Annotated in this window: 53 protein-coding genes and 1 pseudogene (2 of these 54 cut by a window edge); 30 read left to right on the forward strand and 24 right to left on the reverse strand. The window is 73.4% G+C overall.

All coding sequences use genetic code 11. From position 1 onward, the window contains the following. The 3 genes from LCN96_RS51380 to LCN96_RS51390 form a co-directional block, all read left to right on the forward strand. Nucleotides 1-206, forward strand: partial view of an IclR family transcriptional regulator gene (locus LCN96_RS51380; protein WP_225269668.1) — the end only. 550 nt of this gene lie to the left of the window's left edge; the window shows 206 of its 756 coding nt (coding positions 551-756); its start codon lies beyond the left edge, outside the window; it ends in the stop codon at nt 204-206. A 163-nt stretch (nt 207-369) separates the two neighbouring features. Further along, complete coding sequence (locus LCN96_RS51385; RefSeq protein WP_225269669.1) at nt 370-1,347, forward strand: hypothetical protein; 978 nt, start codon at nt 370-372, stop codon at nt 1,345-1,347. 41 nt (nt 1,348-1,388) lie between these two features. Further along, nucleotides 1,389-2,627: a serine hydrolase domain-containing protein gene (locus tag LCN96_RS51390; protein WP_225269670.1), complete on the forward strand. Its 1,239-nt coding sequence runs from the start codon at nt 1,389-1,391 to the stop codon at nt 2,625-2,627. A gap of 120 nt (nt 2,628-2,747) precedes the next feature. Here the strand turns inward: LCN96_RS51390 and LCN96_RS57590 are convergent. Continuing rightward, nucleotides 2,748-2,942, reverse strand: a pseudogene (locus tag LCN96_RS57590) (ALF repeat-containing protein); the annotation flags it as partial. Nucleotides 2,943-3,107: 165 nt separating this feature from the next. Here LCN96_RS57590 and LCN96_RS51400 point away from each other — a divergent pair. Then, nucleotides 3,108-3,482, forward strand: coding sequence for a hypothetical protein (locus tag LCN96_RS51400; protein WP_225269671.1), 375 nt, complete (start codon nt 3,108-3,110; stop codon nt 3,480-3,482). Further along, the gene (locus LCN96_RS57015) at nt 3,463-5,637 is read left to right on the forward strand and encodes an FG-GAP-like repeat-containing protein (RefSeq protein ID WP_263657410.1); all 2,175 of its coding nucleotides are present in this window, start codon (nt 3,463-3,465) and stop codon (nt 5,635-5,637) included. Before LCN96_RS51400 ends, LCN96_RS57015 begins: the two co-directional genes overlap by 20 nt. A gap of 73 nt (nt 5,638-5,710) precedes the next feature. Here the strand turns inward: LCN96_RS57015 and LCN96_RS51420 are convergent, their stop codons facing one another. Continuing rightward, nucleotides 5,711-6,844: an alkene reductase gene (locus LCN96_RS51420; protein ID WP_225269672.1), complete on the reverse strand. Its 1,134-nt coding sequence runs from the start codon at nt 6,842-6,844 to the stop codon at nt 5,711-5,713. A gap of 79 nt (nt 6,845-6,923) precedes the next feature. On the opposite strand from LCN96_RS51420, the gene LCN96_RS51430 reads away from it, so the two are divergent. After that, a complete protein-coding gene (locus LCN96_RS51430) occupies nt 6,924-10,097 on the forward strand; it encodes a BTAD domain-containing putative transcriptional regulator (RefSeq protein WP_263657411.1) in 3,174 nt (1,057 codons plus the stop codon). A 26-nt stretch (nt 10,098-10,123) separates the two neighbouring features. On the opposite strand, the gene LCN96_RS51435 is transcribed toward LCN96_RS51430, so the two are convergent. After that, nucleotides 10,124-10,696, reverse strand: a complete 573-nt coding sequence (locus LCN96_RS51435) for a TetR/AcrR family transcriptional regulator (protein WP_225269673.1) — start codon at nt 10,694-10,696, stop codon at nt 10,124-10,126. Between the two features lie 125 nt (nt 10,697-10,821). Between LCN96_RS51435 and LCN96_RS51440 the strand changes: the two genes are divergently transcribed. Beyond that, the gene (locus tag LCN96_RS51440; RefSeq protein WP_225269674.1) at nt 10,822-11,379 is read left to right on the forward strand and encodes a hypothetical protein; all 558 of its coding nucleotides are present in this window, start codon (nt 10,822-10,824) and stop codon (nt 11,377-11,379) included. Between the two features lie 124 nt (nt 11,380-11,503). On the opposite strand, the gene LCN96_RS51445 is transcribed toward LCN96_RS51440, so the two are convergent. Next, nucleotides 11,504-12,490, reverse strand: a complete 987-nt coding sequence (locus LCN96_RS51445) for a GlxA family transcriptional regulator (protein ID WP_225269675.1) — start codon at nt 12,488-12,490, stop codon at nt 11,504-11,506. Between the two features lie 120 nt (nt 12,491-12,610). On the opposite strand from LCN96_RS51445, the gene LCN96_RS51450 reads away from it, so the two are divergent. Then, the gene (locus tag LCN96_RS51450) at nt 12,611-13,477 is read left to right on the forward strand and encodes an NAD(P)-dependent oxidoreductase (RefSeq protein WP_225269676.1); all 867 of its coding nucleotides are present in this window, start codon (nt 12,611-12,613) and stop codon (nt 13,475-13,477) included. Then, nucleotides 13,474-14,058, forward strand: coding sequence for a maleylpyruvate isomerase N-terminal domain-containing protein (locus tag LCN96_RS51455; protein ID WP_225269677.1), 585 nt, complete (start codon nt 13,474-13,476; stop codon nt 14,056-14,058). The genes LCN96_RS51450 and LCN96_RS51455 overlap by 4 nt, the downstream gene beginning before the upstream one ends. Before the next feature lie 14 nt (nt 14,059-14,072). On the opposite strand, the gene LCN96_RS51460 is transcribed toward LCN96_RS51455, so the two are convergent. Next, nucleotides 14,073-14,504, reverse strand: a complete 432-nt coding sequence (locus tag LCN96_RS51460) for a DUF6086 family protein (protein WP_225269678.1) — start codon at nt 14,502-14,504, stop codon at nt 14,073-14,075. Nucleotides 14,505-14,622: 118 nt separating this feature from the next. Between LCN96_RS51460 and LCN96_RS51465 the strand changes: the two genes are divergently transcribed. Next, complete coding sequence (locus LCN96_RS51465; RefSeq protein WP_225269679.1) at nt 14,623-15,921, forward strand: acyltransferase family protein; 1,299 nt, start codon at nt 14,623-14,625, stop codon at nt 15,919-15,921. Nucleotides 15,922-15,946: 25 nt separating this feature from the next. Here the strand turns inward: LCN96_RS51465 and LCN96_RS51470 are convergent, their stop codons facing one another. Further along, the gene (locus LCN96_RS51470; protein ID WP_225269680.1) at nt 15,947-16,942 is read right to left on the reverse strand and encodes an aldo/keto reductase; all 996 of its coding nucleotides are present in this window, start codon (nt 16,940-16,942) and stop codon (nt 15,947-15,949) included. Nucleotides 16,943-17,064: 122 nt separating this feature from the next. Here LCN96_RS51470 and LCN96_RS51475 point away from each other — a divergent pair, with 122 nt between their 5' ends. The 11 genes from LCN96_RS51475 (at nt 17,065) to prfH (ending at nt 29,845) form a co-directional block, all read left to right on the forward strand. Then, the gene (locus LCN96_RS51475; RefSeq protein WP_225269681.1) at nt 17,065-17,928 is read left to right on the forward strand and encodes a helix-turn-helix transcriptional regulator; all 864 of its coding nucleotides are present in this window, start codon (nt 17,065-17,067) and stop codon (nt 17,926-17,928) included. A 64-nt stretch (nt 17,929-17,992) separates the two neighbouring features. Continuing rightward, entirely contained in the window at nt 17,993-18,733 is a 741-nt protein-coding gene (locus LCN96_RS51480; RefSeq protein WP_225269682.1) for a VOC family protein, read from the forward strand. Between the two features lie 139 nt (nt 18,734-18,872). Then, on the forward strand, nt 18,873-19,430 hold the full coding sequence (locus LCN96_RS51485; protein WP_225269683.1) for a dihydrofolate reductase family protein: 558 nt from the start codon (nt 18,873-18,875) through the stop codon (nt 19,428-19,430). A gap of 63 nt (nt 19,431-19,493) precedes the next feature. Then, a complete protein-coding gene (locus LCN96_RS51490; protein ID WP_225269684.1) occupies nt 19,494-20,021 on the forward strand; it encodes a nuclear transport factor 2 family protein in 528 nt (175 codons plus the stop codon). Nucleotides 20,022-20,131: 110 nt separating this feature from the next. After that, nucleotides 20,132-21,952, forward strand: coding sequence for a glycoside hydrolase family 15 protein (locus LCN96_RS51495; RefSeq protein WP_225269685.1), 1,821 nt, complete (start codon nt 20,132-20,134; stop codon nt 21,950-21,952). A gap of 29 nt (nt 21,953-21,981) precedes the next feature. Next, complete coding sequence (locus LCN96_RS51500) at nt 21,982-23,352, forward strand: glucose-6-phosphate dehydrogenase (protein ID WP_263657412.1); 1,371 nt, start codon at nt 21,982-21,984, stop codon at nt 23,350-23,352. Further along, the gene (locus LCN96_RS51505; protein WP_225269687.1) at nt 23,352-25,121 is read left to right on the forward strand and encodes an IlvD/Edd family dehydratase; all 1,770 of its coding nucleotides are present in this window, start codon (nt 23,352-23,354) and stop codon (nt 25,119-25,121) included. Before LCN96_RS51500 ends, LCN96_RS51505 begins: the two co-directional genes overlap by 1 nt. Continuing rightward, entirely contained in the window at nt 25,108-26,124 is a 1,017-nt protein-coding gene (locus LCN96_RS51510; RefSeq protein WP_225269688.1) for a C-terminal binding protein, read from the forward strand. Before LCN96_RS51505 ends, LCN96_RS51510 begins: the two co-directional genes overlap by 14 nt. A 151-nt stretch (nt 26,125-26,275) precedes the next feature. After that, nucleotides 26,276-27,760, forward strand: coding sequence for a serine hydrolase domain-containing protein (locus LCN96_RS51515; RefSeq protein WP_225269689.1), 1,485 nt, complete (start codon nt 26,276-26,278; stop codon nt 27,758-27,760). Nucleotides 27,761-28,001: 241 nt separating this feature from the next. Further along, a complete protein-coding gene (locus tag LCN96_RS51520) occupies nt 28,002-29,168 on the forward strand; it encodes an RNA ligase RtcB family protein (protein WP_225269690.1) in 1,167 nt (388 codons plus the stop codon). A gap of 44 nt (nt 29,169-29,212) precedes the next feature. Next, entirely contained in the window at nt 29,213-29,845 is a 633-nt protein-coding gene (gene prfH, locus LCN96_RS51525) for a peptide chain release factor H (protein ID WP_225269691.1), read from the forward strand. A gap of 19 nt (nt 29,846-29,864) precedes the next feature. On the opposite strand, the gene LCN96_RS51530 is transcribed toward prfH, so the two are convergent. Then, on the reverse strand, nt 29,865-30,230 hold the full coding sequence (locus LCN96_RS51530) for a cupin domain-containing protein (RefSeq protein WP_225269692.1): 366 nt from the start codon (nt 30,228-30,230) through the stop codon (nt 29,865-29,867). Next, complete coding sequence (locus tag LCN96_RS51535; RefSeq protein ID WP_225269693.1) at nt 30,224-31,168, reverse strand: aminotransferase class IV; 945 nt, start codon at nt 31,166-31,168, stop codon at nt 30,224-30,226. Before LCN96_RS51535 ends, LCN96_RS51530 begins: the two co-directional genes overlap by 7 nt. A gap of 72 nt (nt 31,169-31,240) precedes the next feature. Between LCN96_RS51535 and LCN96_RS51540 the strand changes: the two genes are divergently transcribed. Beyond that, nucleotides 31,241-32,158 (forward strand): LysR family transcriptional regulator, encoded by a 918-nt coding sequence (locus tag LCN96_RS51540; RefSeq protein WP_225269694.1) that lies wholly within the window; start codon nt 31,241-31,243, stop codon nt 32,156-32,158. Between the two features lie 40 nt (nt 32,159-32,198). Here LCN96_RS51540 and LCN96_RS51545 read toward each other — a convergent pair whose 3' ends face one another. Beyond that, a complete protein-coding gene (locus tag LCN96_RS51545; protein WP_225269695.1) occupies nt 32,199-32,900 on the reverse strand; it encodes a hemerythrin domain-containing protein in 702 nt (233 codons plus the stop codon). A gap of 274 nt (nt 32,901-33,174) precedes the next feature. Between LCN96_RS51545 and LCN96_RS51550 the strand changes: the two genes are divergently transcribed. Next, nucleotides 33,175-34,077 carry a diacylglycerol/lipid kinase family protein gene (locus LCN96_RS51550; RefSeq protein WP_225269696.1) on the forward strand — a complete coding sequence of 301 codons (903 nt, stop codon included), beginning with the start codon at nt 33,175-33,177 and terminating at the stop codon, nt 34,075-34,077. Here the strand turns inward: LCN96_RS51550 and LCN96_RS51555 are convergent. Further along, entirely contained in the window at nt 34,053-34,259 is a 207-nt protein-coding gene (locus LCN96_RS51555; RefSeq protein WP_225269697.1) for a hypothetical protein, read from the reverse strand. The two genes, LCN96_RS51550 and LCN96_RS51555, sit on opposite strands and share 25 nt — an antisense overlap. Before the next feature lie 99 nt (nt 34,260-34,358). On the opposite strand from LCN96_RS51555, the gene LCN96_RS51560 reads away from it, so the two are divergent. Next, on the forward strand, nt 34,359-34,934 hold the full coding sequence (locus tag LCN96_RS51560) for a DinB family protein (RefSeq protein ID WP_225269698.1): 576 nt from the start codon (nt 34,359-34,361) through the stop codon (nt 34,932-34,934). 94 nt (nt 34,935-35,028) lie between these two features. Here LCN96_RS51560 and LCN96_RS51565 read toward each other — a convergent pair whose 3' ends face one another. Next, on the reverse strand, nt 35,029-37,806 hold the full coding sequence (locus tag LCN96_RS51565) for an AfsR/SARP family transcriptional regulator (RefSeq protein ID WP_225269699.1): 2,778 nt from the start codon (nt 37,804-37,806) through the stop codon (nt 35,029-35,031). Nucleotides 37,807-37,960: 154 nt separating this feature from the next. Here LCN96_RS51565 and LCN96_RS51570 point away from each other — a divergent pair, with 154 nt between their 5' ends. After that, nucleotides 37,961-39,886, forward strand: coding sequence for an FG-GAP-like repeat-containing protein (locus LCN96_RS51570; protein ID WP_225269700.1), 1,926 nt, complete (start codon nt 37,961-37,963; stop codon nt 39,884-39,886). 43 nt (nt 39,887-39,929) lie between these two features. Here LCN96_RS51570 and LCN96_RS57595 read toward each other — a convergent pair whose 3' ends face one another. Next, on the reverse strand, nt 39,930-40,226 hold the full coding sequence (locus LCN96_RS57595; RefSeq protein WP_225276250.1) for an FG-GAP repeat domain-containing protein: 297 nt from the start codon (nt 40,224-40,226) through the stop codon (nt 39,930-39,932). Then, nucleotides 40,157-41,080 carry a LamG domain-containing protein gene (locus LCN96_RS51580; protein ID WP_225269701.1) on the reverse strand — a complete coding sequence of 308 codons (924 nt, stop codon included), beginning with the start codon at nt 41,078-41,080 and terminating at the stop codon, nt 40,157-40,159. Before LCN96_RS51580 ends, LCN96_RS57595 begins: the two co-directional genes overlap by 70 nt. An 86-nt stretch (nt 41,081-41,166) precedes the next feature. Here LCN96_RS51580 and LCN96_RS51585 point away from each other — a divergent pair, with 86 nt between their 5' ends. The 4 genes from LCN96_RS51585 to LCN96_RS51600 all read left to right on the forward strand — a co-directional run bounded on the left by LCN96_RS51585 (nt 41,167) and on the right by LCN96_RS51600 (nt 44,713). Further along, on the forward strand, nt 41,167-41,565 hold the full coding sequence (locus LCN96_RS51585) for an RNA-binding S4 domain-containing protein (RefSeq protein ID WP_225269702.1): 399 nt from the start codon (nt 41,167-41,169) through the stop codon (nt 41,563-41,565). 67 nt (nt 41,566-41,632) lie between these two features. Beyond that, nucleotides 41,633-42,142: an RNA polymerase sigma factor gene (locus tag LCN96_RS51590; protein WP_225269703.1), complete on the forward strand. Its 510-nt coding sequence runs from the start codon at nt 41,633-41,635 to the stop codon at nt 42,140-42,142. Continuing rightward, on the forward strand, nt 42,142-43,215 hold the full coding sequence (locus LCN96_RS51595) for a CU044_5270 family protein (RefSeq protein ID WP_225269704.1): 1,074 nt from the start codon (nt 42,142-42,144) through the stop codon (nt 43,213-43,215). The genes LCN96_RS51590 and LCN96_RS51595 overlap by 1 nt, the downstream gene beginning before the upstream one ends. A gap of 91 nt (nt 43,216-43,306) precedes the next feature. Then, nucleotides 43,307-44,713: a cytochrome b gene (locus LCN96_RS51600; RefSeq protein WP_225269705.1), complete on the forward strand. Its 1,407-nt coding sequence runs from the start codon at nt 43,307-43,309 to the stop codon at nt 44,711-44,713. Here LCN96_RS51600 and LCN96_RS51605 read toward each other — a convergent pair. From LCN96_RS51605 to LCN96_RS51645, 9 genes are all read right to left on the reverse strand, one after another. Next, entirely contained in the window at nt 44,673-45,728 is a 1,056-nt protein-coding gene (locus LCN96_RS51605) for a VWA domain-containing protein (RefSeq protein WP_225269706.1), read from the reverse strand. The genes LCN96_RS51600 and LCN96_RS51605 overlap by 41 nt on opposite strands. Continuing rightward, nucleotides 45,729-45,884, reverse strand: a complete 156-nt coding sequence (locus LCN96_RS51610; RefSeq protein ID WP_225269707.1) for a hypothetical protein — start codon at nt 45,882-45,884, stop codon at nt 45,729-45,731. Then, nucleotides 45,885-46,841: a VWA domain-containing protein gene (locus LCN96_RS51615; RefSeq protein ID WP_225269708.1), complete on the reverse strand. Its 957-nt coding sequence runs from the start codon at nt 46,839-46,841 to the stop codon at nt 45,885-45,887. Next, nucleotides 46,838-47,722: a DUF58 domain-containing protein gene (locus tag LCN96_RS51620; RefSeq protein WP_225269709.1), complete on the reverse strand. Its 885-nt coding sequence runs from the start codon at nt 47,720-47,722 to the stop codon at nt 46,838-46,840. The genes LCN96_RS51615 and LCN96_RS51620 overlap by 4 nt, the downstream gene beginning before the upstream one ends. A 6-nt stretch (nt 47,723-47,728) precedes the next feature. Next, complete coding sequence (locus LCN96_RS51625; protein WP_225269710.1) at nt 47,729-48,718, reverse strand: AAA family ATPase; 990 nt, start codon at nt 48,716-48,718, stop codon at nt 47,729-47,731. 31 nt (nt 48,719-48,749) lie between these two features. After that, on the reverse strand, nt 48,750-49,535 hold the full coding sequence (locus LCN96_RS51630) for a S1C family serine protease (protein WP_225269711.1): 786 nt from the start codon (nt 49,533-49,535) through the stop codon (nt 48,750-48,752). A 74-nt stretch (nt 49,536-49,609) separates the two neighbouring features. Next, nucleotides 49,610-50,395: an SDR family NAD(P)-dependent oxidoreductase gene (locus LCN96_RS51635; protein ID WP_225269712.1), complete on the reverse strand. Its 786-nt coding sequence runs from the start codon at nt 50,393-50,395 to the stop codon at nt 49,610-49,612. 159 nt (nt 50,396-50,554) lie between these two features. After that, nucleotides 50,555-51,661, reverse strand: a complete 1,107-nt coding sequence (locus LCN96_RS51640; RefSeq protein WP_225269713.1) for a HesA/MoeB/ThiF family protein — start codon at nt 51,659-51,661, stop codon at nt 50,555-50,557. Nucleotides 51,662-51,907: 246 nt separating this feature from the next. Continuing rightward, nucleotides 51,908-52,672: a protein kinase family protein gene (locus LCN96_RS51645; RefSeq protein WP_225269714.1), complete on the reverse strand. Its 765-nt coding sequence runs from the start codon at nt 52,670-52,672 to the stop codon at nt 51,908-51,910. Nucleotides 52,673-52,742: 70 nt separating this feature from the next. On the opposite strand from LCN96_RS51645, the gene LCN96_RS51650 reads away from it, so the two are divergent. Next, nucleotides 52,743-54,224 (forward strand): beta-N-acetylhexosaminidase, encoded by a 1,482-nt coding sequence (locus LCN96_RS51650; RefSeq protein WP_225269715.1) that lies wholly within the window; start codon nt 52,743-52,745, stop codon nt 54,222-54,224. Here the strand turns inward: LCN96_RS51650 and LCN96_RS51655 are convergent. Together LCN96_RS51655 and LCN96_RS51660 are read right to left on the reverse strand one after the other, a co-directional pair. After that, nucleotides 54,188-55,027 (reverse strand): ABC transporter ATP-binding protein, encoded by an 840-nt coding sequence (locus tag LCN96_RS51655; protein ID WP_225269716.1) that lies wholly within the window; start codon nt 55,025-55,027, stop codon nt 54,188-54,190. The genes LCN96_RS51650 and LCN96_RS51655 overlap by 37 nt on opposite strands. Further along, nucleotides 55,024-55,577, reverse strand: the final stretch of a protein-coding gene (locus tag LCN96_RS51660) for a dipeptide/oligopeptide/nickel ABC transporter permease/ATP-binding protein (RefSeq protein ID WP_225269717.1). 1,183 nt of this gene lie beyond the right edge of the window; only the last 554 of its 1,737 coding nucleotides appear in the window; the start codon falls outside the window, past its right edge — the gene reads right to left on this strand; its stop codon occupies nt 55,024-55,026. The genes LCN96_RS51655 and LCN96_RS51660 overlap by 4 nt, the downstream gene beginning before the upstream one ends.

Consider the following 55,577-nt stretch of genomic DNA (forward strand, 5'->3'; position numbering starts at 1 on the left):
CCGGGGTCGCGTTCGAGGCGGAGGAGTCGGCGGTCGGGCTGGTGTGCGTCGCCGCGCCGGTGCTGGGGCGCGGTGACGAGCCGGTCGCCGCCATCAGTGTGGCGGGGCCTGTCGGGAGGTTCCGGCCTGAGGGGCAGGCGGTCGCGGTACGGGCGGCGGCGGCCGCGCTCGGCAGCACACTCAGCCGGCGGGATCTGCTCCGGTGAACTGGAGCACTTCATGGCGCGTTCGGTGACGTCTCGGCGGTGAGCCGGCGACGGTCCCTTATGTCCGGCTTGTGATGAGGTCATGTCGAACCGATGATCACATCCATGGGCGCCAGGCCCGATGACCAGCAGAGTTGCACTCAGGCGATGCGAAGGAGTCACCATGAGTACGCAACTACTGCGCCAGGAACATCAGCACACCACCACCACGACCTGGCACGGCCCGCTCGGCTACTGCGCGGCCGCGATGGCGCTGCTGGCCACCGTCAGCGCGCTGGGCCTGGTGATCGACGAGCGGACACTGCTGGGCCAGAGTGTATGGCTCAAGCCGTTCAAGTTCGCGATCTCCTTCGGCCTGTACGCCGGGACCCTGGCCTGGATGATCAGCCAGGCCGGGCGGTGGCGGCGGACGTTGTGGTGGCTGGGCACGGTGACCGTGGTGGGGTTCGTCGTGCCGGAGATCTCGGCCATCACCTTCCAGGCGGCCCGCGGGGTGCCCAGTCACTTCAACTTCGCCACCGGTCTGGACGAGACCGTGTTCATGGTCATGGGTGGCGCCGCCTACCTGGGCTGGCTGATGACCTTCGCGCTGGGGGTCTTCCTGGTGGCGCAGCGGCGGGTGGACCGGGCGATGGCGTGGGCGATCCCGCTGGGGCTGGTCATCTCGCTGGCCGGCATGTCGGTCGGTTATCTCATGACCGCACCCACCCCCGAGCAGACGCAGGGCCTGGCGAGCGGGCTGCGGCCGGCCACGATCGGCGCGCACAGCGTGGGCGGGCCCGACGGTGGCGCCGTCATGCCGGTGACCGGCTGGGAGACCGGTGCCGGGGACCTGCGGGTGGCGCACTTCGTCGGGCTGCACGCCATGCAGGTGATTCCGCTGATCGCGATCGCGCTGAAGGTGCTCGGCCGCCGGTTTCCCGTGCTGGCGGGCGCTCGTACGGCGCTGGTGGTCATCGCCGCGTTCGGCTACGCGGGGATCACCGCGCTGGTGTTGTGGCAGGCGCAGCGCGGTCAGGCCCTCGTTCAGCCCGACGCGCTGACGCTCGGGGGTGTGGCGGCTCTGGTCACGCTGGTGTCGGCCTGCGCGGCGGGGGCGATCGGGTTCGCCTCGACGCGGCAGCAACGGCGATATCCGTAAGATGTGGGGCTCACGTATCGGACGTTACTTAAGGGGCATAAGTGACCGGCCTTTCACGCAGAGCTCTCCTGGCGGCGGCACCGGCGGCGGCGCTGATCGCCGCACGACCGGCGCAGGCGGCGCCACCCGCCCCCGTGGTCCGCACGTCGGGCACCGCCCCGGCGCAACTGGCGGGCTACGACAACCTGCTCAAGAAGTTCGTGCTGGACCGGCAGATCAGGGCCGCGCAGCTGGCCATCATGAAGAACGGCAAGATCCTGCTCGCGCGCGGCTACACCTTCGACGACTACTCCAGGGCACCGGTCGTCCCGGGGCCGACGTCGTTGTTCCGGATCGCCAGCCTGAGCAAGAACATCACCTCGGCCGCCGTCATGCGCCTGGTGCAGGACGGCAGGCTGAGCCTGTCGGCCAAGGTCACCCAGCTGCTCGGCCTCACCCCGGCCGACGCCCGGATGGAGCAGGTCACCGTACTGCGCCTCATGCAGCACCTCGGCGGCTGGGACCGCGACGTCTCCAAGGACCAGCTCTGGCTGGACCACACCATCTCGGCCGCGCTCGACGTGCCGCTGCCGATCGGGCATGACGACATCATCCGGTACGCCACCGCCCGCCCGCTCGACCACGCCCCTGGCACCAAGATGGCCTACAGCAACTACGGCTACCTGCTGCTCGGCCGGATCATCGAGAAGGTCTCCGGGCAGCCCTACGAGACGTACATCCAGACCAAGCTGCTCCAGCCGCTCGGCATCACCCGCATGCGGCTCGGCAAGAGCCTCAGCAGCGAGGCCGCGGCCGGCGAGGTGCGCTACGAGTCGCAGTACACGAACAAGACCGTGCTGGACACCTCCGGCACCACCGTCCCCTACCCCTACGGCGGCTTCAACATGCCCAACCAGGACGCCAACGGCGGCTGGCTGGCCTCCGCCGTGGACCTGGTCCGCTGGACCCTCGCCTTCGACCGGCCGGGCACCGTGCTGAGCACGTCCTCGATCGCCAAGCTGGTGGCCAAGCCGGAGATCGGCGTGAACGAGTACGGCTCCTGGTACGGCGGCGGCTGGTGGTGCCGCCAGGTCACCGGCCACCTGAACACCTGGCACAACGGCTCGATGCCCGGCACGTTCGCCTACCTCGCCCGGCTGCAGAACGGGTTCAGCTACGCCCTGCTGTTCAACCGGCGCGAGGAGAGCGGCTCGCTGGACTACGACGGGATCGACGACGACATGAACAAGGTGACCGTGTCGTCCTGGCCCACCACCGACCTGACCTCGAAGTACTTCTGACGCGCGCGCCGCGTCGGCGTCCAGGGCCGCCTGGGCCTCGGCTCGCAGGGCGGGGCCACCGTTGCCGATGACGCTCGCGAGGTCGTCCCGCTCGTCCTGACGCTGGGGCTCGTGCCGTCCTTCCGCCAGGAACGCGCTGACCTGCTCGTCCGAGCCCAGCGGCGCCGCCTCAGCGGCTGACCGGACCTGCGGGCCGCCCTCCTGCCAGGCCGACACCACGTGGGAGCGGTCGGCCGCGACCGGTTGCCCGGCATGTGCCGGCGTGCCCCGTGACAGGCCTGCCACCAGGTCATGGGTCACCGATGCCGCGATCATCGCCTGCCGGCGCACCGCGCCGGGGCGCGGTGGAGTGTCACACGAGGCCCGAAGGCCGGGCAATGGCGCGGATACGCGGATATACCCCCCGCATACCGGGTGATCCTAGCCTCGTCCCGTAGCGCGGATCGAACGCGTCGGGGGAGACACCGGAGGTTTGCGATCATGACTCCTGCACCGCGCTGGGCGACGCTGGGCGCCGTCGCGGCGATGGCAGCGTCCTTGTCCATCGCAGTCGGGCCCGCCCCCGCCGGCGCGTCCGCGATCTCGCCTCCGTCACTGGTGGACGACGGCGTCCACCCCTATCCCGGCGCGGCGGAGATCCTGGCGGCGCAGAACGTCCGGCTGATCTCGGGCGACGGCCACATCCTGCTGGCCGACTGCGCCACGCCGCCGCAGGGTGACCTCGGCCTGCTGAAGATCTGGACGACGGACGAGGCCATCGGCGCCGACGGGATCGGCCGGGTCTGCTTCCGGGTGACCGCGTCCGCCGGCGTGCTGAAACCTCGAGGTCCCGGGCGTGTTCGAGATCCGCGGTGACGGCCAGCGCGAGGGCACGGGTCACCAGGTGACCGCCAAGCTGCGCGCCGACGACGGCGAGCAGCTCACCGTCGACGTGGATCCCGACGGCAGCACCCCCGTGGGCCTGGGCGCGGACCCGAACGCGTCGCCGACCATGCTGCTGCAGCTGCGCGCCGGCACCGGCCTCGCGCCGGGCACCGGCGAGCACCCGGCGGTCGGCAAGCTCGGCACCGCCGGCCGCGAGTGCACCGCGACGCTGGTCGCCCCGCGCTGGGCGCTCGGCGCCGCGAGCTGCCTGGCCGCCGATCCGAGCCGGCACCAGCTGGCCGAGGGCCCGCCCGCCGGCGCCACCTACGTCGTCTTCCCCGGCAAGAGCGCCACCAAGGTCGACTGGCTGAGCCCGCCTCCCGGCCGCGACGTCGTCCTGGCCAGGCTGGCCGCCCCGATCGAGGGGATCACCCCGATCACGCCGGCCACCAGCGCGCCCACCGGTGTCGAGCTGACCGCCGTCGGGCACAGCCGCGCCGCCGTGACGGACGCCGACTGGACCACCGACCGGCAGCAGAGCGCGCGGATCACGTTCACCGCCGCCACCCCGACCACGCTGACCGCGGAGTCGGGCCCGCTCGTGTGCAGCGGGATGGCCGGTGCGCCCGTCCTGCACGGCGGCAGGCTCGCCGCCGTCCTGAGTCAGGCGGGCCAGGCCGGCTGCCCCGGCACCGCCGGGAACGGCAGCGCCGTCACCGCCGCCCGCGTGGACGACCTCGCGACCTGGATCAGCGCCATCACCACCACCACGGCGGACCACACCTGGCCCCTGGCCGACCTGCCCGCCACGACCACTCCGGGCACCGCCGTCGGCGCCGTCGCCGACAGCGCCTTCACCGGCACCGGCCTCCCGCTGACCGCCACCGCCGGCGCGACCTGGAGGACCGGCGACACCTTCAGCCCGGCCGTCGAGCTGAACGGCACCACCGCGACCCTCGCGGCCACCGGCCCCGCCGTCGCCACCGACGCCGACTTCAGCCTCAGCGCCTGGGCCAAGCCCGCCGCCGGCGGCACCGTCCTGTCCCAGGACGGCGTCAACACCGCCGGTTTCAAGCTCTGGGCCGAGAGCGGATCCTGGCGCTTCGCCATGAGCCGCTCCGACGTGGCCGGCCCGGTCTGGGACACCGCCATCGCCCCCGCCGGCAGCGCTCCGGCCGGCGTCTGGTCGCAGGTCGCCGTGACGTACAAGGCCGCCACCGGCGTCGCGATCCTCTGGGTCGACGGACGCAACGTCGCCAGCGTGCGGCACACCGTGAAGTGGCGGGCCACCGGCGCGCTGCGCGCAGGCGCGCACAGGACCGGCGCCACCAGCCTCGGCGGCCACTTCAAGGGCGTCCTGTCCACGCTGCAGACCTGGAACCGGCTCTCGGCCACCCCCGCGCCCAACGATCACGACTTCGACGGGGACGGCCGTAACGACGTCGTCATCACCGACGCGGCCGGTGACCTGTGGATGTACCCCAGCCAGGGCGGCTCGGGGCTGTCCACCGTCAGCGGCGCCAACCGGGTGAAGATCGGCACCGGGTGGGGCGCCCTGAAGTGGATCGTCACCGACTGGGACGCCGACGGCCTGGCCGACGTCGTCATGAAGGGCTCCGACGGCGTCCTGTGGATGTATCCGAACCGGAACGGCCAGCTGGTGTCGGGGGCCAGGAAGCAGGTCGGCATCGGCTGGGGCGACTACGTCCACGCCGCAGGCAACGCCGGCGGCACGCCGGCCGCCGATCTGTTCGGCGTCAACAACGGCAACGGCGCGCTGTACTACTACCCCGACGGGGGCGGCAAGACGACGATCGGCAACAGCGGCTGGACCGGTTTCCGCATCTTCCCCGCCGACTTCAACGGCGACGACCGCGCCGATGTGATGGCGATCGACACCTCGGGGGCGCTCTGGTTCTACGCCAACACGAGCCAGAACGGTGTCACGCTGGCCGGCCGTACGCAGTCGGGGACCGGGTGGAGCGGTTACAAGGTGGCGGCCCTGGATCTGAGCGGCGACGGCAGGACCGACCTGGTGGCTCTCGACGGCAGTGGCCGTCTGTGGGTCTATCCCGGCACGCGCAACGGCCGCTTCGGCAGCCGCTCCCAGATCGGGGCCGGGTGGACGGTCAACGCCATCGGCTGATCGGCGGGGTCGCAGGTTCCGGCGAGAATCCAGGTCCGAGATCTCCCGTCCCTGGTACGGTCACCCCGGCCGATCATGGCCTGGTCAGGGCTGGCTCGCGCTCCTGCTCGGCGGCGGCCAGCACCGGGTAGTCGGTGTAGCCCAGCTCGCCGCCCCCGTACCAGTGCTCCGGTCGCACCGGGTTCAGCGGCGCGCCGCGGCGGAGCCGTTCGAGCAGGTCGGAGTTGGCGAGCCAGGCCCGGCCCAGCGAGACCAGGTCGGCGCCCGACGCCAGCAGCCGCTCGGCCGCCTGGCGGCCGCCGTCGGCGGGGAGCGGGGTCGGCCAGGGCAGCGCCGGGTTGGCGATCAGGGCGGTCGGCCAGTCGGCGCGGATGCGGTGGAACAGGGGCTGGGCCGGGTCGGCGAACACGACGTGCAGGTAGGCCAGGCCCTTGTCCGCCAGCGCGCCGACGAGCGCGGGGTAGATGTGCTCGATGTCGTGCTCGCGCATGGCGTTGGCCGTGACACCGGGCGCGATGCGCAGGCCCACCCGAGCGGGACCGATCGCGTCGGCGACGGCCTCGACCACCTCGACCGCGAAGCGGATGTGACCGGTCACCGAGCCGCCGTAGGCGTCGGCGCGGTGGTTGGTGGCCTGCGACAGGAACTGATGGATGAGGTAGCCGTTGCCCCCGTGCACCTCCACCCCCTCGAACCCGGCGTCGATCGCCCGCCGGGCGGCGGCGGCGAAGTCGGTGACGGTGGATCGGATCTGCGCGGCGGTCATCTCGCGGGGCACGACTCCCGGCCTGGACCCGCCCGGGGTGTGGATCGGGTCGGGGAAGGCCACGGGCGAGGGCGCGAGCGGGATCAGGCCGGTGGTGTCCGGGTGGCCGATCCGGCCGCCGTGCTGCAACTGCAGGAACATCGTGCCGCCCGCGGCGCGCACCGCGCCGGTCACGCGCCGCCAGCCGGCCACGTGCGCGTCGGTGTAGATGGCGGGGATGTCGGGGTAGGTCTGCCCGACGGCGTTCGGCGTGCTGGCCTCGGCGATGATCAGCCCGGCGGACGCGCGCTGGGCGTAGTACGTCGCCATGATCGGCTGGGGGACGCCGTCGGCCGACGCGCGGTTGCGTGTCAGCGGCGCCATCACCAGCCGGTTGGGCAGGTGCAGGGCGCCGAGCCTGGCGGGCTCGAACAGGCGGGAGGTCAACGCTGCGTTCGACATGGTCTTCGTCCGATCTCTCGTGTTCCGTGGCAGTGACGACTGTGCTCCCGGGCGCTTCGGGGTGGCTGATGGTCCGCTGATGGCCGGCCTTCCGGCGCTGTGTACGGTGGCGAGCGTGTGGTTCGGAGTGCTGGGTCCACTGATGGTGCGGGACGACGAGGGCCGGCCGGTCAAGGTTCTCGAGGTCAAGGTCAGGGCGCTGCTCGCCGATCTGCTCGTGCACGAGGGACGGCCGGTGCCCGCCGACCGGCTCATCGACGACCTGTGGGGGGCGCGGCCGCCCGGCAACCCCGCCAACGCCCTGCAGGCCAAGGTCTCCCAGCTGCGCCGCGCCCTGGGGCGGGACCGGGTGGCCTTCCGGGCGCCGGGCTACCTCCTGCGGCTGGGCCCGGGTGACGAGGTGGACGCCGATCGGTTCCTGGCCCTGGTGGACGGGGCCCGCTCCGCCGAGCCGGGGAACCGGGCCGCGTTGCTCGCCGAGGCGCTGGAGCTGTGGCGGGGGCCGGCGTATGCCGACTTCGCCGACGAGGAGTTCGTCCGCGCGGCGGCGCACCGCCTGTCGGAGCAGCGTCTCGCCGTGGTGGAGGAGCAGGCCGAGCTGCGGCTGGGGGCGGGTGATCAGCTCCTGCTCGTCGGTGAGCTCGCCGGTCTGGTGGCTCGTCATCCGCTGCGTGAACGGCTGCGGGCCGTGCAGTTGCGGGCTCTCTACCTGGCTGGACGGCAGAGTGAGGCGTTGGCCTCGTACGAGGAGCTGCGTCGTCGGCTGGCGGACGAGTTCGGGGTGGATCCCGGCCCTGAGCTGGCCGCGTTGCATCAGGCGATCCTGCGTCAGGACGCGTCGCTGGGCCCGCCGCCCGGGGGCGCTGATCGTCCGCGGGCGCATCTGCCTGCCCAGCTCACCACCCTGGTCGGGCGTCGGCAGGCGGTGGAGGAGGTGGACGGGCTGCTCGGCGGTGGCCGCCTGGTCACGCTGTTCGGGCCTGGTGGGGTGGGGAAGACGCGGGTCGCGGTGGAGGTCGCCGGCCGGATCGCGGGCTCGGCGGCGGGCACGCGTTTCCCGGACGGGGTGTGGCTGGTGGAGCTGGCCGACCAGCGCGGGGGTGTGGCCGACCTCGCGCAGACGGTCGCGGCCACGCTCGGCCTGAGCGCCGACCTTCCTGCCGACTCACCACAGGCGCTCGCCGACCGGCTGGCCGCCGCCCTGCGCGAGCGCCGGATCCTGCTCGTGCTCGACAACTGCGAGCAGGTCGTCGAACCGGCCGCCGCGCTCACGGACCTGCTGCTGCGCGCCGCACCCGGGGCGCGCGTCCTGGCCACCAGCCGGGAGCCGCTCGGCCTGGCGGGCGAGATCCTGTACCCGGTCGAGCCGCTCGGGCCCGACGACGCGATCCGGCTGTTCACCGACCGGGCCGCCGCGTCCGCCCCGGGCTTCGCTCTCGACGGCGACACCCGTGAGGCGGTGGCCGAGATCTGCCGCCGCCTCGACGGCATCCCGCTCGCGCTCGAACTGGCGGCCACCCGGGTGCGGGGCCTGGGCGTGCGGGAGCTGGCGGCGCGGCTGGAGGACCGGTTCCGGGTGCTGACGGCCGGCCAGCGGACCGCCCCGGCACGGCAGCGGACGCTGCGGGCGATGATCGACTGGAGCTGGGAGCTGCTCAGCGAACCGGAGCAGGTGGTGCTGCGCCGCCTGGCCGTCCCCGCCGGCGGGTGCGCGCTGGACGCGGCCGAGGCGGTGTGCGCGGGCGCCGGAGTGCCTCGCGAGGACGTACTCGACCTGGTGACGCGCCTGGTCGACCGGTCCCTGGTCGTCATGGCCGACAGCCCGGCGGGGCCGCGCTACCGGCTGCTCGAATCGGTGGCGGCCTACGCGATGGAGCGGCTGCGCGAGGCGGCGGAGCTCACCGCCGTCCGCGAGCGGCACCTGCGCCACTACCTGGACCTCGCCGAGCAGGCCGAGCCCCACCTGCGCGGCCCGCGACAGCAGGCGTGGCTCGCCCGCCTCGACGCCGAAGCCGCCAACCTGCGCTCGGCGCTCCAGGAGGCGGTGCTGCCGGACGCCGCCGCCCGCCTGGCCACCGCCCTGTGCTGGTGGTGGCTGCTGCGCGGCCGGTTGACCGAGGGCCGCCGCGCCCTGTCGGCGGTGCTCGCCGTCGCTCCGGACTCCGCCGGGCTGCGGGTGCTGGAAGGCGCGTTCGCGCTGCTGACCGGCGACCGCTCGCGTCCCGAGGTGCCGCCGCACGACGGGATCGACGATCCGGTACGCCACGGCCGGGCGTTGTGGCTGCACGCCTATGGCCTCTTCCACGCCGGGCTCCCGGACGCCGCCGAGCAGGTCGCCGGCCAGGCGCAGCAGCTCCTGTCCACCGACGAGTGGGGCACCGCGGCCGTGCTCGCGCTGCGGGCCATGACCGCGCTGGCCCGTGGCGACCTCGCCACCGTCGCCCGGGACGGCCTGCGCGGCGCCGCCCTGTTCCACCGGCTCGGGGACCGCTGGGGCGAGCTGCAGACCGTGTCGCCGCTGTCCACGCTCGCCGAGATCAAGGGCGACTACGCCGAGGCCACCCGCCGCCAGGGCGAGGGGCTGCGCATCGCCCAGGAGCTGGGACTGGCGGCCGAGGTCGCCGCCCGCCAGTCCGGGCTCGGCCGGCTGGCGCTGCTCTCCCACGACTGGGACCGCGCCCATGACCTGCATGAACGGGCTCGGCGGCTGGCCGTCGAGCAGGGTTACCTCTACGGCGAGGTGCACGCGGTCATGGGACTCGCCCTCGGCGCCCGTCGGTCCGGTGATCTCGACGCGGCGCAGACGCACCTGACCCGGCTGCGCGACGAGCTCATGTCCTCACCTGCCGGGGAGCACCTGCTGCTGGTCGAGCTGGGCTTCACCGCCGAGCTGCGCGGGGACGCGGCGCGGGCGGCGGAATGCCAGCTGCGCGGCCTGGAGGTCGCCTGTTCGATCGGGGAGCCGCGGGCCGTGGCCCTGTCCTTGGAAGGACTGGCGGGCGCGGTGGCGCTGGCCGGAGGCGCCGGCGGGGCCGAGAGCGCGGTGCTGCTGCTCGGTGCGGCGGACGCGGCGCGGCGCAGCGTGGGGGCGCCGTTGCCGCCTGCCGAGCGTGGTGACGTGGCGCGGATCATGGCGGTGACGAGGGGCGTCCTGGGTGAGGGCGGGCATGCCGAGGCGTTCCTGCGCGGCACGGAGCTGACCGTGCAGGAGGCTGCGGAGCTCGCGCGGGCCGGGTTGTCCGGCGGGAGCTGAGCGTCGCCGGGTCCGGCAGAGAGCGCTCAGCTCCGGGCCGGGTCGCCGATGCCGATGACGGCCTGGCTGCTGCGCAGGAACGAGGCGGCGACGGTGGCCGGCTGGTCCAGGTAGCCGGCGACCATGGCGCCGTCGCGGACCAGCATCAGGTCGTCGGCGACCGCTGCCGGGTCGGGCAGGCCGAGCGGGGCGACGAGCTGCTCGAACGTCGTCCTGTTCCAGCGGCGATGGGCTTCGACGGCCTTGCGGACGGGGCTGCCGGGGTCGGGGTATTCGGCGGCGGCGTTGATGAAGGGGCAGCCGCGGAAGCCGGGAGCGCAGGCGATGGTCCCGATCGCCCCGGAGATCACCCGTAGCGTGGCGGCGACGTCGCCCTCACCGTGCTTGATCGCCGCGCCGATGCCGTCGCGCTCCAGGGCGGCGCGGCGTTCGAGGTAGGCGACGACCAGCTCGTCCTTGCTCTTGAAGTGCCGGTAGAAGGTCACCTTCGTGGTGGCGGCGCGCTCGATGACCTTGTCGACGCTCACCGCGCGCAGCCCGTGCGCGTAGAACAACTCGCTCGCCGCCTCGAGGAGTCGCTCGCGCATGGGGCTGGTCATGCCCGAGATCATACGCGTCCTTCCTGCTCGCCCCTTGCGCTGGACGGCGCAGCGGGGCTAACGTCAGCCTTGGTAGAGTTACTAGTCATTCTACCAAGTTGACGTGCGAGAAGAGAGAGCAGACCATGACCACTGCCACCGATGTGAACGCCGGCGCGACCGCCGCGGCGTTGCGGAACCTCTACGCGGTGCGCTTCGGGTTCGCCGTCGTCTGGGCGGTCCTGTTGTTCCTGATCGGGCCGGACGCCGGCCCGGTGAGCGTCGCGCTGCTCGTGATCTATCCGCTGTTCGACGTCGCCGCGGCCGTCGTCGATCTGCGTACGTCCGGGGCCGCGCGACCCACCGCGGCCCTGTACGTCAATCTGGCGCTCAGCCTGCTCACCGCCATCGGGCTGGCCGTCACGGCCGGCACGGGTGCGGCGGCGGTGCTGCGGGTGTGGGGCGCCTGGGCCATCACGGCCGGGATCGTGCAGCTCGTCGTGGCCGTCAGGCGCCGCAGGCTCGGTGGGCAGTGGGCGATGATCCTCAGCGGGGGGATCTCCACGGTCGCCGGGACGGGGTTCATCCTTCAGGCGGGGACGCCGGCCGCGTCGCTGACGAGCCTGGCCGGGTACGCGACCGTCGGCGGCGTCTTCTTCCTCGTCTCGGCCCTCCGGCTGCACCGCACCGCGAAGGGCGCCTGAGTCCGCCGCGCGGGATGCGGCGACCGCCCTCCGCGCACGAGGCGGCGACCGACGGCGGGCCGGTCACCGCCCCGGGAGCCGGGTCAGGCGGTGTCGCCGCCGTCGGCGAGCAAGGTGCTGCAGCCTAACGGGCGAGCTCAGGGCAGGGGAAGGCGCGGCGGTACTCGGTGGGCGCCACCCCGAGGTGGACGGCGAAGTGGTGGCGGAGGTTGTTCGCGCTGCCCAGCCCGCTGCGCTCGCTGATCTGCTCGACGGACAGGTCGGTGGTCTCCAGGAGTTGCTGCGCGCGGGCGAGCCGCTGGTGCAGCAGCCACTTCATCGGGCTGGTGCCGGTCGCCGCCCGCAGGTTGCGGTGGAAGCTGCGCACACTCATCCCGGCGTGGGCGGCCAGGTCCTCGACGGTGAGCGGGCGGTCGAGGTGCTGCAGGGCCCAGTGCAGCACGGGGGCGATGCCGTCGTCGGTGACCTCGACGGCGCGTTCCACGAACTGGGCCTGGCCGCCCGGCCGGTGGGCGGGCACGACGAGGCGGCGGGCGAGCTGGTTGGCCACCCGCGCGCCGAGGTCGCGGCGGACGATGTGCAGGCACAGGTCGAGCCCGCCGCTGAGCCCGGCGCTGGTGAGCACGTCGCCGTCGTCCACGTACAGGACGGAGTCGTCCACCTTGACCTGGGGATACCGCTCGGCCAGCTCGCGGGTGTGCTCCCAGTGGGCGGTGGCGGGGCGGCCGTCGAGGAGGCCCGCGGCGGCCAGCGCGAACACGCCGTTGCAGAGCGAGACCAGCCGCGCCCCCGCGGCGGCGGCCCGGCGCAGCGCGTCGAGCAGCTCCTCGGGCAGCTCGCGCTCGCCCCGCATGTACGACTCCGGCACGACCGGGACGATCACCGTGTCCGCCCGTTCCAGCTCCTCCAGCCCGTACGGCGCGTTGAACGTGAACCCCGGCACCGGCGCGGACACCCCCGGGCGCAGCCCGACCAGCCGCAGGCCGTACCACGGGTCCACGAGATCGGTGTGGGCGACGCCGAAGACCGCCGCGGCGATGCCCAGCTCGTACAGGTCCCACATCGAGATGGCGTCGTCGATCACGACGAGCGCGACGGTTCCGGCCCTCATGCGGCTCACCCTATCTGGCAGTAATTTGGTGAATGTCGGCACTCCTGCCAGTGTCGGCCGGGATCGCGCGCTGCCATCGTGGTGGACCGTCACCATCGAAACGGACAGAAAGCGACAGACATGGCAGGAACACCGGTCACCGTCATCGGCATGGGCCTGATGGGCCGGGCTCTGGCCGCCGCCTTCATGCGCGCCGGCCACCCCACGACCCTCTGGAACCGCACCCCGGGCAAGGCGCAGGCCCTGGTCGCGGCCGGCGCGAGCGAGGCCCCGACGGTGGCCGACGCCGTCGCCGCCGCCCCGCTCGTGATCGTCTGCGTGCGCGACTACGACGCCGTGCGCGACCTGCTCGCCCCAGCCGGCGCGGCGCTGTCCGGCCGCGTCCTGGTGAACCTCACCTCGGGCGCGTCGGACGAGGCCCGCGCGATGGCCACCTGGGCGGCCGGGCACGGCGCCGAGTACCTGGACGGGGCGATCATGATGACCCCGCCGGGCATCGGCGCGCCGGAGACGGTCATCCTGTACGGCGGCGCGCCCGCCCTGTACGAGGCCCACGAGCCGGCCCTGCGGGTGCTGGGCGGCGGCAGCACGCTCATCAGCACCGACGTCGGGCTGCCCGCCCTGTACGACGTCGCGCTGCTCGGGATCATGTGGTCGACGTTCAACGGGTTCATGCACGGCGCGGCGCTCCTGGGCACCGAGAAGATCCCGGCCGCCGACTTCCTGCCGATGGCCACCAGCTGGCTCAAGGGCGTGGCCTCGTTCCTGACGGCGTACGCGGACCAGATCGACGAGGGCTCCTTCACCGCCGAGGACGCCACCCTGGAGACCCAGGTGCCGCCGGTGCGGCACCTCATCCACGAGAGCCGGATCCGCGGCATCGACGCCACCCTGGCCGAGTACACGGAACGGCTGCTCACCGAGGCGATCGGCCGGGGCCACGCCCTCGACAGCTACGCCCGGATCGTCGACCACTTCCGGCCATGAACGCCGCCGCCTGGGCCGGCCTCGTCGTCGAGGCGGCCACCGAGACCACCGCGATCCTGGAGAAGGGCGCCGGCCTGGACTGGACGCGTGCCGCCGCGGGGCTGGAGTGGACCTGCCGGGCCACGCTGGACCACCTCGCGCTGGGCGTCGTCGGCTACGCCGGCCTGCTCATCGCCCGTCCCGCGGACCGGTACATCACGCTCTTCGCCTCCCTCGACCCCCAGGCTGCCGTTCCCGAGTGCCTGGAGGGGATCAGGATCGCGGGGCACCTCCTGGCCTCGGCCGTGCGGGAAGCCGACGGCGGCGTACGGGCCTGGCATCCGTGGGGTCACTCCGACGGGCCCGGCTTCGCCGCCATGGGGGTGGTCGAGCTGCTCGTCCACGGGCTGGACATCAGCCGGGCGCTCGGGCTCGGCTGGCGGCCGCCCGAGCACCTGTGCTCCCCCGCGCTGCGGCGCCTCTTCCCGGAGGCTCCGGACGGCGACGACGCGGCCGAGCTCCTACTGTGGTGCACCGGCCGCGCCGAGTTGCCCGGCCATGGCCGCCGGCTGCGCTGGCAGTGGGACGGGACCGTCCGCTGAGCGCTGCGGCGGGCTCAGCGCGGCATCGCCCTGGCGTACCGGGCGCACAGCTCCGCCCACCGGCCGTCGCTCCGGCCGTCGCTCCGGCCGTCCGGCAGGCCGGTGGAAGGCCCGCCCACCTGCACGTCCCGCCGGCCGTCGCCAGGCGCTGATCGGCCCAGCTCGGCGCCGGCGCGCTGGACGAGCACCAGCGCCGTGGCGATGAAACCCTCCATGAGGGCGTGCAGGATCGGGTGGTTCGTGCGCTCGTAGCGATCGACGAGCGCGCCGACGAAGGCGGTGAAGGTCTCCAGGTCGATCTGGCACTCGTCACTCCGCATCGGCCCGAGACCCGTCGGCAGGCCCGCCTCGGGGGCGAGAGCCTGAGCCGATCGCAGGAACAGCGCGGAGACCCCGTTCGACGGGTTCCACAGGACCTGCTCGCCCACCTGGTAATACTGGCTCACCGCACCTCCAGCGCTCGATCCGCCTCTCATTGGCAATCTTGGCGTCACCTGCGCGGTGAGCGGGTAGGGAGCCGGCGATACGCACCACCACGGGGGCCCGGCCGACATGAACGCCGTCTTGCGAGGGATCCGGCGGCGTGCCGAGCAGGCGCCGCCGTCCAGGGAGCGGTTCATCGACCTGCTCAGGGCGGTCTCCATCCTCGCCGTGGTCCTCGGGCACTGGCTGGTGACGGTGATCGGCTACGACCGGGACGGCGAGCTGACCGGCCGCTCGGCGCTGCCCGAGCTGCCCTGGGCGCATCCTCTCACCTGGGTGGTGCAGGTGATGCCGGTGTTCTTCCTGGTCGGTGGGTACGCCAACGCGGCGTCCCTGGCCGCCGCACGCCGCCGTGGCGGGAACGCGACCGGGTGGCTGCTCGGCCGCGGCGGCCGGTTGCTGCGCCCGACCACCGCCCTGGTGCTGGTCATGGCCGCCGGTGCGCTGGTGGCGCGGGGGTTCGGCGTCGAGCCGGGCCGGGTCCGGCTGGTGGTGTGGTTCGCCTCGATCCCGCTGTGGTTCCTCGTGGCGTACCTGGCCGTGGTCGTGCTGACGCCGGTGATGTACGCGCTGCACCGCCGCTACGGCCTGGCGGTGCCGGTGGTGCTGGTCGGCCTGGTGGCCATGGGTGACGTGGCCCGCCTGGCGGGCGAGCCGGTCTGGGGCAGCGGCAGCTACCTGTTCGGGTGGCTGGCGATCCATCAGGTCGGGTTCGCCTGGCGGGACGGCGGGTTGCCTGGGCGGGCCCGCGTCGCGCTGCCGCTGCTGTTCGGCGGGGCCGGCGTGGTGCTGGTGCTCACCCTCGCCGGCCCCTATCCGGTCAGCATGGTGAACGTGCCCGGCGAGCGGCTGCACAACATGTCGCCGCCGAGCCTGGCCCTGATGGGGGTGGCCGCCGCCCAGCTCGGGGTGGCGCTGCTGCTGCGTGACCGGGGCGAGCGGTGGTTGCGGCGGTCGCGGGCGTGGGTGGCGGTGGTCGCCGTCAACGGGGTGATCCTGACCGTCTTCCTGTGGCACATCGGCGCGGCGATCCTGGTCACGGGCGGGCTGCATGTCGCGGGTGTGCTGCCCACGCCCGAGGTCGGCTCGGCGGCCTGGTTCGCCTGGCGGGTCCCGCTGCTGGCCCTGTTCAGCGCCGTCCTGCTGGGACTGGTCGTGATCATGGGGCCGATCGAGATGCGCCGCCCCGGCCGGAGCTCGCGTCCGGCCAAAGGGCTGGTGGCGGTCGTGGCCGGGTTCGGCGCGGTCGTCGCGGGGCTGCTCGGCAACAGCCTCTATCCCGCCACGAGCCCCGCCCTGCTCGGCTGGCCGGCGCCGGCGCTGGCCGCCTACCTCACCGGCGCGGCGGCCCTGCGCCTGCTCCGGCGCGCCAACGCCTGACCACCGTGCCTGGCGACTCCCGTGCTCAGTTGCCCACGCCGAGGTCGGCCATGAACACCGACGGGTACCGGTCACCGCGCGCCGCGCCCGGCGGCACCGCCTTCTCGATCTCGGCGAGATCGTCCGCCGTGAGCACCACGTCCAGCGCGGGCAGCGCCTCGGCCAGCCGCTCGCGGGTGCGGGCGCCCACCAGCGGGACGATGTCCGCGCCCCGCGCGGCCACCCAGGCGATGGCGAGCTGGGCGACGGTGCGGCCCTTGGCCTCGGCGACCCGGCGCAGCGCGGCCACGAGGGCGAGGTTGTGCTCCAGGTTCTCGCCCGAGAACCGCGGGCTGAGGCCGCGCATGTCGCCCGGGCCGGCGGTGTGGCCCGGCCGCCAGTGGCCGGAGAGGAGGCCACGGCCGAGCACCCCGTACGCGGTCAGGCCGATGCCCAGCTCCCGCAGCGTGGGCAGGACGTCCGCCTCCGCCGCGCGGGACAGCAGCGAATACTCCATCTGCAGGTCGGCGATCGGGTGCACGGCGTGCGCGCGGCGGATCGTCTCCGCGTCCACCTCCGACAGCCCGATGTGCCGCACGTGCCCGGCCTGGACCATCTCCTTGATCGCGCCCACCGTCTCCTCGATCGGCACGCTCCGGTCCAGCCGGGCGGGACGGTAGATGTCGACGTGGTCGGTGCCCAGCCGGGTCAGCGAGTAGGCCAGGAAGTTCTTCACGGCCTCGGGGCGGCCGTCCTGCCCGCCGAACTCGGAGCCGGGCCCGCGCAGCTGGCCGAACTTGACGCTCAGCTGGTAGCTGTCGCGGTCCCGGCCGCGCAGCGCCTCGGCGAGCAGCAGCTCGTTGTGGCCCATGGCGTAGAAGTCGCCGGTGTCGATCAGCGTGACGCCGGCGTCCAGCGCGGCGTGCACGGTGGCGATGCTCTCCGCGCGGTCGCTCGCGCCGTAGCCGCCCGACATGCCCATCGCGCCCAGGCCCAGCGCGGAGACGGCCGGTCCTGTGCGGCCCAGATTGCGTGTCTGCATGGTGTTCTCCTTCGTCGTCGCCCTCATGCTGGGCGCCGGTACAGAGCGGGCGGAAGCGGAGCGTTCATCATGGGAGAGCCGCTCCCTGGCTCGGCCCGCCGGCGGCGCGGCAGGATGGAGCCATGGAACGAGAGCAGCTCGCCGACTTCCTGCGCCGCCGCCGCGAGGCGATCAGGCCGGCCGAGGTGGGCCTGGCCGACAGCCCCCGCCGCCGCACCAGTGGCCTGCGCAGGGAGGAGGTGGCGATGCTGGCCGGCATGTCGGTCGACTACGTCGTACGCCTGGAGCAGGGCCGCAGCAGCCAGCCGTCCACGCAGCTGCTGGGCGCGCTGGCGCGGGCGCTGCGCCTGTCCGACGACGAGCGCGACCACCTGTTCCACCTGGCAGGGCACCGTCCGCCGCCCGCCGACGGGGTGGCCCGCCTGGCCCGCGCCGGCCTGATGCGCATGCTCGACCTGCTCGGCGACACGCCTGCCGTGGTGCTGTCGGACCTGGGCGAGATGCTCGCCCAGAACCGGGCCGCCCTCCTGCTGATGGGCGATTTCACCCGCTTCTCCGGCGATCGGCGCTACCTCGTGTACCGCTGGTTCACCGACCCGGCCGCGCGCGCCGCCCACCCGCCGGAGGAGCAGGAGCATCAGGCCCGCCAGCAGGTGGCCGACCTGCGCGCGGTCGCCGGCCGCCGGGCCGGTGACCCGGTGGTCGCCGGGCTCGTCGACAGGTTGCTGGCCGCGAGCGCCGACTTCCGGCGGCTGTGGGCGGAGCACGAGGTGGCCGTCCGGCGCGCCAACCGCAAGACGCTGCTGCACCCTCGGGTGGGGCGGCTGGTGATGGACTGCGAGACGCTGTTCACCCCCGACCAGGGGCAGCAGCTGCTGGTGCTCAGCCCGGCGGACGACGAGACCCGCGAGCGGCTGGAGCTGCTGCGGGTGCTCGGCCTCGAAGAGTTCCCCGCCGGGACGACAGGTGGCGGCGCCCGGCGCTGAGCCGGCGGCGGGCGGGCCGACTGGGCGGTCGAATGCGGATCTACCTGGGATTATGATCGGCCGCATGGCGCTGCGACTTGTTCAGGTGAATTTCAAGGCCGGGGATGACTCGGCGCTCGGCCGGTTCTGGGCGCAGGCGCTCGGCTGGCGGATGTCGAGCGAGGCGCCCGGCGTGACCAACCTGGAGCCGGAGGGCTTCGACTGGCCCGACCCCGGCGCGTTCTACCTCGACCTCGTCGCCGTCCCCGACCCCGAGACGGTGCGGTACCGCGTGCACCTCGACCTCGCCACCACCTCCCCTGCCCACCAGGCGGAGCTGGTCGCGCGGCTGAAGGAGCTCGGCGCGACGCCCGCCGACGTGGGCCAGGGCGACGTCCCGTGGGCGGTGCTGGCCGACCCGGAGGGCAACGTGTTCTGCGTGCTGGAGCCGCGGGAGATCTACCGCGACACCGGGCCGATCGCCGCGGTGGTGGTCGACTGCGCGGACCCGCGGGCCATGGCCCGGTTCTGGGGCCAGGCGCTGGACGCGACCGTGCACGAGGTGAGCGACGATCTCGCGCGGCTGCGCTCCCCCAAGGGGGCCGGGCCGTACCTGGAGTTCCTGCGCACCACGCCCGGCGAGCGGAGCGTGCGCAACCGCATCCATCTCGACCTGCTGCCCGACCCCATCGACGGCCAGGAGGCGGAGGTGTCCCGGCTGCGGGCGCTCGGCGCCGTCCCCGCCGACGTCGGCCAGGGCGACGTCTCGTGGCGGGTCCTGGCCGACCAGGAGGGCAACGAGTTCTGCGTCCTGGGACGAGGTTGACTGGGAGGGGCTGACTGGGAGGGGCTGACGCGGAGCTTGCGGGCGGCGGGAGGAGGACCTTAAGAGTTCGGTAAGCCCGCTCCGCGAAGCTGAAGCCACATCGGAAACGACGTGGCCCCCGGCCAGAAGGAGCACCATCATGAGGACGATCGCGGCGAGCCTGTTCATCTCCCTCGACGGCGTGGTCGACGAGCCCGGCGAGTGGCACTTCCCGTACTTCAACGACGAGATGGGCGCGGCCGTCACCAGCCAGATGGCCGACACGCTGCTGCTGGGCCGCAAGACCTACGACAGCTTCGCCGGCGCCTGGCCCGCGATCGAGGCCGAGGGCGGCGAGGACGCCGGCTACGCCAAGACGCTCGGCGACGCCCGCAAGATCGTGGTCTCCCGGCAGGACCTGCAGTTCACCTGGCGCAACTCCGAGGTGCTGCGGGGCGACCTGGCCGAGGCCGTGACCGCGCTGAAGAACGAGGAGGGCGGCCGGATCGCGGTCAGCGGGTCGGTCTCGGTGGTCCGCCAGCTGCTGCAGGCGGGGCTGCTGGACGAGCTGCACCTGCTGGTGCACCCGATCGCGGTGCGCAAGGGCGAGCGGCTGTTCGACGAGGGTGACAGCACCATCCCGCTGGAGCTGATCAAGTCGGAGACGTTCTCGACGGGCGTGCTGTACCTGGTCTACCGGCCCGCCAAGACCTCCTAGGACGACCTTCCAAGATCGCCGTCTGATGCGGCAGACTCGTCGCCTGACCGAGGAGGGAATCAGATGGCTGATCGCCAGGCCATGGAGCGCGTGTGGGAAGCGCACACCGCGGCCGAGTTCGAGACGCGCGACGTGGACGCCACGATGCGCACGATGACGGACGACCCGGCCGTCCTGCACGTGCCGACGGGCATGGGCGGCACCGGCTACGAAGGCGTCCGCGACTTCTACCGGCGCTGGTTCGTCGGGCGGAACGCCGCCGACATGTCGATCGAGTCGCTGAGCCGCACCGTCGGCGACACCACCATCGTCGACGAGATGCTGATCACCTTCACCCACGACATCGAGATCCCGTGGATCCTGCCCGCCGTCCCGCCGACGGGCAGGCGGGTACGCGTCCCGGTGATCGGGATCGTGGGCTTCGAGGGCACGGCGGTCGCCAGCGAGCGCATCTACTGGGACCAGGCCGCGGTGCTCGCCCAGGTGGGGCTGCTCGACGACGAGACGGTGAGCCGGTTGCCCATCGCCGTGTCCCCCCACGGCCTGCTGGACGGAACGGTGGCCCCCAACCAGCTCGCGCAGCCCCGGTAGCCGGTCCTCCTCAGGGTTTGTGGCGCCTTTACGCCCCGCGGAGCGTCCTCGAATCGAGCAGGGGGTAGGCCGTGGCGAGTAACGCCTGACCGCCGCAGGAGGGGCCCGGCATGCTCGATCCCGATCCACCGTTCCGCCCGATCCGCAGGCACGAGGGCTACCTGCCGCTGGAGGACCACGGGCTGATCGGCGACGGCGCCACGGCGGCCCTGGTCGGTCTCGACGGGTCGATCCCGTGGTTGTGCCTGCCGGACTTCGACAGCGAGCCGCTGCTGTGCGGCCTGCTCGACCACGAGCGGGGCGGGCACTTCACCGTCACGATCGAGGAGCTGCAGGAGGCGCGGCACTACTACGAGCCCGACACCGCGGTGCTGGTCACCGAGCTGCGCGGCCCGGCGGGCGTGGTGCGGATCACCGACGCGCTGGCCCTGCGGGCCGGCGCCGACCTCAGCGACGACGCGGGCGCGGGCCGGCGCGAGCTGGTCCGCTGCGCGGTGGTGCTGGCGGGCACCGTCCGCCTGCGCGTGGTGCTGCGCCCCCGTGACGGCGGGCAAGGGCAGGTCCGGGCCAGCGGCCTGCAGGTGCAGGCGTCGCGGCGGCCCGATCTGCGCCTGCACCTGCGGGCCGGCCGGCCGCTGGACTCCCTGGACTCCGTGCACGAGCTGGCGCGGGGCGAGCGCCTGGAGCTCGTGCTGTCGTGGGGCCGCATCCACCGCCACCACCGGTTCGACCCCGAGGCGATGCTGCGCGACACCGCCGAGGCGTGGCGCCGCTGGATGCGGCACTGCCGGTACGACGGCCCGCAGGAGCCGCTGGTCCGGCGGGCCGCGATCACGTTGAAGCTGTGCGACGACTGGGTCAACGGCTCGCTGGTCGCCGCTCCCACGTCCTCCCTGCCCGCGCCGATCGGCGGCGTGCGCAACTGGGACTACCGCTACGCCTGGATCAGGGACGCGGCCTACGCCGTGTTCGCCCTGCGCCGCATCGGCTTCGACGGCGAGGCGGACGCCTTCCTCGGCTGGGTGCTCGACGCCTTCGAGCAGAGCCGGGTGCCCCGCATCATGTACACCTTGCGCGGCGACACCGTACCCGACGAAGTGCGGGACACCGGGCTGGAGGGCTACCGGGGCTCGGCGCCCGTGCGGTGGGGCAACGGCGCGGCCGACCAGCGCCAGCACGACGTCTACGGCGAGGTGCTCGACTGCGCCGCGCAGTGGCTGCGCTCGGGCCGCGAGATCCAGCCCGCGCTGTGGTCCGACCTGGCGGAGCTGGCCGAGAGCGCCGCCACCGCGTGGCGGCAGCCCGACCAGGGCATCTGGGAGGTACGCAGCGAGGGCCGGATCTTCACCTACTCGACCGGCATGTGCCAGGTGGCGCTGGACAGGGCCGCGACGATCGGCGAGCAGCTCGGCCTGCCCGGACCGGTCGCACGCTGGCGCGCCACCGCCGACGAGCTGCGCCGGCTCATCCTGGAGCAGGCCTGGAACGAGGACGAGCACTGCCTGAGCGAGCACCTGGACGGGTGCGGCGGGCTGGACGCCAGCCTGCTCGCGCTGCCGCTGCGGCAGGTCGTCCCGGCCGATCATCCCCGGATGGCGGCCACCACGGCGGCCGTCGCCGAGCGCCTGTCCGCCGGTGACGGGCTGCTCTACCGCTACCTGCACGACCACTCACCCGACGGCCTGCCCGGTGACGAGGGCGCCTTCCTGCTGTGCAGCTTCTGGCTGGTCGACAACCTCGCCCTGCAGGGCCGGGTCGAGGAGGCGGAGGAGCTGTACACCTCGCTGTGCGCGCGGGCCAGCCCGCTGGGGCTGCTGCCGGAGCAGATCGACCCGGGGACGGGGGCGTTCATGGGCAACTTCCCGCAGGCGTTCAGCCACATCGGGGTCATCGCCAGCGGTGTCACCCTCGCCCGTGCGAAGCAGGCATGAGCAGGACGGGCACGGAGGGGACGGCAAGGGTGATCAACCGATTGGCGGTCTTCGGCGCCACCGGCGACCTCAACGCGCGCTACCTGCTGCCGGCGCTGGCCGCCCTGCGCGCGGACGGCCGGCTCGGCGACCGCTTCGAGCTGACCTGCGTGGACCGGGCCGGCTGGAGCGAGGAGGAGTTCCGGCGCTGGGCGGCCGAGCAGCTGGACCTGCACGGCGCCGCCGCGCCCGCCGAGGCCAGGAAGTCGGTCGCGGAGTCCGTCCGCTACCTGCGGGCGGACGCCACGTCGGCCGCGGACGTCGGGCCGGCCGTCGCCGGCGACGGTCCGGTGGCCGTCTACCTCGCCCTGCCTCCGGCGGTCTTCCCCGGTACGGTGACCGCCCTGCGGGACGCGGGCCTGCCCGGGGGCAGCCGGATCGTGCTGGAGAAGCCTTTCGGCGAGGATCTGGCCAGTGCGGTGGCGCTGAACCGGCTGCTGTCGGAGGTGGTGCCGGAGCAGGCGGTCTTCCGGGTCGACCACTTCCTGGCCATGACGACCGTGCAGAACGTGCTCGGCAGCCGCCTGGCCAACCGGGTGCTGGAGCCGATCTGGAACAGCGCGCACATCGCCGAGGTGGAGATCGTCTGGGACGAGTCGCTCGCGCTCGAAGGCAGGGCCGGCTACTACGACGGCGCCGGAGCGCTCAAGGACATGGTGCAGAACCACCTGCTCCAAGTGCTGTGCCTGGTGGCCATGGAGCCTCCGCTCAGCCTCGGCGAGCGGGACCTGCGCGATCGGAAGATCGACGTGCTGCGCTCGGTGCGCCCGCTGACCGACGACGACGTCGCCCGCCGTACCCGCCGGGCCCGTTACCTGGCGGGCCGTGTCGCGGGCCGGGACGTGCCCGCCTACGCCGAGGAGGAGGGCGTGGACCCTGGGCGCCGTACCGAGACGTTCGCCGAGGTGACACTGGAGCTGGAGAGCTGGCGCTGGTCCGGCACGACCTTCCGGCTGCGCACCGGCAAGGCGCTCGGCCGTGACCGCAAGGAGGTCGCGGTCCGCTTCCGGCAGGTGCCGTACCTGCCTCACGGCCTCGGTGCGGAAGCGGCGCCGAACGTGCTGCGCTTCGGGCTGGAGCCGGAGAGCATGACCCTGGCGCTGACCGGCATCGGCGCCGGCGCCGGCACCCTGGCGCCGCTCACCCTCACCGCGCAGCCGCCGCCACCCGGCCTGCCCGCCTACGGCCGGCTGCTGCTGGACGTGCTGCGCGGCGACGCCGCCCTGTCCATCCGCGGCGACGAGGCGGAGGAGGCCTGGCGGGTCCTCGAACCCGTCATCTCGGCCTGGTCCAGGGACCTGGTGCCGCTCGACGACTACCCGGCCGGATCGCACGGCCCCGCCATGAGGGAGGTCGGCTGATGTCCGCGACGGAACACTCCACGGACGGCCTGCGCAGCCAAGCCTGGTGGGACAACGCGGGCAACCCGGAGATGACCGCGCTCTACCTCGAACGCTTCCTCAACTTCGGGCTGACCCCCGACGAGCTCCGGTCGGGCCGGCCCGTCATCGGCATCGCGCAGACGGGCAGCGACCTCGTGCCCTGCAACCGCCACCATCTCGACCTGGCCGGCCGGGTCAGGGACGGGATCCGCGACAACGGCGGGATCCCGCTGGAGTTCCCCGTCCACCCGCTGCAGGAGACCGGCAAGCGCCCGACCGCCGCGCTGGACCGCAACCTCGCCTACCTCGGGCTGGTCGAGGTGCTGTACGGCTACCCGCTCGACGGGGTCGTCCTGACGACGGGCTGCGACAAGACCACGCCCGCGTGCCTGACGGCGGCGGCCACCGTGAACCTCCCGGCGATCGTCCTGTCCGGCGGGCCCATGCTGAACGGCTACCACCAGGGCCGGCGGATGGCCGCGTCGGGCTCGGGGCTGGTGATCTGGCAGTCGAAGCGGCTGCTGGCCACCGGGGAGATCGACTACGACGAGTTCATGGCACGCGTGTGCGCCTCCGCGCCCAGCATCGGCCACTGCAACACGATGGGCACCGCGCTGTCGATGAACAGTCTGGCCGAGGCGCTGGGGATGTCCCTGCCCGGCTGCGCGGCGATCCCGGCGCCCTACCGCCGGCGGGCGCAGATGGCCTACGAGACCGGCCGCCGGGCGGTGGACCTGGTCCGCGAGGACCTCACCCCGCGCAAGATCATGACGATGGCGGCCTTCGAGAACGCGATCGTGGTCGCCTCGGCGCTCGCCGCCTCCACGAACGTGCCCGTCCACCTCAACGCCATCGCCCGGCACACCGGGGTGCCGCTGACCATCCAGGACTGGCAGCGCGTCGGGGCCGACGTCCCGGTGCTGGCGAACGTCGCCCCCGCCGGCGAGTTCCTCGGCGAGGACTTCTACCGCGCCGGCGGCGTGCCCGCCGTGATGTGGTCGCTGCTGCAGGCGGGGCGCCTGCACGGGGACGCCCTGACCGTCTCCGGCCGTACCGTGGCGGAGAACCTGGCCGAGGCCCCGGCCTCGGACCCGGAGGTGATCCGCCCCTTCGCCGAGCCGCTCGCCGCCCGGGGCGGGCTGCTCGTCATGACGGGCAACCTGTTCGACTCCGCGGTCATGAAGACCTCGGTCCTGCCCGACGGGTTCCCCCTGGTGTCCGAGTACCGCGCCATCGTCTTCGAGGGCCCCGAGGACTACCACGCCCGCATCGACGATCCCGGCCTGGGCGTGGACGCCGGCTGCATCCTCGTCATCCGCTACACCGGGCCGATCGGCTATCCGGGCTCGGCCGAGGTGGTGAACATGGAGGTGCCCGCCGCGCTGCTGCGGATGGGCGTCACCACGTTGCCCACGCTCGGCGACGGCCGCCAGAGCGGCACCTCCGACGCGCCGTCCATCCTCAACGCCAGCCCGGAGGCGGCGGCCGGCGGCAACCTGGCCATCCTGCGCACCGGCGACCGCATCCGCGTCGACCTCGGCGACGCGCGGGTGGACGTGCTGCTGACGGAGGAGGAGATCGCCGAGCGGTGGGCGGGGCACACGCCGCCGGTGCTGGAGAACCAGACCCCGTGGCAGGAGATCTACCGCGCCACGGTCGGGCAGCTCGACGGCGGCGGCTGCCTGGAGCTGGCCCTGTCGTACCACGACCTCGTCCACACCAAGGGGATTCCACGTGACTCGCACTGAGGCCAGGGGCACCATCATGATCGCCGACTCCGACTTCGGCGACGTGGACATCGAGCGCGAGATCGTCGAGGGCGCCGGGTTCGAGCTGCTCGCCGCGCAGTGCAAGAGCGAGGACGAGGTGATCGAGCGGGGCCGCGCCGCCGACGGCGTGCTGACCCAGTACGCCCGGGTCGGCGCCCGCGCCATCGACGCCTTCACCCGCTGCCGGGTGATCGCCCGCTACGGCACGGGCGTGGACATCGTGGACGTGGACGCCGCGACCCGGCGGGGCATCCAGGTCACCAACGCGCCGAACGAGTGGTGCGCCGAGGAGGTCGCCGACCACGCCGTCGCGCTCTGGCTGGCCGCCGCCCGCAAGATCTGCGTCTACGACCGGGCCACCCGGGAGGGCGAGTGGCGGTGGCAGAGCGGGCAGCCGATCCAGCGGCTGCGGGGACGGGTGTTCGGGCTGCTGTCCTTCGGCGCCATCGCGCAGCTCGTCGCCGCGCGGGCGCAGGCGTTCGGCGTCGAGGTCTGGACGCACGACCCGTTCGTGGAGGAGGACGTGCCGCGCTCGCGTGGGGTGCGGCCGGTGTCCTTCGACGAGCTGGTGGAGGGCGCCGACTACCTGGTGATCCAGGCGCCGCTCACCCCTGAGACGCACCACACCTTCGACCGTGCGACGTTGCGCCGGATGAAGCCGACCGCCGTTTTGATCAACACCGCGCGCGGGCCGATCGTGGAGGACGCGGCGATCCACCAGGCGCTCACGGAGGGCTGGATCGCCGGCGCGGCCCTGGACGACCTGGAGGAGGAGCCCGCCAAGCAGCGCGACTGGCGCCCGCGCAACCCCCTCTTCTCACTGCCCGACGTGATCATCACGCCGCACGCCGCCTACTACTCCGAGCAGGCCGTCGCCACGGTGCGGCGGGTCGCGGCGGAGGAGGCCGTACGGGTGCTGACGGGGCAGGCCGCCCGGCACCCCGTCAACGACCTGACCGCCGCCGGCCCGGACCCGGGCTGATCGCCGGGCCTCAGCGCACCCGGCGGACGGCCGGGCTCCTCATGTCAGCGGTCGCATCAGTACGGCGTCGGTCCCGTATCAGACCACTCGGCGATGGTTGGTCCATCGAAACCGGGGGCAGCGCCCACCGCCAGCACGAGGAGCACACACCATGTCCATCACCCTTTCCGAGCAGGACCAGCTCACCCTCCGGACCGCCGCGTGGGGCGCCGTCTCGCTGATGAGCGCCGCCGGTGCCGCCGGCTCGCCGCACCGGGCCGCCACCGAGGGCTCCATCGCGCTGACGTCCGCGACCGGCCTGGTCGGGCACGTGCTCGCCAAGGCGCCGAAGGGGCTCGGCGGCAAGAGCGTGGCCGAGCTCGCCGACCAGGTGCTGCCCGCCCTGACCGCGTCCATGAGCCTGCTCAACGAGCAGGCGCCGGAGGAGGCCGGCAACTTCCGCCGCACCGTCCTCGTCGCCGTCGAGGCGGCCACCCAGCCCCAGCGGGGCGAGCCCGGGCCTGTCATGGCGGAGATGGCTCGCAAGATCACCGAAGCGCTCGACGCCGCCGCCGCACCGGACCGCCCCGAGCTGCGCACGATCATGCAGGAGATGGTCGACGCCGGCATCGTCGGGGTGACGCTGCGCGTGCGCGACGAGCGGGGTGAGTGGACCGCCGCCGCCGGGCTGGCCGAGCTGGGCGGGACCGCGGAGCCGCCGCTGGACGGGCACGTCCGGATCGGCAGCAACACCAAGACCTTCACCGCCACCGTGGTCCTGGCCCTGGTGGCCGAGGGCAAGATCGCACTCGACGCCCCGGTGACCGGCTACCTGCCCGAGTTCGGCCTGGACGAGCGGATCACCGTACGGATGCTGCTCCAGCACACCAGCGGCATCTTCAACTTCACCGGCGAGTACTACGAGGACGGCACGTTCGCCCCCGGCATCCCCGCCACCCCCTCCGGCAAGGAGTGGGTGGACAACCGCTTCCGCTCCTACACGCCGGAGGAGCTGGTCCGGCTGTCGCTGTCGAAGCCGGCGCGCTTCGAGCCCGGCACCGACTGGAGCTACGCCAACACCAACTACGTGCTGGCCCGGCTGCTGATCGAGAAGGTCACCGGCCGCAGCGTCGCCGAGGAGATGCGGCGGCTCATCCTGGAGCCGCTCGGCCTGACCGGCACCGTGCAACCCACCACGGAGACCGACATCCCCGCCCCGCACGCCCACGCCTACTACCGCTACGAGGAGGACGGCCAGACCCGGACGGTCGACGTCACCCGGCACAACCCGTCCTGGATCTCCAGCGGCGGCGACATGATCTCCACCAGCCGCGACCTGCAGACGTTCATCACCGCGCTGGTGACCGGCAGGCTGCTGCCCGCCGACCTGCTGGCCGAGATGTGCACCCCCGAGGCCAAGGTCGGCTACGGCCTGGGCGTCTTCGTCCAGCCCGCGCCCGGCGGCGGCACCCTCGTCTCCCACAACGGCGGCTCCGCCGGCCACGCCGCCCTCATGTACGCCACCCCGGACGGCGCCACCACCCTCACCGCCACCCTCAACTACGTCGACGACGCGGCGCTGTCCATGGCGGCGGCGTTCCAGGAGGCGACGCAGAAGCTCGTCCAGGAGGTGTTCGGCGGCGGGCAGGCTCAGTGACGCGATGACCGCCCGGCGGCGGGCAGGCTCAGCAGGGCGATGACAGCCCGGCGGCGGGTGGCTGCTTCCGGCAGCTCACCCGCCGCCGCCCGTTTTCACCGAAAATCGTTTGCCCCGCACGGCAGGGCTCGGAGAACCTGTTGCCCATGATGCTCTGACGGACAGCACCCCAGCACTCCGAGATGCCACGGCGCCCCTGCGTCGTGCCGCCCCCGACCCTGTTCATGCGAAGAGAGCGTCTTTGTCTCAGCAACCCTCCGGGCCGGCCACGGTCACCGTGTTCGCCTCCCCCACGAGCTGGATCGAGTCCGACGCCGTCGCGCAGTGCCACCAGGTGGCCGCGCTCGACGGGATGACGCAGGTGGCCGGCATGCCCGACCTGCACCCCGGCAAGGGCGCCCCCATCGGCGCCGCCATGACCTCGACGGTCCTGTACCCGTTCCTGGTGGGCTCCGACATCGGGTGCGGCATCGCCGTGTTCCCCGTCCGGCTCAAGCGGGCCGTGCCGGAGAAGCTGGCCGCCCGCTTCCCCGACCTCGACCGGGCCCTGGACCCCGAGCGGGACGCCGACGACCCCGCCTGGGCCGTGGTGAAGGGCGACCTCCCCGCCGGATACGTCGAAAGCCTCGGGACCGTCGGCCGGGGCAACCACTTCGTCGAGCTGGCCCGCATCGGGACGGTCTTCGAGCCCGCCCACGCCGACCGGCTCGGCCTCGCCGGCGGTGACCTGGTGCTCATCGTCCACAGCGGCTCCCGGGGGCTGGGCGAGCGGATCCTGCGGGCGCACACCGAGGTCCACGGCGCCGGTCCCGCCCCCGACCCCGCCGCCTACCTGGCGCAGCACGACGAGGCCGTGCGCTGGGGGTCGCTCAACCGGCGGCTGCTGGCGGCGCGGGTGGCCCACGCGCTCGGGTTCGAGCCCGCCGAGCCGATCCTCGACCAGTGCCACAACTCGGTCGAGGTGCGCGACGGGAGCTACCTGCACCGCAAGGGGGCGGCGCCGGGCGACGGCTGCGACGTGCTCATCGCCGGGACCCGCGGCACCCCTTCCTACCTGGTGGCCGCGCACTCCGGGGCGGGCTCCGGGCGTTCCGTGGCGCACGGGGCCGGGCGCAAGATGTCTCGGGCCGACGCCCTGCGCAGGGGGAAGGCCAAGCACACGGTGGAGGAGCTGCGCCGGACGCCGGTGGGGTCGCTGGTGGTGTGCGGTGACCGGCAGCTGCTCTTCGAGGAGGCGCCGACGGCCTACAAGCGGATCGAGCAGGTGATCGACGACCTCGTGCAGCATGGGCTGGCCACGCCGGTGGCCACCACGGTCCCGCTGGTCACGTACAAGACCGCTGACCACGGAAGCCGCCGCAAGGGGGGCGAGCGTGAGCGGGACCGCCGTGAGCGGGGGCGAGCGTGAGCGGGACCGCCGTGAGCGGGGGCGAGCGTGAGCGGAAGGCTGCCATGAGTCTCCACCTGCTGTTGTCGGCCGGGCGGGGGCCGCAGGAGTGCGCCTGGGCGCTGGCCGAGCTGGTACGGCGGCTGGAGGCCGACGCCGCCCGGCGCGGGCTGGACACCCAGCGGGTCGAGAGCGTCCCCGGTGACCGGCCCGGCACCTACCGGTCGGTTCTCGTCCGGATCGCGGGTGACGGCGCCGAGCCGTTCGCCGCCTCCTGGACCGGCACCCTGTGCTGGCAGGCCCCCAGCCCGTACCGGGCCCGCGCCGGGCGCAAGAACTGGTACGTCATCGCCCGGCCGTGCCGGATCGACAGCCCGCGCACCACGTTCGCCGAGGCGGACGTCGAGATCGTCGCCTGCCGCACCGGCGGGCCGGGCGGTCAGCACAGGAACAAGGCGAGCACCGCCGTGCGGGCGACGCACCGGCCCACGGGGATCGTCGTCGTGGTGGACACCGAGCGGCAGCTCAGCCTCAACCGCCGCATCGCCCTGCGGTTGCTGCGCGAGCGCGTCGAGCACGGTGACGACGTGGCCGAACGCGCCGTCGTCACCGCCCGCTGGCGCATCCACGACGAGCTCGTCCGTGGCAACCCCACCCGCGTCGAACGCCCGGACCCACCCGCGCAACGCACCCGCTGACGGGAGCGTTCCCCAGCGGTCAGGCGGCGGGCCAGCGCGGTGGGGCCGGGGCGGCCTGTTCGAGGCCAGCCCAGTCCTCCCGCGCCGGCGCGAACGCCTCCACCACCACCGCCCCCTCCGGCCCCGCCTGGACCTCGTGGGGCACGTTCGCGAGGATGCGCCAGGAGCCACCGGGCCCGAGGTCCCGGCTCTCCTCCCCCACGCGGAAGGTCAGCGTGCCCTGCAGGCACAGGCCGAGTTGCTCGTTGTGGTGACGGTGCTCGGGGACCAGGCCGCCCGGGGGCAGCTCGACGACGGCGAGGGTGAGCTGCTCGCCGTGGATCACGCGGGCCAGGACATCCTTCCAGATGCGGGTGGGCGCGATGGCGTTCAGGTCGGTCAGCATGGGACGGCTCCGTACACGGGTGTGGTCCATTCGGGATGGGCGGGGTCCTCGCGGCGGCTGATCGCCTGCAGCAGGCGCTGCACGGCGAGCGTCGTCCCGCCCGGCTGCCCGTCGCCGACGGGCCGGCAGTCCACCTCGACGACCGGGGCGACGAGCACGGCCGTGCCGCACAGCAGGGCCTCGTCGCAGGAGTAGAGCTCGGAGCGGTGCACGCGCCGCTCCTCGACGGCCGCGCCGGTCAGCTCGCGCAGCAACTGCATGACCTGCCGGCGGGTGATGCCGGCGAGGATGTCGTCCGTGGCGGCCGGGGTGGCCCAGCGGTCGCCGGTCCTGATGAGCAGGTTCGAGGTGGTCGCCTCGGCCACGTGGCCGTCGCCGGTGAGCATGATCGCCTCGTCGAAGCCGTTGCGTACGGCGTCGGTCTTGGCCAGGGCGGGCCCGACGTAGCTGCCGATCACCTTGGCCCTGTTCGGCACGGCGGCGTCGGCCGTCCTGCGCCAGGCGCTGACCATGCAGCGCACGCCGCGCCGGTCGATGTAGTCGCCCGGCATGGGTGTCGCGGCCAGGTACAGGCGCGCGCCGCTGTCGTGCATCCGGACGGCGAGTTGCCGGTCCGCCTGCAGCAGGAGCGGGCGCACGTAGGCGTCGGCGCGGACGCCGTTGCGGCGCAGCAGCTCGGCGGTGAGCCCGGCCAGCCGGTCCGGGTCGTACGGCAGCACCAGCCCGAGTATGCGGGCCGATCGCGCCATCCGCTCGTAGTGGGCCCGCGCCTCCAGCAGGTAGAGCTCCTGGTGATCCGGGTTCCAGCAGGCTCTGATGCCTTCGAAGGTGCCCGTGCCGTACGAGACCGCGTTGGCCAGGAGGCTGAGCCTGGACTCCCGCTCCGGCACGAACGCGTCCTCCGCGTAGACCTCGTCGTAGGGGGTTCCGAATCGCATGCCGCCAGGATGCGCGCCGCCGTCCGTTAAGGACAATCGACAGCTGCTTAAGGAAGGGTTTAGCGTTTTCGCATGCTCGACCTAGCAAGGCTCCGGGTGTTGCGGGAGGTGGCCCGGCACGGGTCGCTCACCCGCGCCGCCGCCGCGCTGTCGTACACCACCTCGGCGCTGTCGCAGCAGATCTCCGTGCTGGAGAGGGAGGCGGGGGCGCGGCTGTTCGAGCGGCACGCCCGGGGGGTGCGGCTGACGGAGGCCGGGCGGGCGCTCCTGGCGCACACCGAGCGCATCATGACGGAGCTGCGCGCCGCCGAGAGCACGCTGGCCGCGATCGGCGCCGGGGACGGCGGGCGGCTGCGGTTCGGGTCGTACACGACGGCCAACGCCACGCTCATGCCCATGGCCGTACGCGCCTTCCTGCGCGAGCGGCCCGCGGTCTCGGTGGAGCTGGTCGAGGCCGACCGGGACGAGGCGGTGGCGGCCGTGGCCGCGCACGAGCTGGACCTGGCGCTGGTGTACGAGTTCCCCGCCGTGCCCCTGGTGGTGCCGGCGAACGTCGAGGTGCGCCGGCTGCTCACCGATCCCCTGTACATCGCGCTGCCGCCGGGCCACCACCTGGCGGGGCGCGAGCGCGTCCGGCTCGCCGAGCTGGCCGGCGAGCGGTGGATCCAGGGGGTGCACCGGGGGTCCACCCTCGACGTGCTGCCGCGGGCGTGCCGGCAGGCGGGGTTCGAGCCGGTCATCGCGTTCAGGACCGATGATCAGATGACAGTCAGGGGGCTGGTCGCGGCGGGGCTGGGGGTGGCGCTCGCGCCCTTCCTCACGCTGCCGGCGACCGCTCCCGATCTCGTCGTACGCCCGCTCGACGAGCCTTTGCTGACCAGGACCGTGATGACGGCCGTGCCCGCGCAGGAGCACCGGCTGCCCGCCGCCGTGGCGATGATCGAGCACTTGCGGACGGTCGCGGCGGAGCTTCAGGCGGCACGGGGGTGACGCAGGGACGCCGCGCGAGCCGGTTGGATCCCGGAGCAGCTCAGCCCCAGAGGTGGGCCATGCGCCGCCGGTAGCGGGCTCCGGTCAGGGCATGGAGCAGCAGCAGCGGCACGGGTGAGTTGCCGCGCAGGTGATCCTCGACGTCGGGCGGCAGCTCGGCGGTGATCCAGGCGGCCAGCTCGACCAGCTCGCGCAGCCCGTACCGCCGCAAGAGACCTCGGCGGCCGGCCGCGTGCTCCCGTGGCAGGACGTGCGCCATCATCAGCGGCACCCCATCGGTCTCCGTGCGCGCCAGGTGCGCGCCGAGGGTCTCGGCCAGCGCCCGCAGCGCGGCCAGGAGCCGGTCGCGGCCCTGCTCGGACGGGCCGGCGTCGAAGGCGTGGAAGGCGTCGGTGCTCTCCAGGACCCAGCGGTCGCAGGCCGCGTGCCCGGCCGCCAGCGTGTCGATCGTGGCGACCGCCTCCGGTGCCCGCTCCCGCAACCGTGGCCAGGTCGTCTCGTGCTCGGTGGTGCGGTGGTGGTGCAGCACATGCAGCACCCACGCGTGGTGCTCGCGCAGGGCGGTGATGCGCCGGCGGTCGTCGAGGCGGATCCGGCCGACGGTGGTGAGCAGGTGGCCGAGGTCGCGGCGGAAGGCGTGGTGCGCCAGGTACCTGGTGCTCATGTCGAGCGGGCCCGGGGCGGTGGCGGCCTGGCCGGGCAGGGTGATCTGCGGCAGCTCCGGGTGTTCTGCGGTCCACATCGCACGTACTCCTTCGTCGCATGGCGGGGCAAGCGTGCGGGAGAGCGCTTGCACGGCGCTTGGCCGGCTCTTCCGGCGGGCTTGAGCGGCCCGCCAAGCAGCGGGCGGTGCCGGCCCGGTTGCTGGCCGCGGGTGGTGAGGTCGTCTCCACCGATCGCTTCATCGAGGGCCTGTGGAGCGGTCAGGCGCCGCCCCGTCCCCCGCTGACGCACGTATGCCCGGCGCCCAGGAGGGTAGACGCCTGCTCCTGAGCAGGCGGACAGGGAGGGGCGGGATGCGCCGGTTGCTGGCGATCGTCAACTCGGCGGCGGGCGGCGCCGACGACGAGGTGGTGTCCGAGGTGCTGTCCGTGCTGGCCGAGCACGCCGACACCGTGGAGGCCCGCGTCGGCGGCCCGGCCGAGCTGCCCGAGGCGCTGGCCGAGCATCCGGATCGCGATCCCGTCGTCCTGGGCGGCGACGGGACGCTGCACCGCCTGGTCGAGGTGCTCGCCGAGCGGGGCGAGCTGGGGAGCCGGACCGTCGGGCTGGTCCCGCTGGGCACCGGCAACGACCTGGCCCGCGCGCTCGGCGTGCCCCTGGACCCCGCCGAGGCGGCTCGGGCCGCGGCCCTGGGCGAGCCCCGGCCGCTGGACCTGCTCCGCGACGACGAGGGCGGCATCGTGGTCAACGCCGTGCACCTCGGGGTCGGCGTCGAGGCGGCCAGGGCGGCCAAGCCGCTCAAGCCGGTGCTGCGCCGCTTCGCCTACGCGGTGGGCAGCGTGATCGCGGGTGTCCGTACCAAGGGGGTGCCGCTCAGGGTCGAGGTGGACGGCCGGGTCGTCGCGGACGGGCGGCGCAGGGTGCTGATGGCCGGGATCGGCAACGGCACCTCCATCGGCGGCGGCACGCCCCTCACCCCCGACGCCCACCTCTCCGACGGCCTCGCCGACGTGGTCGTCTCCTTCGCCACCAGCCCGCTGCAACGGCTGCTGTACGGCGTGCTGCTCCGACTCGGCCGGCACACCCGCAGGCCGGAGGTGACGACGGTACGCGGTGCGCGCATCCGCGTGTCCGGCCCCGGCCTGCGGCTGAACGCCGACGGCGAGCTGACAGGGCCCGTCCCCGCGCGGACGTGGACCGTCGAGGCGCGCGCCTGGCGGCTGGCCCTCGATCAGCCCCGTTCCGGGACGGCGTAGCGGCGCTCCAGCTCGTTGTGCTCGCCGAGCCCGATCAGCGTGTTGAAGGCGTCGAAGTCCAGCAGCTCCGCCCGCGTCGCGCGGGTGTCGCCCTGGCCGGCCAGGGCCCGCAGGTGGTCCCGCCTGCCCTTGGCGGCGGCGAACCCGGCCCCGAGCGAGAACAGGGCCAGCGCGTACCCCATCTCCTGGGGCTCGCGCGTGCTAAGCAGCGGAGTCGGACACCATGGGGCCGAGGCTGACGCGACAGAAGCGGCGCCGGCCCGGCTGGCACAATGCCCGTCATGCACAAATCAGAGCTCCACCACTACCTCAAGACCGCCCGCGAATCCCTTGTGTGGAAGCTCGACGGCCTCTCCGAGTACGACGTCCGCCGCCCCCTGACCCCCACCGGCACCAACCTGCTCGGCCTGGTCAAGCACCTGGCCAGCGTCGAGCTCGGCTACTTCGGCGACAGCTTCGGCCGCCCGCACGGCGAGTCGCTGCCGTGGTTCGAGGAGGGCGCGGAGGCCAACGCGGACATGTGGGCGACGCCCGGTGAGTCCCGCGAGGAGATCGTCTCCCTGTACCGCCGCGCCTGGGCCCACGCGGACGCCACGATCGAGGAGCTGTCCCTGGACGCGCCCGGCCACGTCGCCTGGTGGCCGGCCGAGCGCAACCCCGTCTCCCTGCACCTCGTCCTCGTCCACGTGCTCGCCGAGACCAACCGCCACGCCGGTCACGCCGACATCGTCCGCGAGCTGATCGACGGCTCCGTGGGCCGCCGGGACGGCGACGTCCTGCCGAGCGACGACCAGGGCTGGTGGCAGGACTACCGCGAACGCCTCGAACAGGCCGCCCGGCAGGCCCGAGGAGCCTGATCAGCCGAGGAAGCCCACGACGGCCGAACCCGGGTCGAGGCCGGCGGGCAGGACGGTCGGGGGAGCAAGGGCGCCGGTCCTGGCCGGGTCCACGTCAGAGCATGTGCCTGATCGGCCCCGGCATCTCGGGCACGGGCTGCTCCATCAGCTTGTCCGCCTCCGCGCGGGTCAGCAGGTGCGTCTCCAGCAGGGTCGTGAAGCAGGCGTGCCAGTCCCTTCGGGCCTCGGCGTGCCGGCCCAGGGCATGCAGGGTCTGGCCGGACCACCAGGCGGCCACGGCGTAGCCGATGCGGTACCCGGCCTCCCGCAGCAGCGCCAGCGCCACCGCGTAGGCGTCGGCCGCCTCGGTGAGGCGGCCGGCGTGCATCAGGGCGCGGGCCAGGCTCTCACGGCTCACCCCCTCGCCGTACAGGGTGCCGCTCCACTGCGCGACCGCCGCCCTGGCCTGCGCGATGGCCTCCTCGAACCGGTCCTGCCTGAAGAGCACGTGCACGCGGTTGTTCAGTACAGCGCCGCGCGCGTAACCGTCGCCGACCTCCTCGACGATCTCCAGTGCGCGTGACAGGTTGGCGTCGGCGAGGTCGAGCCGCCCCAGCACGGTGTAGTTGATGCCGAGGTTGTTGTAGGACCCCATCCTCCGGTGCGGCAGCCCGGCCGCCTCCCAGCACGTCACCGCCCGCTTCAGGTGCTGGATGGCCTGCTCGTGACGGCCCTGGTCGCGGTACACCCAGCCCAGGTAGTTCTCCGCCTGCGCCTGGCCGGCCCGGTCCCCGTGCCGTTCGGCCAGCTCGATCGCCTTGAGGTGCACGTCCGTCAGGTGGGTGACCCAGCCGCGGAAGTTGAACGGCATGTGCAGCCCCAGCGCCAGCCCGATGGCGGTGTGCGGGTCGGCCGACTCGGCCGCCTGATGGGCCACGGCGAGCAGGTTGTCGCGCTCGGCCTCGGTCCACTCCCTGGCCTCGCGGGCGTCGGCGAGCGGGACGCCGGGCTGCTCGGCGCCGTAGTAGGGCTCCATGACCTGGGGGTGCACGAGCTGCGTGGCGGTGTTGACCGTGGCCAGGTAGTGGTGCAGGCCGTGGCGCAGCGCCGCCGCTCGGTCCCGCTCCGGCAGCTCGCGGTCGGCCTGCTCGCGGGCGTACAGGCGGATCAGGTCGTGGAAGCGGTACCGGCCGCGCCCCACGGACTCCAGCAGGCGGGCGCCGCGCAGCCGTTCCAGCGCCGCCTCCGCCCGGGACTCGGGCCAGCCGGCCAGGGCGGCCGTGGCGGCGGGCGTGTGGGTGGGCGTGTCGAGCAGGCCGAGGAGCGGGAGGGCGCGCGCGGCGTCGTGGCCGCTCGGCTCCTCGCGCAGGTGCCGGTGGCTGACCGCGATGCTGGCGCGTACGGCCAGGTCGTCGTACTGCAGGGTGTCCAGGCGGCGGGTGGCGTCGGCCAGGCGGTCGGCGAGGTCGGCCAGCCGCCAGTCGGGCCGCGCCCGCAGCCGGGCGCCCGCGACCCGGATGGCCAGCGGGAAGCCGCCGCACAGCCCGGTGATCTCCGCGGCGGACTCCGGCTCGCGCTGGACGCGGTCGGGGCCGGCGATCCTGGCCAGCAGCGTGACGGCGTCGCGGTCGCCGAGCCGCGCCAGGTGCAGGTGACGGGCGTCGTCGAGGGTGGACAGGGCGTAGCGGCTGGTGATGACGGTCCGGCAGCCCGGGCCCGCCGGGATCAGTGGCCGTACCTGGTCGGCGTCGAGCGCGTTGTCCAGGATGACGAGCAGGTCGCTGGCCGCGGTGAGCGACCGGTAGCGGGCGACCGCCTCGTCCAGGCCGGTCGGTACGGCGGAGCCGTCCAGCCCCAGCGAGCGCAGCAGGTGGCCCAGGGCGTCGGGCACGGGCAGCGGCTGCACGCCGGGGGTGGCGCCGTTGAGGTTGACGTAGATGACGCCGTCGCGGAAGCGCCCGGCCGTGGCGTGCGCGACGTGCACGGCCAGCGCGGACTTGCCCACGCCGCCGGGCCCGTCCACGACGGCGGCGCCCTCGTGCCGCAGCGCCTCGCGCAGCCACTCCACCTCCTCGTGCCGGGCGGTGAACGACCGGGTGTCGGCGGGCAGCTCGGCGGGGACGATCGTGGCGGCCTGCGCGGGCGTGCCCAGCTCCAGCGCGGGGTCCCTGGTCAGGATGGCGTGCTGGAGCCGGCGCAGCCGGGCACCCGGCTCCAGGCCCAGCTCCTCCACCATGACGGCGCGTCCCTGCTGGTAGACCGCGAGCGCGTCGGACGGCCTGGCCGCCCGGTAGAGCGCCAGCATGAGCTGGGCGCGCGGCCCCTCCCTGAAGGGGTGGGCCTGGACGTGCCGGGTGAGGCCGGCCAGCACCGCGTCGTGCTCGCCGGCGGCCAGCCGCAGCTCCATGTGGTCCTCGAAGACGGCCAGGCGTTCCTGTTCCAGGCGCCTGGACTCGATCTGCGCCCAGGGGTCCGCCAGCTCGTCCAGGGCCCGCCCCCGCCACAGGGCCAGCGCCCGGCGGAACAGGCCGTCGGCGGCGCCGGGGTCGCGGCGGTCGCGGGCCATCCTGGCCTGGCCGGCCAGCAGCGTGAAGCTGTGCGCGTCCACCTGATCGCGGTGCAGGTCGAGCAGGTAGCCGCCGGGCACGGTCGCGATCAGGCCGGGGGGCAGCAGCTCGCGCAGCTTCGACACCACGATGTGCAGCTGCTTGCCGGCCGTGGCCGCGGCGCTCTGTCCCCAGACGTCGGCGATGAGCTGGTGCGAGCTGACGGGCCGGCCGGCGTCCAGCGCCAGGCGTGCCAGCACGGCGACGCGACGGCGGCCTGCGAGCTGTACGGGCTGTCCGTCCACCTTCGTCTGCCAGGGTCCCAGGAACCCGATCTCTACTGTCATCAGGGTATGGAGCCTAGAAAGGCGCGGTATATCGCCGGTATGTCGTGCCGCCGGTATGCCGACGGTATGTCCGGCCACGTCCGCGGCCCGATCGTGTTGACAGCCATGGCGGCGGCTGGCGGAATGGGCGTCCTTACTTTTCGGAAGGAAACCCGTGCGTCCAGCTCGTATCGCGGCCGCCGCCGTCCTGGCGGCCGCCGTCTTGTGCGTTCCGCAGCCCGCGCAGGCGGCCGTGTTCAAGCACCCCGGCGTGCTGGTCAGCCGCGCCCAGCTCGACTTCGTCCGGGCCAACCTCGGCAACGAGCCGTGGAAGTCCGCCTGGGCCTCCCTGCAGCGCAGCGCGCAGGCCTCGCTCTCCTACACGGCCAAGCCGCGCGCGACCGTGGACTGCGGCCCCGGGTCGAAGCCCGACAACGGCTGCTCGGACGAGCGCAACGACTCCATGGCGGCCTACACGCACGCATTGCAGTGGTACCTCACCAAGGACGCCCGCTACGCCAAGAAGGCGATCCAGATCATGGACGCCTGGTCGGCGGTGATCAGCAAGCACACCGGGAGCAACGCCCCGCTGCAGACCGGCTGGGCGGGCGCGAACTTCTCCCGCGCCGCCGAGCTGATCAAGCACACCTACCCCGGCTGGGCCCAGGCCGCCCGGTTCGCCGGCAAGCTGCGCAGCGTGTACCTGCCGGTCGTGATCGCCGGCGCGCCGAACAACAACGGCAACTGGGAACTGATCATGACGGATGCCGCCATCGGCATCGCCGTGCACCTGGACGACCGCGCCTCCTTCGACCGGGCGGTCGCCACCTGGCGCGGCAGGCTGCCCGCCTACGTCTACCTGACGACGGACGGCTCGGTGCCCAAGGCGCCGCCCAGGAGCACCTACGACACCAAGGCCGAGATCATCGACTACTGGCACGGCCAGCAGACGTTCGTGGACGGCCTCACCCAGGAGACCTGCCGTGACTTCTGGCACAGCGGCTGGGGCCTGGCGGCCATCGCGCACGTCGCGGAGACGGCCGGCCACCAGGGCGTGGACCTGTACTCCACGGCCAAGCACCGGCTGCGGCGGGCGATGGACCTGCACGCCCGCGTGCAACTGACCGGAACGGTGCCGTCGTGGCTGTGCGGCGGGAAGGTCAAGGCCGATCTCGGGGCGCACTACGAGGTGGGCTACAACGCGCTGCACCAGCGGCTCGGCTACGACGACATGCCGTACGCCACCCAGTGGGTGGAGCGCAAGCGCCCGGTGGGGATGTCGCACTTCCTGGCCTGGGAGACGCTCACGCACGCGCGGAACCCGCAGTACGCCGGGATGGGCCTGTCGGCCACGCCCGACTTCGACGCCGACGGCGTGGGCGACCTCTTCTCGACCGCCACCGGCACGCTGACCGTCTGGAACGGGCGGGGCGACGACACGTTCGGCCCGCCCGCCACGGCCGGCGGCGAGTGGAGCGGCTTCTCCCGGCCGGTCGCCGGCGACTATGACGGTGACGGCCTCACGGACCTGCTGGCGGTCAAGAAGGACACCCACACCCTGCACGTCTGGAACGGCCAGGGCGGCAACAGCTTCGGCCCGGCCACCGAGCTGGGCCCCGGCTGGGAGCCGTACGCGGACTCGCTGGTGACGCTCGGCGACATCAACCAGGACGGCCGTACGGACCTCGGCGCCGTACACAGCCGGACCGGGGTGTTCACCTTCTGGAACGGCAAGGGGGGCAACGCCTTCGGCTCCGGCACGCCGATCGGCGGTGGCTGGACGGGCTTCTCCCGGCCGGTCGCCGGCGACTTCGACGGTGACGGCATCGGTGACCTGCTGGCCGTGAACGAGGACACCCACGTCCTGCACGTCTGGAACGGCAGGGGTGCCAACAACTTCACCGGCGCGGCCGAGGTCGGGCCCGGGTGGGAGCCGTACGCGGGCTCACTGATGTCCCTCGGTGACGTCAACGGCGACGGCCGCCCGGACGTGGCCGCCGTGAACGCCGAGACCGGGACCCTGTACGTCTGGAACGGCAGGGGCGGCAACAAGTTCGGCTCGGCCACCAGCGTCGGCGCCGGCTGGAAGACCTCCTTCTGAACACGAGGAAACCCCCGGGCTCCGGGGGTTTCCCGCATGCCGGTCAGAAGTACGCGGACCAGCCGGAGCCGACGGCGGTGCCGGGCCCGAACCGGTTGGCGCCCCTGCCGTTCCAGACGTAGAGCGTGTCGCCCTGCCTGGCCGCGAGGTCGGCGTACCCGTCCCCGTTGACGTCCCCCACGGACATCAGCGAGGCCGCGTACGGCTCCCAGCCGGGGCCCAGCTCGGTGGCGGGGCCGAACGTGTTGCCGCCCCGCCCGTTCCAGACGGTCAGCGTGCCGGTGGCGGTCGAGAAGAGGCGTCGCCCACGCCGTCGCCGTCGAAGTCCGGCGCGGCCGATCCGGTCATCGCGGCGTAGTGCGAGCGCAGCTCCGTGCCGGACAGCTCGCGGTTGTAGACGGCGAACTTGCCGATCGCCCCCTTGAAGAAGGACTGCCCGTCACGGGTGCCGACCCGGACCGGCGCCGAGCCCGCCCTGGGCTTGATGATCACCTGGTCGGCCGTGCCGGGGCGGTAGGCCAGGTGGTCCGTGCCCGCCAGCACGCCGTCGCGGTAGATGCGCACCTTGCCGTAGGAGCCCTCGGCCGTGTCGAACGTGATCGCGTAGTGGATCCACTCGTTGACCTTGAGCGGCTGCTGGAAGTACGCCCCGGCGCCGAGGCCGCCGTCGAGGTTCCACGCGTATCCGGAGACGCGGTTGGGGCGGTTCTCGTCGTTCGTCTTCGAGTACATGCGGCCCGCCCACTCGCGGTTCCCGCCGGTGCCCGACTTCGTGCCCTTGCCCATGAAGTAGACGTAGCCGGTCTGCTCCTCGTCGGGGAACTGCAGGGTGTGCGGCCTGATCCAGGCCTCCACGGTGAACGAGCCGGTGGTGGAGATGTGGAACTGCTTGGCGGTGGGGATCTCGAAATATCCCGACGAACCGTTGAAGACCGAGGCGCCGTCCAGGTTCGGCAACCGGACCGTGCTGGTGACACCGCGGAAAGTGCCCTTGTGGCCGTTGCCGGTGCGGTCGGTCTCCGTACCGTCGGAAGGGTGCGACAGCCGCCAGTAGGCGACCGGGCGGTGCGAGAGCACCAGCTTGTCGTAGGCACTCAGGCCGGAGGCGCTCGCCGTGGCCGGGTGCGGCAGGCACAGCAGCGACGTGCCCAGGCCCGCCGCGGCGAGCAGGCGGGCCGTCCTGCCTGTGCTCATGAGTCCTTGCATCACGGGCGGCAGACTAGGAAACGGCGGTATGGCGCCGGTATGCCCGGCGGGCTCGCACTCAGTACAGTGGCGGGGTGGCTGGTGAGCAGGTGAGCGCGCGGGTGGACGTCTGGATCTGGTCGGTGCGGCTCACCAGGACGCGCTCCGTAGCGTCCGACGCCTGCCGGGGCGGCCACGTCCGCGTCAACGGGGTGCGGGTCAAGCCCGCGCACCTGGTCAAGGCCGGTGACGAGGTGCGGCTGCGGCACGAGGGGCGCGAGCGCGTCGTGATCGTCTCCCGGATCATCACCAAGCGCGTCGGCCCCCCTGTGGCCGCCGAGTGCTACGAGGACAAGAGCCCGCCGCCCCCGCCGCGCGAGGCGATCGCGCCGGTGGCCGTGCGCGAGCGCGGCGCGGGCCGTCCCACCAAGCGCGAGCGCCGCAGCATCGAGAAGCTGCTCGGCCGCCGGGGGCGCCCCGAGCCGGGGGACTAGAACTTTCCGGGAAGGACCGGGTGCCGGCGGGCAAGTACGGATGTCCTTCTCATCCGGGAGTCCCTGAGTGATCCTTGCCCCTGACACGTTCGAAGCGGTCTTCGACGCCCACTACGAGGAGATCCGCCGTTACCTCGGCCGCCGGGTCGGTCTCGACGTGGCCGAGGATCTCGCGGCCGAGACCTTCCTGATCGCCTTCGGCCGGCGGGCGGCGTACGACCCGTCGTACGGCTCGGTCCGGCCCTGGCTGTACGGCATCGCCACCAACCTGATCGGCCGGCACCGCCGCGCGGAGCTGCGCCGCTACCGGGCGCTGGCCAGGAGCGGGCCACCGCCCGACGACGACTCCGAGGACCGGGTGGTCGATCGGCTGACCGCCGAGGTGACGGTCGGACGGCTGGCCGGGGCGCTGGCCGGGCTGTCGGCCGGTGAGCGGGACGTGGTGCTGCTGGTCGCGTACGGCGGGCTGAACTACGCGGAGGTGGCCGCCGCCTTGCGGATCGCCGAGGGCACGGTCGCCTCGCGGCTGAACCGGGCCAGGACCAAGCTGCGCGCGACGCTGGGAGTGGAGGCGTGATGAGGGAGTTCGAGTTCATCGACCGGGTGATGCCGGACGTCCCGCCGCCCGCGCCCGAGCAGGTGGCCGCCGTCCGCGACCGGCTGGCCCGCCGTGCCGGGTCCGCCTCCCTGCGGCGCGACCGGCCGGTCCGCCGTGCCGGGTCCGCCTCCCCGCGCCGCCCGCGGCTGGGCGGCTGGAAGGGCGTGGCGCTGGCGGCGGCGGCCGTGATCCTGGTGATCGGCGCCGTCGCGGTCCTGCTGCCCGCCTCCACGCCCGCGCCGGTCGTCACCACGCCCCGTCAGGTGCTCGACGCGGCGGCCGACCGGCTGGCCCGGCAGCCGCTGCCCGTCCGCCGCTACTGGCGGCAGGAGACTGAGCGGATCATGCGGACGGAGGGCGCCGACGGCTACCGCGTCGAGGAGCGCGGCAGGGACGTGCTGGCCTTCGGCCGCGACGGCGACTGGTACACCTGGTACGAGTCCGTCTCCACCGAGCCGTACGGCGCCGAGGCCACCGAGCAGTGGCGGCGGTCCGGCTCCCCCAAGCTCTGCCCCGGCCGGGGCTGCGACCCCCATCTGCCCGCCTATCCGGCCCGGTCCATGGACCGTCCCCTGGCGGTGGCGCCGGGATGGACGGCGACGCTGGCGGAGGTGCTCGCGCTGCCCGGGGAGGCGGCCGCGCTCAGGGCCGAACTGCTGGAGCACTACACGGACAACTCGGAGGCGAGCCCGGACCAATGGCTGGGCGAGGTCGCCCGCCGGCTCGTCGTCGAGCTCCCGATCAGCCCGGGCACCCAGGCGGCGGCCTACCGCGTGCTGGCCGGGCTGCCCGGGGCCAGTGTGCGTGACGACGTCCACGACCCGGGCGGCCGGCCCGCGGTGACCCTGGAGCTGCCGCCGCGCGGCGCCGTCCGGGTGCAGCTCGTCATCGACCCGGGCAGCGGCGCGTTGCGGGCGGCCCAGCAGGTGGCGCCGATGCCCGGTCTCGACCCCGGAGTCCCGAGCGTGATCACCGTCATCGTGGCCAGGAGCTGGACCGACACCCGGCCGGTGCCGCCGTCCGGCTGCCGGAACTGCTCCGGCCGGTACTGAGTGACGTGTTTCACCCTCGCCGGGGCCGCATCCACGTCACACAACAGGGCTGCGCCGCGTCTTGTGTGTAGGCAGAGTAAAGGGGCCTCGGATGCGTACGTTGTCGGCCAAACGCCGTTCTTTCCAGTTCTCCCATTGGTCGTTCATGTTCGCCGAGATCGCCGTCTGGTCGTTCGTCGTCCTGCTGGTGACCGGCGCGCTGCTGATGCTGTACTACGACCCCAGCATGAAGCAGGTGACCTACGACGGCTCGTATGGGCCGCTGCGCGGGCTCTTCGTCAGCGCGGCGTTCGACTCGACCATGCACCTGAGCCTGGAGGTGCGCGGCGGCCTGCTCATCCGCCAGATGCACCACTGGGCGGCGCTGGTCTTCGTGGCGGCCGTCGCGCTGCAGCTGCTGCGCATGTTCCTCACCGGCGCCTTCCGCCGGCCGCGCACCGGGCAGTGGCTGATCTGGGTGACGCTGCTCGCGCTGGGCATGGCCGCGGGCGAGACGGGCAACGCCCTGCCCGACGACATGCTGTCGGGCGGCAGCCTGTGGCTGATGATGTCGGTGGTGCAGTCCATCCCGGTGGTGGGCGGCTGGGTGATGTCGCTGCTGTTCGGCGCGGACTTCCCCGGCGAGACGGTCATCCCCGTCCTGTACGGCGCGCACCTGGCGATCCCGGCCCTGATGGCCGTGCTGCTGATCGGCCGGGAGCTGCTGGTGCGGCGGAACGGGCACTCGCGGTTCGTCGCCTCGCTGCCGGGGCGGCGCAGCGCCCGCCCGCTGATGGCGGTGGCGACGTTCGGCATGCTGATCATCCTCGGGTTCGGCTTCCAGATCGCGCCCATCTGGCTGTACGGCCCGGCCAAGCCGACGCACGTCTCGGCGGGCTCGGTCCCCGACTGGTACATGGGCTTCCTCGACGGCGCGCTGCGGATCATGCCCGGGTGGGAGCTGACGCTCGGCGACTACACGCTCAGCCTCGCCGTCCTCGTGCCCACGCTGGTGATCCCCGGGGTCTTCTTCACCGCGCTGGCCGCGTACCCGACGGCCGAGCGCCTGCTCGCGGCGCGGCGGCACCGGCGCGACCCGCTGGGCCGGCCCAAGAGCGCCGGCCGTCTGGCCCGCGAGCGGACCGGCCGTGACGTGCTCGACCGTCCGCGCGACACGCCGGTGAAGACAGCCATCGCGGCGGCCGGGGTGACGTTCTACGGCCTGCTGTGGGCGGCGGCGGCCAACGACCAGCTCGCCCACCAGTTCGACCTCAACGTCAACACGGTGACCGTCTTCTTCAGGTGGGCCGTGCTCGTCGGCCCCGTCGTCGCCTTCACCCTCACCCGCTGGATCTGCCTGGCGCTCCGGCAGGAGAGCAGGCACGTGGCCGAGCACGGCGTGGAGACGGGCATCATCACCCGGTCGGCGGACGGCGGCTTCCACGAGCGGCTGGAGCCCGCGGTCCCCGTGGGCGCCGTCAGCGGGCCGCAGGTCGGGGCCGGTTCCACCAGAGACTGAGTGACAGGGCTCCGGCGATCAGGACGGCACCGCCGGCGGCGAAGGCCGCGGCGGTGTCGACCTGCTGCCGGATGACGGTGAAGCTGCCGGGCAGGGAGTTCAGCGCGGTGGTGAGCTGGTCGGCGTTCTCGGCGCGGTGGTAGGAGCCGCCGGTGGTCCTGGCGATCCCCTTGAGCGAGGGCTCGTCGATGAAGCGGTAGTTGCGGCCCCTGTCGAAGCCGCCGCGACCGCCGAAGCCCCCGCCCCAGCCGCCGGAGCCGCCGTCGAACTGGCGGCTGTCGCAGACCATCGGCGAGGGGGTCGTGGTGCCGAAGCCGATCGTGAAGACCCTGATGCGGCGCAGGGCCGCCTCCCGCGCGGCGGTCTCCGGATCGACGCCCTGGGTGTTGGCGCCGTCGGTGAGCACGACGATCGCGGCGCCGACGTAGCCTTCGCCGCCGTCACCCGGGTCGGCCCCGGTGGGCGCGACGGCCGGGTCCACCTCGGCGATCGCGTCGATCGAGGTGAGCATGGCCTGCCCGATCGCGGTGCCGCGGTAGGTGGTGAGGTTCTCCAGCGCCTCTATCAGCGAGTCGGTGTCGTCGGTCGGCGGCACGGCCAGCCCCGCCGTGCCCGCGAACGTGACGAGCCCGATGCGCGGCCCGCCGCGCTGCGACTCGATGAACTCCGCCGCCGCCGTCCGCGCGGCGGTGAGCCGGTTGGGATCGACGTCCGTGGAGCACATGGAGCCGGAGATGTCGAGCGCGAGCAGGATCGTGGCCGACGTCTGCGGCACCGGCACCGACGCCTGCGGCCTGGCCGCCCCCACCGCGAGCAGCGCCAGCCCCGCCACGAACAGCGCCGCGGGGATCTTCCGCGTCCAGCGCGTACGGCCGGGCAGCGCGCTGCGGACCAGCGCGATCGAGGTCACCCGCACGGCGGCCCGCCTGCGCCGGCGGCGCGCCCACCACCGGATGGCGAAGATCAGCGGGATGAGCAGAGCGGTCAGCAGCGCCCACGGCCAGGAGAACGTCATTCAGATCACCCGCCCAGGTCGCAGCACGGTGAGCGTCATGCGGACCACCCGTCCAGGTCGCAGCACGGTGAGCGTCATGCGGACCACCCGTCCAGGTCGCAGCACGGTGAGCGTCATGCGGACCACCCGTCCAGGTCGCAGCACGGTGAACGCCATTCAGATCACCCGTCCGGATCGCAGCACGGTGGCCGCCGCGCCCGCCGTGAGCAGCACGAGGGCGAGCGCGATCAGCCCGCCGGCCAGGGGCAGCGGCTCGTCGGAGACGGTGAGCCGCAGGTCGATCGAGTCGGCGATCCCGTCGAGCCGCGCGGTGTCGGCGGCGGGATGGTAGGCGCCGCCGGTGGTCTTGGCGATCATGGCCAACGCGTCCTCGTCGAGCGCGGTGTGCAGGTGGAAACCGTCGTCCTCCACCGTCGTCCCCTCCGTCGTGCCGATCCCGACGGTGTGGACCCGCACGCCCGCCGTCTGCGCCACCTCGGCGGCCTGTTCGGCGGTCGAGTCGCCCTGGTTCTGGCCGTCGGAGAACATCACGATCGTCGCCGACGGCCAGTAGCCGAGGTCGGGCACGGCGCCGTCGCGGCCGAACGCCACCTGCTTGCCGGTGATCAGCGTCAGCGAGCCCAGGATGGCCGTCCCCAGCGAGGTGGAGCCGGTGATCCGCAGCCGGTCGATGGCCTTGAGCGCGATGGAGTGGTCGGCGTCGGGCCGGGCGGCGGTGAGCGCCCCCCGTTCGAACGCGATGACCCCGATGTCGACGCTGGCGGGCTGCGCCGCCACGAACGCGCGGGCCGCCCGCTGCGCCGCCGCCAGCCGGGTCGGCTTGACGTCGTCGGCGCCCATGCTGTTGGAGACGTCCATGGCCAGGATGACGGTGCCCGAGGCGCGCGGGACCGGCACCATGGCCGCCGGGCCCGAGGTGGCGACCGCGAGCACCCCGACGCCGGCGATCGTCAGGCCAACGCCGAGCCAGGCCCGCCGCCCGCCGCCGGGCACGGCGACGCCGGCCGCGGCCAGCGCGGCCCTGCGCCGGCGTGCCGAGACGACGGCCGCCCAGGCGAGCGCCGCCGTGAGCAGCAGCCCGACGGCCAGCAGCAGCGGCGATGACAGGGTCATGGCGACCGGTCCCTGGTCCTGGCGACGACCTCGACGAGCGCCTCGGCCAGGTCGCGATCGGTGTCGATGCGGTGGACGGGCACCCCGGCCCGGCGCATGCCCGCCGCGAGCCGGGCGTCGCGCGCGTCCACGGCCTCGCGGAAGCGCACCCGCAGCAGCGGGTCTGCGGAGTCCACGACGAGCTGCTCGCCGGTCTCGGCGTCCTCCACCACGATCAGCCCGGCCTCGGGCAGCACGTCGTCGGCGGTGTCCGCGATCCGCAGGGCGACCACCTCGTGCCGCCGGGCCAGCCGCTGCAGCGCGCGTTCCCAGTCGCCCTCGCCGATGAAGTCCGACAGCACGACGACGAGCGCGCGGCGGCGGGCCAGCCGTCCCGCCGCCTCCAGCATCTCGGCCAGGTCGGTCGTGGCGTTCCCGTGCGCCCGCGCCGTCCGGCTCAGCTCGGCGCCGATCCGCAGCGCGTGCCGCCGCGAGGTGCCCGGAGGCACGACGCGCACCATCCCGGTGTCGTACAGCAGCGCCCCCACCCGGTTCCCGCCCCGCCCGAACAGCCGGGCCAGGACGAGCGCCAGCTCGGCGAGCACGTCGTGCTTGCCGCGCCCTGGCCTACCGGCCGCCATCGACGCCGACCGGTCGAGCACCAGCCACACGGTCAGCTCGCGGTCCTCGGTGAACACCCGCACGTGCGGCTCGTCCAGCCGGGCGGTGACGTTCCAGTCGATGTGCCGGGCGTCGTCACCGTCGCCGTAGGCACGCAACCCGGTGAAGTCGATCCCGGTGCCCCGGTACGTGGTGCGGTGAGCGCCTTGGAGCCGGCCGTCCAGTCTGCGGACGACCTTCCACTCCAGGCGGAGCAGGAGCCTCTCTGGGGCGGTGACCATGGCGGCTCAGCGGTTCTGCAGGACGACGTCGGGCGCCCTGACGGCGCCGAGCACCCTGCTGATGATCGTGTCGGCGTCGACGTCGTCCGCCAGCGCCTCGTACGACAGCACGAGCCGGTGGCGCAGCACGTCGAGCGCGAGCTCGGACAGGTCGTGCGGCAGCACGTAGTCGCGCCCGCGCAGGAACGCCAGCGCCTGGGCCCCGGTGACGAGCGCGATGGACGCCCGCGGGCTCGCCCCGTACGTGACGTACCGCTCCAGCTCGCCCAGCCCGGCCGTCGCGGGCGAGCGCGTCACCGAGACCAGCCGGACGGCGTAGTCCACGATCGCCGGGTCGACGTACACCTCCCGCGCCCGCACCCGCATCGCCATCAGCTCCTCGGCCGTCACCATCGGCTGCGGCGGCTCAGGCGGGCGCAGCGCCCTGCCGACGATCGCCTGCTCCTCGGCCTGCGTCGGGTAGTCCACGACCACCTTCATCATGAAGCGGTCGACCTGCGCCTCAGGCAGCGGGTACGTGCCCTCCGACTCGATCGGGTTCTCCGTCGCCATGACCAGGAACGGCTCCGGCACCCGGAACGTCTCACGCCCGATCGTCACCTGGTGCTCCTGCATCACCTCCAGGAGGGCGCTCTGCACCTTCGCGGGGGCGCGGTTGATCTCGTCGGCCAGCAGCAGGTTCGTGAACACCGGGCCGAGCTCCGTCTTGAACTCCCCGGAGTGCTGGTGGTAGACCCGCGTGCCCACGAGGTCGGCCGGCACCAGGTCGGGGGTGAACTGCACGCGCTGGAAGCTCCCGGCGATCGCGGCGGCCAGCGACCGCACCGCCAGCGTCTTGGCCAGGCCCGGCACGCCCTCGACGAGCAGGTGCCCGTCGGCGATCAGCGCGACGGCCATGCGCTCCAGCAGCACGTCCTGCCCGACGATCGTGCGTTTGACCTCGAACAGCACCTGTTCGAGCGGATGAGCCGACTCTGGGAACTTGGTCGAGGTCATGCTTTCCCTTCACTCATGTCCGGCCTCTCGCTCATACGTCCGGCCCGTCCTCGCCGTCGCCTTCCTCGCCGGGCCCCAGGGCCGCGCCGATCGGCACCGCGAACGCGATGCCGGCGAACGCCTCATCGCCGCCCGGGTCCGCGATCGACACGACGATCCCGACGACCAGGCCGCGCGCGTCCAGCAGGGGGCCGCCCGAGCTGCCGGGGTTCACGGAGGCGTCGAACTGGATGAGCCCCTTCAGGCCACCGTTCTCGGCGGACCGGTTCAGGCCCGACACCACGCCGGTGGAGACGCTGTACGTCAGCCCCAGCGGGTTGCCGATCGCCACCACGGGCGCCCCCACGGACACCGCGCCGCCGAGCGTCGCCGGCACCACGATCTCGGGCAGCTTCGCCGGCTTGAGCGCCGCCACGTCCAGCTTCTTGTTCGACGAGGCGACGACGGCCTTGGCCTCGGTGCCGTCGGAGAAGGTCAGGTCGACCTCCTTGGCGCCCTTGACCACGTGGTACGCCGTCAGCACCGTCCCGTCCTCGGCCGCGATCACCCCGGTCCCGAGCGACTTGCCTGCCTGGACGACCACCACCGACGGCCCCACCCGCTGGTAGACCTCGGGCACCGGGAGCGACGTGCTGGGGGTCGGCGTCGGGCTCGGCGTGGGCGCGGCCACCTCGCCGCTCCCGCCCAGGCCGCCCAGCCAGTACGCCAGCACGGCCACCACGACGAGCGCGCCGGCCCCGATGATCCACCGTCGAGCCCTCCCGGCCAGGGGCTGCCTAGCCTCGGCCGCACCAGCCTCCTGCGGCACGTGCTCCATCGCTCCATCGTCGTAAAAGTCAGCTCAAAGTGCCACAAACTCCACCTGAGAACTCCATGAGAACGACGGACGCGTCAGCCGTCCTTCAGCTCGGCCAGCAGGTCCTGCGAGTACGCGATGCGCCCCGTCAGCTCCGCGGCCGGGCGGTGGCACAGGGCCAGGGCGGCGTCGGCCATGACGGAGGGCGGCTCGGCGTCGGGGTCGTCGTCGGTGGTCAGGCGGTGGAAGAGGGTGCCGGGGGTGGGCACGACCTGGTTCGGGGACAGCGCGTTCACCGCGATGTCGTCGGCGTAGAGCTCGGCGGCCAGGCCGGTGGTGAACCGTTCGAGCGCGGCCTTGCACATGCCGTACACCGTGCCGCCGAAGCCGGCGTACGCGCCGGGCGGGAACGTCGGGTGGCGGGCGGCGATGGAGGAGATGTTGAGTATCCAGCCCGCGCCGCGCTCCCGCATCCCCGGGATGACCAGCCGGGCGAGGTGGAAGGGCGCGTTGACCTGCACCTCGAACATGAGCTGGTAGCGGCGGTCGCTGAAGTCCCGCACCTGCGCGAAGTAGGTGACGGCGGCGTTGTTGACGAGGATGTCCACGGCGCCGTACCGCTGCTCGGCGGCCTCGACGAGCGCCCGCCTGTCCTGCTCCCGCGACAGGTCGGTGGCCTGGGCGAAGGCGGTGCCGCCCGCCGCCTCGATCTGCGCGACGGTGTCGCCCAGCGTGCCTTCGAGCCTGCTCTGCGCCGCCTCGACGGTACGGGCGGCGACGACGACCTGCGCGCCCTCGGCCGCCAGCCGTACGGCGATGGCGGCGCCGATGCCCCTGCTCGCTCCGGTGACGACCGCGACTTTGCCCTCGAGTACGCCCATGGCTGCCCTCTCACCGTCTCGGGATCGCTCCTTGGGGCGATACTAGAACGATATTCGGTGGATTCCTTGTGATCGTGGCGGACCGGCGGCCGTCATTTCTCCGTCCACCGCTCGTACATGCCGACTCCCTCCGACTTCACCGGGTGCGACCCGTGTGGTTCAGCCGCCGCACGTCGGGCAGCCGGGCCGCCGGGGGACGGGCCGGGAGCGGATCTCCAGCGGCCAGAAGTCCACCTCGCTCCACCGGTCGCCGAGGGCCGGCGGGAGCCCCGCCAGGATGCGGATCGCCTCCCAGGCCAGGATGTTGCCGACGAGGCCGGACAGCGCGCCCATCGCGCCCGCCTTGTCCCGCTTGCCGACAAGGGTCTCCATGCCGTCCCGCCCGTGGTCGGCGAACGTCTCGGCGCGTACGCAGGACCAGCAGGCGGTCAGGCCGGGGATGATCGACGTGCCCAGCACCCCGATGTGGTAGGCGTAGCCGGTGCCCATGATGTGGGGGATGTCCGGCCAGCAGGCCTCGCTCACCCAGCCCGCCACGTCGTTGGGGGTGGGCTGGTCGGCCGCGTTGACGACGAGGTCGGCGCCCTTGACGACGCCGGCCAGGTCCTCGGCGCAGCCGATGCGCCGCTCCACGGCCTCCACCTCGATGAACGGGTTGAGCTCGCGCAGCCGGACGGCCGCCGCGTCCACCTTGGGGGTGCCCAGGTCGTCCATCCTGAACAGGACCTGCCGGGTGAGGTTGGAGACCTCCACCCGGTCGAAGTCGCAGACGCGGAGGCGGCCGACGCCCGCGGCGGCCAGGGCGAGCGCCACCCAGCCGCCCAGCCCGCCGATGCCGCAGATCACGGCGGTCGATCCGGCGAGGCGGCGCTGGAGCGCGGCGCCGCTCGTCTCGCGCGCCCAGCCCTCGTCGCAGAAGTCCTGGAACAGCCGGAGTTGACGATCGTAGAATTCGGCGCGCGCGACACCTAAAAGTCGAAATTCCGGCTCCGGTGCGGCGACCCGGCTCAACAGCCGCTCATGCTCCAGGATTTGCACGACTTCGGCCACCCTGGCACCCGCGCCGGCCGCGCCGCCACAAGTGAGCGCGCCGATCTCCTCGATCGTGCGGGTGCCGTCGAGAAGGACCACCACGGCTTTCACGAATTCGTCGCAGGTGAATCTCTTCACGGTCCGGTCGGCCAGGCACAGGAACAGCAGCGTGCCGCCGTCGGCCTGCACGATGACACTGTCACGCAGGCGCGGGCGCGATGCGGTGTCGGCCACGGACATGCCTCCTACCCGGGTGTGGGTGAAGCCGGTGAATGCCTCACCCACAGGACGCTACCCGAGCCGAGGTTTCAGTTTCCGTGTGAGTTGGACGCGGTCACGGCACCGACGCGCAGCGGGACTTCTTCCACCTTCACCATCACGGGGGGTCGATCCATCGCTACCCTTTCTCCTCTGATATTGTCCCGCGCATATCATGCCGAGTTCGAGGGCGCTTGACAAAGCGTCTTACTGAAAGTCCTGTCAGCCGGAAAACTCGTCGAGTTCGTGCACGGCCTGATCGAGCTGCTCGGCCACCCCGCGCCGCAGCAGCCTGCCGTAGAGCCCCTCACCCCCGTGTCCCAGGCGGCGGATCAGCGCGGCCCGCTCGGCGAGCTGCCCCTGCACGTTCCTGACGAGCACCTCGGGCCTGCCCCGCCACCCGTAGGCGTCCAGGAACCGGCGCAGCCTGGCCGGCCGGGCCTCGAACGCGGTGAACCCCGTCGAGGCGTCCACGTGCCGGGCGTGCAGCGGCACCCAGCAGTGCGCCACCAGCGCCACCTCGGCGTCCACCGTGGTCGGCCCGGCGAAGTCCCAGTCGAAGAAGCCGGCCAGCCGCCCGTCCCGGTAGGCGGCGTTGGCGGGCCCCGCGTCGTTGTGGCCGATCACCAGCCCCGGCGACCACCGCCCGCCCGAGCGCCAGCGGGCGCCCGCGGACGGCACGAAGTCGGCCACGGCCTCGTGATAGGCGCGCAGCCACTGCGCCACCTGCACGAGCGTGTCCTCGGTGCGGGTCCACGACGGCCACACCGGCGCGTCGCCCATGGTGTCGCCCTCCAGGTACGTGAGCACCTCGTACCCGCCGGCCTCGACGCCCAGCACCCGGGGAGCCCCCTCGAACCCCTTGCGCTCCAGGTGACGCAGCAGCTCGTGGACCGAGGCCGTCCACTCCCGCACCGGCCGCCGCACCGTGGCGCCCACGCGGACCGCGCCCGTGTCGTTCCCCCCGCCGAGCCGCTCCCCGGTCATGAGGGCATCCTCCCCGGCGCCCGCCGTCCCCATCAAGGACAGATTTCCTACCACGTGGTAGAAATTCTCTATGCATGTCGTACCGCTCCCCCGTGACCTGTCGCCCACCGGGCCGGGCGCGCTCCGGCTCGGCGGCTCCCCGCGGGTCGCGGTGCCGTCCGATCACCTGCTCGGGCTGGGGCAGGTGGTCGCCGGCCTGCTCGAAGGCACCGCCCAGGTGGGCGGGGCGGCGGAGCTGGTGCTCGCGCTCGACGAGACGGCGAGCGAGGGTGAGGAGTACACGCTCGTGGTGACCGAGGCGGGCGCCACGGTCAGCGCCGGGTCGGCGGCGGGCCTGTTCCGGGGCGCGACGACCGTGGCGCAGCTCGTCACGCCGGAGCGCACGGTGCCGTGCGTGCGGGTGAGCGACGGCCCGGCCCTGGCCTGGCGCGGCCTGTCGCTGGACGTGGCGCGCCACTTCTTCCCGGTCGAGCAGGTCAAGCGGGTCGTCGACCTGCTGGCGCTGTACAAGTTCAACGTCCTGCACCTGCATCTGAGCGACAGCCAGGCCTGGCGGCTGGAGATCGGCGCGTGGCCCCGGCTCACCGGGCCCGAGCGCTACACGCACGACGACTACCGGGAGATCGTCGCCTATGCGGCGGAGCGCTTCGTCACGGTGGTGCCCGAGCTGGACATGCCGGGGCACGTGCTGGCCGCCGTCCGGGCCTACCCCGAGCTGGGCGGCCTGGACGAGCCCGCGCATCCGCTCGTCCCGTTCCTCGACCCACGGGCCGAGGTGGTGTGGCGGTTCGTCGCGGACGTGCTGGGCGAGGTCGCGGCGCTCACCCCGGGGCCGTACCTGCATCTCGGCGGCGACGAGGCGTTCGGCATGCCGGAGGAGCTGTACACGGCGTTCGTGTCCAGGGCGCTCGGGCTGGCCAGGGCGACGGGCAAGCGGGTCGTGGGCTGGCAGGAGGTGAGCCGCTCGGGGGCGCTCACCCCCGCCGACCTCGTGCAGTGCTGGGTGGGCGACGGGGACGCGTTCGACGCCGAGGCCGCGCGGAAGACCGCGCCGCCCCGGTACCACCCGCTCATCGACCTCGCGGCGCGGGCGTTCGAGCAGGCGCCGCACGACGTGCCCGGCGCGGTGGCGGCGGGCGCCGCCGTGCTGGCCTCGCCGAGCCGGGTGCTCTACCTGGACCGGCGGTACGCGGAGCCCTCGGTGCTGCCGGAGCAGAACGAGCGGCGGGAACGGGTCGGCTTCGCCTCCTACCGGCCGATGACGAGCAGGCAGTACTTCGCCTGGCAGCCGGGCGAGCTGGTGGAGATCCCCCGTGGCGCCCGGCTGGCCGGGGTGGAGGCGGCCGTGTGGTGCGAGACCGTCGGGAGCTTCGACGACCTGGCGTTCCTGCTGCTGCCCCGGCTGGCCGGGATCGCCGAGAAGGCGTGGACGGAGCGGGCCACGACCTGGGAGGACTACCGGGAGCGGGTCGCCGCCCACACCTCCTGGTGGGAGCGGCTCGGATGGGGCGGCTACTACCGCTCCGCCGAGCTCTTCCCCGCGCGGACGTAGGCCTCGAACGCCTCGCGCCGGGCCCGCTGAGCCGCGACGTCGGCGACCGGCGCCGCCAGCAGCAGCCCCCGCGTGTACGGGTGGCGCGGCGCCCCGGTCACCTCCGCAGCCGAGCCCGTCTCCACCAGCTCACCCCGGTGGATGACCGCCACCCGGTGCGCCATGAAGCGCACCACCGCCAGGTCGTGCGAGACGAACAGGTAGGAGACGCCCGACTGCTGCTGGATCTCCAGCAGCAGGTCGAGCACCGTCCGCTGGGTGGTGAGGTCGAGCGCGGAGACCGGCTCGTCGCACACGATCAGCTTGGGGTCGATCGCCAGCGCGCGGGCGATCGCCACCCGCTGCCGCTGCCCGCCGGAGAACTCGCGCGGCAGCCGCCGCGCGGCGTCGGCGGGCAGGTGGACGCGGTCGAGCAGCCGGGCCACCCGCTCGCGCGCCACGCGGGCGCCCAGCCCGAGCAGGGGTTCCGCGAGCGTGTCGCCGACCGTCCGCGCGGGGTTGAGCGAGGTGTACGGGTCCTGGAAGATGACCTGCAGATCACGGGCCAGCTCCCGGCGCCGCCGGCCGGTGAGGCCGTCGATGCGCCGCCCGCCGAACGTGATCGTCCCCGACGCGACCGGCACCAGGCCGAGCACGGCCCGGCCGATCGTGGTCTTGCCGGAGCCCGACTCCCCCACCAGGCCCAGGGTCTCGCCGGGCGCGATGGCGAACGACACGCCGCGCAGCACCTCCGTACGCGGTGCCCGCCGGCCCCTGCCGGGGAAGGAGACGTGCAGGTCGTCGACCGTGAGCAGGGCGTTCAAGAAACCTCCAGCACTGCGCCGAGCAGCTTGCGGGTGTAGGGGTCTGCCGGGGAGCTCAGCACCTGCGCGGCCGGGCCGGTCTCGACGACGCGGCCCTCGCGCATGACGGCGACCCGGTCGCACAGGTCGGCGACGACGCCCAGGTTGTGGGTGACGAGCAGGACGCCGAGGTCGCGTTCGCGCTGCAGCCTGCGCAGCAGGCCGAGTACCTCGGCCTGCACCCTGACGTCGAGCGCGGTCGTGGGCTCGTCGGCGATGAGCAGCTTCGGGTCGCACGACACGGCGCCCGCGATGAGCACCCGCTGGGCCATGCCGCCGGAGATCTCGTGCGGGTAGGAGCGGAAGGCCCGCTCCGGGTCGGCGATCTCCACCTGCGCCAGCAGCTCCAGCACGCGGGCGCGGGCCTGCGCCCTGCTCAGGCCCAGCTTGTGGCGGATGGGCCCGGCGAGCTGGCTGCCGATCGTGAAAGCGGGGTCGAGGTTGCTCATGGGCTCCTGGGGGACGTACGCGACGACGGTGCCGCGCAGCGCCCGGTGCCGGCGTTCGGGCA

The sequence above is a fragment of the Nonomuraea gerenzanensis genome (genome assembly GCF_020215645.1).
Lineage (GTDB): Bacteria > Actinomycetota > Actinomycetes > Streptosporangiales > Streptosporangiaceae > Nonomuraea > Nonomuraea gerenzanensis.

What these genes read in the sequence shown, in the direction of transcription:
- LCN96_RS51385 (WP_225269669.1), top strand. Translation starts at nt 370, where the DNA reads ATGAGTACGCAACTACTGCGCCAGGAACATCAGCACACCACCACCACG.
- LCN96_RS51400 (WP_225269671.1), top strand. Translation starts at nt 3,108, where the DNA reads ATGACTCCTGCACCGCGCTGGGCGACGCTGGGCGCCGTCGCGGCGATG.
- LCN96_RS51420 (WP_225269672.1), bottom strand. Translation starts at nt 6,844, where the DNA reads ATGTCGAACGCAGCGTTGACCTCCCGCCTGTTCGAGCCCGCCAGGCTC.
- LCN96_RS51430 (WP_263657411.1), top strand. Translation starts at nt 6,924, where the DNA reads ATGGCCGGCCTTCCGGCGCTGTGTACGGTGGCGAGCGTGTGGTTCGGA.
- LCN96_RS51435 (WP_225269673.1), bottom strand. Translation starts at nt 10,696, where the DNA reads ATGACCAGCCCCATGCGCGAGCGACTCCTCGAGGCGGCGAGCGAGTTG.
- LCN96_RS51440 (WP_225269674.1), top strand. Translation starts at nt 10,822, where the DNA reads ATGACCACTGCCACCGATGTGAACGCCGGCGCGACCGCCGCGGCGTTG.
- LCN96_RS51445 (WP_225269675.1), bottom strand. Translation starts at nt 12,490, where the DNA reads ATGAGGGCCGGAACCGTCGCGCTCGTCGTGATCGACGACGCCATCTCG.
- LCN96_RS51450 (WP_225269676.1), top strand. Translation starts at nt 12,611, where the DNA reads ATGGCAGGAACACCGGTCACCGTCATCGGCATGGGCCTGATGGGCCGG.
- LCN96_RS51455 (WP_225269677.1), top strand. Translation starts at nt 13,474, where the DNA reads ATGAACGCCGCCGCCTGGGCCGGCCTCGTCGTCGAGGCGGCCACCGAG.
- LCN96_RS51470 (WP_225269680.1), bottom strand. Translation starts at nt 16,942, where the DNA reads ATGCAGACACGCAATCTGGGCCGCACAGGACCGGCCGTCTCCGCGCTG.
- LCN96_RS51475 (WP_225269681.1), top strand. Translation starts at nt 17,065, where the DNA reads ATGGAACGAGAGCAGCTCGCCGACTTCCTGCGCCGCCGCCGCGAGGCG.
- LCN96_RS51480 (WP_225269682.1), top strand. Translation starts at nt 17,993, where the DNA reads ATGGCGCTGCGACTTGTTCAGGTGAATTTCAAGGCCGGGGATGACTCG.
- LCN96_RS51485 (WP_225269683.1), top strand. Translation starts at nt 18,873, where the DNA reads ATGAGGACGATCGCGGCGAGCCTGTTCATCTCCCTCGACGGCGTGGTC.
- LCN96_RS51490 (WP_225269684.1), top strand. Translation starts at nt 19,494, where the DNA reads ATGGCTGATCGCCAGGCCATGGAGCGCGTGTGGGAAGCGCACACCGCG.
- LCN96_RS51495 (WP_225269685.1), top strand. Translation starts at nt 20,132, where the DNA reads ATGCTCGATCCCGATCCACCGTTCCGCCCGATCCGCAGGCACGAGGGC.
- LCN96_RS51505 (WP_225269687.1), top strand. Translation starts at nt 23,352, where the DNA reads ATGTCCGCGACGGAACACTCCACGGACGGCCTGCGCAGCCAAGCCTGG.
- LCN96_RS51515 (WP_225269689.1), top strand. Translation starts at nt 26,276, where the DNA reads ATGTCCATCACCCTTTCCGAGCAGGACCAGCTCACCCTCCGGACCGCC.
- prfH (WP_225269691.1), top strand. Translation starts at nt 29,213, where the DNA reads ATGAGTCTCCACCTGCTGTTGTCGGCCGGGCGGGGGCCGCAGGAGTGC.
- LCN96_RS51530 (WP_225269692.1), bottom strand. Translation starts at nt 30,230, where the DNA reads ATGCTGACCGACCTGAACGCCATCGCGCCCACCCGCATCTGGAAGGAT.
- LCN96_RS51535 (WP_225269693.1), bottom strand. Translation starts at nt 31,168, where the DNA reads ATGCGATTCGGAACCCCCTACGACGAGGTCTACGCGGAGGACGCGTTC.
- LCN96_RS51540 (WP_225269694.1), top strand. Translation starts at nt 31,241, where the DNA reads ATGCTCGACCTAGCAAGGCTCCGGGTGTTGCGGGAGGTGGCCCGGCAC.
- LCN96_RS51545 (WP_225269695.1), bottom strand. Translation starts at nt 32,900, where the DNA reads ATGTGGACCGCAGAACACCCGGAGCTGCCGCAGATCACCCTGCCCGGC.
- LCN96_RS51550 (WP_225269696.1), top strand. Translation starts at nt 33,175, where the DNA reads ATGCGCCGGTTGCTGGCGATCGTCAACTCGGCGGCGGGCGGCGCCGAC.
- LCN96_RS51555 (WP_225269697.1), bottom strand. Translation starts at nt 34,259, where the DNA reads ATGGGGTACGCGCTGGCCCTGTTCTCGCTCGGGGCCGGGTTCGCCGCC.
- LCN96_RS51560 (WP_225269698.1), top strand. Translation starts at nt 34,359, where the DNA reads ATGCACAAATCAGAGCTCCACCACTACCTCAAGACCGCCCGCGAATCC.
- LCN96_RS51565 (WP_225269699.1), bottom strand. Translation starts at nt 37,806, where the DNA reads ATGACAGTAGAGATCGGGTTCCTGGGACCCTGGCAGACGAAGGTGGAC.
- LCN96_RS51580 (WP_225269701.1), bottom strand. Translation starts at nt 41,080, where the DNA reads ATGAGCACAGGCAGGACGGCCCGCCTGCTCGCCGCGGCGGGCCTGGGC.
- LCN96_RS51595 (WP_225269704.1), top strand. Translation starts at nt 42,142, where the DNA reads ATGAGGGAGTTCGAGTTCATCGACCGGGTGATGCCGGACGTCCCGCCG.
- LCN96_RS51600 (WP_225269705.1), top strand. Translation starts at nt 43,307, where the DNA reads ATGCGTACGTTGTCGGCCAAACGCCGTTCTTTCCAGTTCTCCCATTGG.
- LCN96_RS51605 (WP_225269706.1), bottom strand. Translation starts at nt 45,728, where the DNA reads ATGACGTTCTCCTGGCCGTGGGCGCTGCTGACCGCTCTGCTCATCCCG.
- LCN96_RS51610 (WP_225269707.1), bottom strand. Translation starts at nt 45,884, where the DNA reads ATGGCGTTCACCGTGCTGCGACCTGGACGGGTGGTCCGCATGACGCTC.
- LCN96_RS51615 (WP_225269708.1), bottom strand. Translation starts at nt 46,841, where the DNA reads ATGACCCTGTCATCGCCGCTGCTGCTGGCCGTCGGGCTGCTGCTCACG.
- LCN96_RS51620 (WP_225269709.1), bottom strand. Translation starts at nt 47,722, where the DNA reads ATGGTCACCGCCCCAGAGAGGCTCCTGCTCCGCCTGGAGTGGAAGGTC.
- LCN96_RS51625 (WP_225269710.1), bottom strand. Translation starts at nt 48,718, where the DNA reads ATGACCTCGACCAAGTTCCCAGAGTCGGCTCATCCGCTCGAACAGGTG.
- LCN96_RS51630 (WP_225269711.1), bottom strand. Translation starts at nt 49,535, where the DNA reads ATGGAGCACGTGCCGCAGGAGGCTGGTGCGGCCGAGGCTAGGCAGCCC.
- LCN96_RS51635 (WP_225269712.1), bottom strand. Translation starts at nt 50,395, where the DNA reads ATGGGCGTACTCGAGGGCAAAGTCGCGGTCGTCACCGGAGCGAGCAGG.
- LCN96_RS51645 (WP_225269714.1), bottom strand. Translation starts at nt 52,672, where the DNA reads ATGACCGGGGAGCGGCTCGGCGGGGGGAACGACACGGGCGCGGTCCGC.
- LCN96_RS51650 (WP_225269715.1), top strand. Translation starts at nt 52,743, where the DNA reads ATGCATGTCGTACCGCTCCCCCGTGACCTGTCGCCCACCGGGCCGGGC.